Origin of the sequence: Shewanella algae, assembly GCF_009183365.2 — a bacterium.
In the GTDB taxonomy this organism is placed as follows: domain Bacteria; phylum Pseudomonadota; class Gammaproteobacteria; order Enterobacterales; family Shewanellaceae; genus Shewanella; species Shewanella algae.
This window is the reverse complement of the sequence record NZ_CP068230.1, coordinates 1,145,001-1,201,433: the sequence shown is the minus strand read 5'-3', so window position 1 is coordinate 1,201,433 and position 56,433 is coordinate 1,145,001. Positions and strand designations below refer to the sequence as shown.

The window sequence follows — 56,433 nt, the reverse complement described above, 5'->3', positions numbered from 1 at the left end:
TACTGTAGGGTGCCACTTTGCCGGTGAGCGCCAGCGTTGCCATGGTGCGGCCATGATAGCCTGAGGTAAAGGCGATGACACCGCTGCGTTTGGTATAGGCCCTGGCGACCTTGAGGGCATTTTCCACCGCCTCCGAGCCACTGGTAAACAGCGCCGACTTCTTGGCGAAATACCCGGGAACCAGGGCGTTGAGTTTTTCGCAGACGGCCACATAACTCTCATAGCCCAGCACCATAAAACAGGTATGGGAGAAATCTTCCAACTGGCGGGCAACCGCCTGCTTGACTCTGGGATGCAGGTGCCCGGTATTGAGCACGGCTATGCCTCCGGCAAAGTCCAGATATTCGCGGCCCTCGACGTCCCATACCCGGGCATTTTCCGCCCGTTCCACAAACACAGGGTGTATCTGTCCCACACCCGGTGCCACTGCGGCCTGGCGCCGCACCATCAGAGAGTCATTGCTTATCATCCTGCTATCCTCTGTTGTTGTCCCGGCATCGCCGGGACATGGGTTAATCAGACCGAGAGGCAGAGATACTTGATCTCCAGATATTCCTCTATGCCGTATTTAGAGCCTTCCCGTCCCAACCCCGAGGCCTTGATGCCACCAAAAGGCGCTACTTCGTTGGAGATAAGCCCGGTATTGATCCCCACCATGCCGTATTCCAGCGCCTCGGCAACTTTCCAGACTCTGGAGATATCCCTGGCGTAGAAATAGGCCGCCAAGCCGAACTCGGTATCGTTGGCCATGGCGATCACTTCATCGACACTATCGAAGCGGAACAGCGGCGCCAGCGGGCCAAAGGTTTCCTCTTTGGCAACCCGCATGCTGCCATTCACCTCGGTCAAAATAGTGGGCTCGAAGAAGTTACCGCCCAGCGCCCGGCCGCCTGTCTTGACCCTGGCGCCTTTGGAGACGGCATCCTCGAGATGAGCCTGCACCTTTTTCACCGCATTCTTGTCGATAAGCGGCCCTGTGGTAATGCCGGATTCGGTGCCGACACCCACCTTGAGCTCGGCCACTTTGGCGGCCAGCTTTTCGCTAAAAGCATCGTAAACGGACGACTGCACATAGATGCGGTTGGCGCAGACGCAGGTCTGGCCGGCATTGCGATACTTGGAGATCATCGCCCCTTCGACCGCCGCATCCAGATCGGCATCATCAAACACGATAAAGGGCGCGTTGCCGCCGAGCTCCAGTGACAGTTTCTTAAGGGTGGCGGCGCATTGCTGCATCAGATGAATGCCCACGCCGGTCGAGCCGGTGAAAGACAGCTTACGCACCACGGCGCTGTCGCAAAGGGTATTGCCTATCGCCTTGGCATCACCGGTAATCACGCTGAAGACGCCGGGAGGAATGCCGGCTTCAATCGCCAGGTAGGCCAGCGCCAGAGCGGTAAAAGGGGTCTGCGGCGCCGGTTTGACTATCATGGTGCAACCGGCCGCCAGTGCTGGCCCCGCCTTACGGGTGATCATCGCCGCCGGGAAGTTCCAGGGCGTAATGGCCGCAGTCACGCCCACGGGCTGCTTGATCACCAACAGGCGCTTGTCCTGTTGATGGCCGGGGATCGTATCGCCGTAAACCCGCTTGCCCTCTTCGGCAAACCACTCGATAAAGGAGGCGGCATAGGTGACCTCACCACGGGCTTCTGCCAGAGGCTTACCCTGCTCTGTGGTCATCAGCAGCGCCAAGTCATCGGCGTGTTGGTTGATAAGCTCGAACCAGCGTTTGAGAATGGTGCTGCGCTCTTTGGCGGTCAGCGCCCGCCAGGCCGGAAGAGCCCGCTCGGCGGCATCTATGGCTCTGTGGGTTTCAAATGCGCCCATCTCGGGCACACTGCCGATACGCTCGCCGGTGGCCGGGTTGAAAATATTGACCTTCTTGCCTGAGTCTGCGTCCAGCCACTGGCCATCGATATAGGCTTGTTCACGCAGCAGCGCACTCTGGTTAAGTTTCATTGCGACTCCTTTAAATGGGCGCCGGGCGCCCTTGTACGGATAGGCATCAAATACCCAGTTTGTCCCTCAGGCTGTAATACCAGGCGCCGAGCGCAGAAAAGGGGACTCGCAGGGCATGTCCGCCGGGAAATGGATAATGGGGCAGGCTGGCAAAGGCATCGAAACGCTCCGCCTGTCCGGTCAGCACCTCGGCAATCAACTTGCCCGCCAGGTGGGTATAAGTCACCCCATGACCACTGCAGCCCTGGGAGTAATAGATGTTGCTGCCAATCCTGCCGACCTGAGGCAAACGGGAGAGTGTCAGCAGAAAGTTGCCTGTCCAGGTATAGTCGATACGGACCCCTTTCAATTGGGGGAAGGTCTTGAGCAGCTTGGGCAGGATAATCGCTTTGATATTCTCCGGATCTCGGGCGCCGTACACTACACCGCCACCATAGATCAGGCGTTTGTCGGCCGACAGGCGGAAATAATCCAGCAGATAGTTACAGTCCTCGACGCAGTAGTCCTGCGGCAACAGACTGTGGGCCAACTCTTCACCCAAGGGTTCTGTCGTGATTACCTGGGTACCGCAAGGCATGGATTTGGCAGCAAGTTGGGGCAGCAGTTTGCCAAGATAGGCATTTCCTGCCACCACCACAAACCTGGCCTTAACCTGGCCATTGGCGGTATGTACTATAGGGTACTCCCCTTCGTCGATACGTACTACGGCCGAATCCTCAAAAATTTTTCCACCGAGAGATTCCACCGCCCTCGCCTCACCCAGCGCCAGGTTCAGCGGATGGATATGTCCGCCACTCTTGTCCAGCAAGCCGCCGATATAACGGTCTGTATTGACCACCTGGCGAATTCCGGCATCATCCAACAGCTGCAGCTGTTCTGTGTGGCCATATCGCTCCCAGAGGGCTTTTTGCTGCTGCAGATGCCCCATCTGTTTGCGGTTGATGGCGGCAAATACCCCGCCGTTTTTGAGGTCACAATCGATCTGGTATTTTTCGATGCGTTCGCGGATGATACGGCCGCCCTCGAAGGCCATTTCGCCAAAGAGCTTGGCCTGCGCCTTACCGACAGTGCTTTCTATCACATCGAGATCGCGGCTGTAGCTGTTGACTATCTGGCCACCGTTGCGGCCAGAGGCGCCCCAGCCCACTCTAGCCGCTTCCAATACCACCACCTTGAAACCGGCCTCCAACAGGTGCAGCGCCGAGCTGAGCCCGGTATAACCGGCTCCTATCACACAGACATCGGTTTCCAGCACCTCGCTTAAGCTGTTGCGTTCACGGGTGTCATTGGCCGAATCGGCATAATAAGAGGAGGTGTGGGCAGTGGCAGTCATGGTTAATCCAGCCTTTTATGTTTGTTATTTTTAACACTTGCATCATCCTACACAGTTAAATCGACTAAAACCAGTAGAAAACGCATTATAAAACACACTTTGTTCAAAATTTAAAACACACAAGAAAAATAGCGGCGGGGGATGTCACAGCCAACCGCCTAATTGTTATTCCTCTGTTTGTCTGCTACGGCGTTCGGCGCGGCGCGCCAGATACCAGGACAGGAAAGCGATCAGGGATACCACCAGAATGATCAGGGTCGCCAGGGCGTTGATCTTGGGGGACACCCCGAGCCGCACCGAGGAGAACACCACCATAGGCAGTGTAGTGGCGCCAGGTCCCGAGGCGAAGCTGGCAATCACCAGATCGTCCAGCGACAGGCTGAACGACAACAGCCAACCCGCCATCAGCGCCGGGGCTATCATGGGCACAGTTATCAGGAAGAAGGTCTTCAGCGGTGTCGCCCCCAGATCCATCGCCGCCTCTTCAATAGAGAGATCCAACTCCCTGAGGCGCGATGACACCACTACGGCCACATAGGCGGCGCAGAAGGTAGAATGGGCAATCCAGACTGTCATCCTGCCCCGCTCAGCCGGCCAGCCGAGCAGATCCGACATATGCACAAACAGCAGCATCAGCGACAGACCCGTGATCACCTCGGGCATAACCAAGGGCGCCGTAATCATGTTCGACAGCGTCAGCTTGGCCCAGGAGCGACGAAAACGTGTCATCACAAAGGCCGCCATAGTGCCTATGATCACCGCCATGGTCGAGCTGTAGAAGGCGATTTGCAGACTGGTCCAGACCGCATCCAGTATCTGCTGATCGGCAAACAGCTCGGCGTACCACTTGGCGGAAAAGCCGCCCCAGACAGTTACCAGTTTGGAGGCGTTGAAAGAGTAGAAAATCAAAATAAACATGGGGGCATACAGAAACACCAGCCCAATCCATAACATCAGGGTCGAGAAACTCAGCTTCTTCATATCTCTTTCTCCAAACTGCGGCTCTGATAGCGATGGAACAGGGTGATGGGCACAATCAGCAGCACCAGCATCACTATCGCCAGCGATGAAGCCACCGGCCAGTCACGGTTGTTGAAGAACTCCTGCCACAGCACCTTACCTATCATCAGCGAGTCCGGCCCGCCAAGCAGTTCGGGGATCACAAACTCCCCCACGGCCGGAATAAACACCAGCATGGAACCGGCAATGACGCCGCTCTTGGACAGGGGCAGCGTCACCTTCCAGAAGGTATTGAGACTGCGGGAGCCGAGATCGGCCGCGGCTTCCAGCAGACTGACATCCAGCTTCACCAAGGTGGCGTACAGCGGCAATATCATAAAGGGCAGATACGCATAGATGATGCCGATATACACCGCCAGATTGGTATTGAGCATCTGCAGCGGCTCATCAACAATCCCGAGCCCCAGCAGCAGATTATTGATAAGCCCTGTGTTACTCAAAATCCCCATCCAGGCGTATACCCGAATAAGAAATGAGGTCCAGGAGGGCAACATCACCAACAGCAGCAGCACTGTCTGCAACCTGGCCGGCGCCCGGGCAATGGCATAGGCCATGGGATACCCAAGCAGCAGACAACCTAGGGTGGAAACCAGCGCCATCTTGAGCGAGTTGAGATAGGCCGAGTAGTACATGGAGTCGCTGAGCAGCAACAGGTAGTTACTCAGGTTGATAAATACCTGCAGCACTTCGTCGGCATACTGAAAACTTGGCTCATAGGGCGGAATGGCAATCGCCGCGGTGGAAAAGCTTATCTTCAATACTATGGCGAACGGCAGCGCGAAAAACAGCAGCAACCACAGATAGGGAAAGCCTATGGTCAGGTGGCGGCCTTTGAATCCTAACTTGAGCTTCTTCATGATCTTAACACCACGCCACTGGTGTCCTCCCAGCTGATATAGACTTCATCATCCCAGGTGGGGTGATCGGCGCGGCGTTCACGGTTGGTCATGCTGCACTGGACTATCTGACCATTGCCAAGGCGAATGTAATACACGGAGAAACCACCGAGATAGGCGATATCGTGGACTATGCCCTTGGCCCAGTTGTATTGCTCTTCGGGCTGCTCGCGGCTTATCAGGGTTTTTTCCGGCCTGACCGCCAACCAGACATGCTTGTCCTCGACGCTGGTAGACACACCATAACCCACGTAAAACGCCTGGTTCAGGCTCTCGGACTGAATGATCACATGGTCCACCTCATCGGCGGTGATCTCCCCCTCAAACAGATTCACTGTGCCGATAAACTCGGCAATCATCCGGCTATTGGGGCTTTCATAGATATCCATAGGCGAGCCGGTCTGGGCTATCCAGCCATCGCTCATGATGGCAATCCGCTCGGCCATGGTCATGGCTTCTTCCTGATCATGGGTAACCATGACGCAGGTCACCCCTACCCGCTCGAGAATTTCCACCACTTCAAGCTGCATCTGGGTCCGCAGTTTTTTATCCAGCGCTCCCATGGGCTCGTCCAGCAACAGGAGTTTCGGCCGCTTGGCCAAAGAACGGGCCAACGCCACCCGCTGACGCTGACCGCCGGAAAGTTGATGCGGCTTGCGGCGGGCATATTTTTCCATATGCACCAGCTTGAGCATCTCCTGCACCCGCTGCTCGATTTCAGCCTTGGGTAACTTGTCCTGCTTGAGGCCGAAGGCGATATTCTGCGCCACCGTCATATGGGGAAACAGGGCGTAGGATTGGAACATCATATTGATGGGGCGTTCATAGGGCGGCAGGTGGGTAATGTCCTGACCATCGAGAAAAATGCGTCCTTCGGTAGGCTTTTCAAAACCGGCCAACATTCTCAAAAGAGTCGACTTGCCTGAGCCTGAGCCGCCGAGCAAGGCAAAGATCTCGCCCTTGTTGATGGTCAGCGACACATCATCCACGGCGCGAACATCGTCAAAGAGCTTGCTGACCCGCTCGATTTTGAGCAGCACTTCATCCTGAGTTTTATTATTGGGTTTGACAGGAATGCCCGAGGTGATTGCCATAATACTTCTCCGCAAAATACCAAATGGGCGGCTCAGCGGCCGCCGCTGGTGGAACGAGTAAAGTTTGCCTGTACTACGCAATCAGACAATGAAGGGGCACCTGGCCCCTGAGTTATTGTTATTGGCCGGATTTAACCTTGGTCCAAACCCGGGTCAGGGCCCGCTGGGCCTTGAGTGGACGAATTTCCCCCACATACAGGTTGTCCAGAGTTGCCTGTGGTGGATAGATGCCGGGATCGTTACGGATAGACTCATCCACCAGTTTCTGCGCCGGTACATTGGGGTTAGCGTAGGAAACATAGTTGGAGATGGGGGCTATCACTTCCGGCCTGAGCAGGTAGTTGATAAAGGTCAGCGCATTGTCGACATTGCCGGCGTCGGCAGGAATAGCCAACATATCGAACCAGAGGTTGGCGCCTTCCTTGGGAATGGCATAGGCAATCTTGTTGCCGTTACCTGCCTCATCGGCGCGGGTAGCCGCCTGGAGGATATCGCCGGAGAAACCGAAGGCGACACAGATATCACCATTGGCCAGATCCGAGATATAGCGCGATGAGTGGAAATAGGTGATATAAGGCCGTATCTTGGCCAGCACTTCACCGGCCTTGTCAAAGTCGGACGCCTTGGTACTGTTAGGATCCAATCCCAGATAGATCAGCGCCTGCGGCACCATATCATCGGCCGAGTCCAGCATGGACATGCCGCAGGATGACAGCTTCTCGGCATACTTGGGGTTGAACATCAGTTCGAGCGAATCTGTGGGAGCATCCTCTCCCAGCAGCTCTTTTACCTTGGCGACGTTATAGCCTATACCGTTGGTGCCCCAGAGGTAAGGCACGGCATACTGGTTGCCCGGATCGGCCTTCTCCAGCTGTTTCATCAACTGGGGATCCAGATTCTGATAGTTGCTCAGCTTGCTTTTATCCAGAGGCTTAAAGGCCCCGGCCTTGATCTGCTTGGCAAGAAAGTTGTTCGAAGGCACGACTATGTCATAACCGGAGCGGCCGGAAAGCAGTTTGGCTTCAACCACTTCGTTGCTGTCAAACACGTCATAGATCACCCGGATCCCGGTTTCCTTCTGGAAGTTGGCCAGGGTATCTTCGGCGATATAGTCACTCCAGTTATACACCCGGACAACTTCTTCGGCCTGGGCCGTGGCAGCGGCCGCAAGGCCTCCCAACAGTGCCACAGACGTTACTTTGGTCAATAGCTTCATGCTCTCTCCTTTTACGGGTAGCAGCGGTTGTAACCCGCCTTCAATTGTTAACTTATTGTCATTGTTATTAGTGTCACCAATGCTACTCCCTAAAACCCGCATCGGCGCCTTGACAGCAAGGTATATCATGCCCTTACCGTCAATGGCAGGCAATCTTAGTCGTTCAATTTTCGTACGCTTGCGTAGGTCATATCGAGCGCTTGTTTCGCCTTTGTTACCAATTCATCGATTTGAGCCTGGGTTATCACCAGGGGTGGCGCGATGATCATAGTGTCTCCCACCGCCCGCATCACCAAGCCACTGGCGATGGAATGCTCCCGGCACTGAGTGCCTACCCCTAGCTCGGCAGCAAAGCGCTGATGACTCGCCTTATCGGCGACTAGTTCCAGCGCGGCCACCATGCCAACGCCGCGCACCTCACCCACCAGCGGATGCTGGGCCAAGACTTGCCGCAGCCGCTGCTGCAGATAAGGCGCGGTTTCCTCGGCCACTTTGGCGACTATGTTTTCCTGCTTCATCAGGCGTAAGTTTTCCAGTGCCACCGCGGCACTGAGTGGATGGCCCGAATAAGTGTAGCCGTGGGCAAATTCACCGCCCTTATCCAGCGCATCGGCGACTTTATCCGACACTATCACTCCGCCCATGGGGGCGTAGCCCGAAGTCATCCCCTTGGCTATGGTGATAAGATCCGGCTCAAGATCGTAATACTCGGCGGCAAAGTAACAGCCGGTGCGGCCAAAGCCGGTGATCACTTCATCGAGGATGAACAATATGTCGTACTTGGCGAGGATCTTTTTGATCTCCGGCCAATAGCTGTCCGGCGGGACTATCACGCCGCCAGCGCCCTGAATAGGCTCGGCAATAAAGGCCGCCACCTTGTCTTCACCCAGCTCGAGGATCTTGCTTTCAAGCTCGCGGGCACAGCGAATACCAAACTCTTCGGCAGACAGTCCCTGACCTTCGCCATACCAGTAAGGTTGAGCGATGTGGACTATGCCTGGAATGGGCAAATCGCCCTGGGCATGCATACCACTCATGCCACCAAGACTGGCACCGGCAACTGTGGAACCGTGATAGGCATTGTGGCGCGAGATAATGGTTTTCTTCTCCGGCTTGCCCTGGATGTCCCAGTAATGACGCACCAGGCGCAAGTTGGTGTCATTGGCCTCTGAGCCAGAGCCGGTGAAGAACACCTTGTTCATATGAGGTGGTGCCAGCGCGGCTATCTCGGCGGCCAGTTCAATCGCCGGCGGGTGGCTGCACAGAAAGAAGCTGTTGTAGTAAGGTAATTCCTGCAACTGATGTGCCGCCACATCGGCGATGGAACGCAGGCCATAGCCCATGTTGACGCACCAGAGTCCGGCCATGCCATCGAGAATTTGATTGCCCTGTGAATCCCAGATATAGACGCCATCGGCGCGGGTAATCACCCGCCCGCCCGCCTGTTTCAACGCCTTGGGATCGGTAAAGGGATGCAAGTGGTGGGCATGGTCCTTGGCCTGCCAGCTTTGGGTCTGTTGTGATTTCATCTCTCCCTCCTTAGACAGTCAGCAGCAGGAATTCCCGCTCCCAGGAACTCACCACCCGGCGAAAATTCTCAAGCTCGGCGCGCTTGACCGCGACAAAACCTGTGGTGAAATCTTCCCCCAGATATTTACGGCAATATAGGCTCTCTTCCATCATGGCCATCGCCTCTTCCAGCGTCTGCGGCAAAGAGATCCCCGAGCGGTCTTCGTTGGCCCGGCCCTGCACCGGCGTCGAAGGTTTCACGTCTTCAACGATTCCCAAATAGCCGCACAACAAGCTGGCGGCAATGGCCAGATAGGCGTTGGCATCGGCCCCCGGGATACGGTTTTCAATGCGGCGATTTTGCGGTGAAGACTCGGGGATCCTCAGGCCACAGGTACGATTCTCCTCGCCCCACTCCAGATTGACCGGCGCCGAGGTGCCCGGCAGGAAGCGGCGGAATGAGTTGACGTTGGGCGCCATCAGCGGCAGAAATTCCGGCATAAAGCGCTGCAGCCCGCCGATATAACTGAGGAAATTCTGGCTCATGGTGCCATCTTCGCGGGTGAAGATATTTTTGCCGGTTTCCTTGTCGATTACGCTCTGATGCAGGTGCATGGCGCTGCCAGGCTCATTGGTCACAGGCTTGGCCATAAAGGTGGCGCAGACGCCGTGCTTGAGGGCGGCCTCTCTCAGGGTGCGTTTGAACACAAACACCTGATCCGCCAGCGCCAGTGGATTGCCGTGGCTGAAGTTGATCTCCATCTGCGCCGTGCCTTCCTCGTGGATCAGGGTGTCGATATCCAGCTCCTGCGCCTCACACCAGTCGTACATATCCTCAAACAGGGGGTCATACTCATTGGCGGCATCGATGGAGAAGGACTGACGTCCGGATTCGGCGCGGCCGGAACGACCAACCGGGGGCTTGAGTGGCAGATCGGGATCGTCACTGCGACTGGTGAGATAAAACTCCATCTCGGGGGCAATCACCGGCTCCCAGCCCTTGTCTTCATAAAGCTTGAGCACTTTTTTCAATACGTTGCGCGGCGACAGCTCCAGCGGATTGCCCATCTTGTCATAAGTATCGTGGATCACCTGAGCCGTGGCCTCCAGGGTCCAGGGCAACATAAAGACCGCATTTTCATCTGGCACGCAGACAAAGTCGATATCGGCGCTGTTGAGCAGGCCATAGTAGGCCTCATCATCGACATAATCGCCGGTCACGGTTTGCAGCAACACACTCTCGGGCAGCCGCATGCCCTTTTCATCGATAAACTTGTCTACCGGGGCAATTTTACCGCGGGCGATACCTGTCATATCGCAGATAACACATTCAACTTCGGTTATTTTTTGTTCTTTTAAGAAGGCTTCAAGCTTATTCATATTATTTATTCCGCTGTTGCGCCCTAAGACTGCAAGCCTCCCCAAAGGCCTTAAAAATTGCGCTGTAGAAGGGGTTATTTCTGACTTGCCATTCGGGATGCCACTGCACTCCCAAGGCGAATGCCTTGGCGTCGGTGACAGAGAAGGCTTCAATCAGACCATCTGGAGCATGCGCTTCAGGCCGCAACCCCTGACCCAGGCGCTCCACGCCCTGAGTATGGACGGAATTAACCATCGCATGGCTACGGCCCCAGGCGTCGAAAAGCATCCCTCCAGGTTCTATGCTGACCTCGTGGGACAAGCCATACTGCACCTCCAGCGGCGCGCTCTTGTCTTCTCTGTGTTCAATAAAACCACCCACTTCATAGAGCTTCTGGTGCAAACTGCCGCCGTAAGCCACATTCATTTCCTGAAAGCCGCGGCAGATCCCGAGTACCGGCACTCCGGCCTCTATGGCAGCGCGAATTAAAGGCAAAGTAGTGTCATCCCGCTTGGGATCATGGTGGGTGCCCGGCTCGCTGGCCGGGCCTTGGTAATGATGAGGTTCAACATTGGAGGGGGAGCCGGTAAACAATATGCCGTCCAGGCGTTCGAGCAGTTGTGCTATCGGGGTATCGGCCCCCAATGCCGGGATCACCAGGGGCCAGGCTCCGGCACCTTCGACCACCCCCAAGAGGTATTTCTCGCCAACAATATTGAAAGGATGCAGCCCCAACTGCTCATTGCATGCGGTTACACCCACCAACGCCATTGCTGCCTGTGCCATATCTCACCCCAAAACACTCAAATCCAGGTCTCAGTTTTGAACATTCACTAAAGCAAATGTTCATTTTTTCACACACTACACGGATTTTTTCGCACAGGCAAGAGGTTAATATCCTGTTAAACGCAGCCTCAAACTAAAATTATTTAAGCTTTTATTTTTAAATGAATATTTAAAAATACCTTGTGTTTGAGATAGGTGTAAACAAGCTTGAACAAGGCAAAAAATTGGCTTTGCATCACACTGGTTCAGCGGGCACCAATTCGGTGCACACGGGGTTATACGGTCGATATTATTTACACTTTCAGGCAAATATGCTGCCCGATGTGAATTTACGGGCAGCAAATCGCAATCAGCAGAGGAAATGGAAGATCAAAAGTTGGCAGGAGTGGTGGCACTGACCAGATGACAGGGTTCATCGAAAGGATTTCGGAACCTGTGTGGTTGTTCGCTATTGAAATAGTAGCTGTCACCGGCCTCCAGAATAAACACCTCTTCACCGACCGTCAGTTCAAAGCGACCGGTAATCACCAGCGCCGCTTCTTCCCCTTCGTGGCGCAGCATCTCTTCACCCGTATCGGCTCCCGGGGGATAAGTCTCCGACATCACAGACATGGCACGGTTGGGATAATCCCGACCAATAAGCTTGAACTCCAGTGGCCCAGTGCCTATGTCCAAAAGCTCATTGGAGCGATACACCACTTTTTGCTCGGTAGTGCCGTTTTCACCTATGGAGAAAAACTCCACCAGCGACATGGGGATCCCCGAAAGCACTTTCTTGAGTGAGCTGACTGAAGGGCTGACACTGTTTTTCTCTATCATAGAGATGGTGCTGTTGGTCACCCCGGCGCGTTTAGCCAGCTCACGCTGGGACAGGCCTTTCATCTTTCTAACAGCCTTGAGGCTGGCACCTATATCCAAATCGCAAATCCCCCAAAAATCTCTTATCAGGCGGTTACAGGACACGGTCGGCAGCGGCTTCTGCACAAGGGCAACCAGGGTCCCGGTGAAATTGTTTTGTATTATATGACAAAAGCATGTTAAATAAAACGAACACTTTGAAGGCAAGAGTGCGACGACCGTCGGATGTAACCAGCCGAGTCCAAACTTATAACAAGAACGGAGCCATGATGCCAATCCAGTCCCCCATTCACAGTGACAACTATCCCGCCTCTTTTTACCATGCGACCGCCAAAGAATTGTTTCAGCATCCCAGGCTGGAAGAGTCCTTGGAGACAGATGTCTGCGTAATAGGCGCAGGCTTCAGCGGCCTCAACAGTGCCATAGAACTGGCTGAACGAGGCTTTGGGGTCACCATACTGGAAGCCAAAAAAGTGGGCTGGGGCGCCTCAGGGCGTAATGGCGGAGAGTTGATCCGCGGTATTGGCCATAATATTGAACAGTTTGAGCCCAGTATAGGTAAAGAAGGTGTACTGGCTATCAAGCAGATGGGTTTTGAAGCCGTCGATATCGTCCGGGAACGGATCGCGCAATACCAAATCGATTGCGATCTGCGCTGGGGCTACTGCGATCTGGCGCTGAAACCAAGACATATGCAGGAGCTTGAGCAGGAGCTTACCGAGCTTGAGCAACTTGGCTACCCACATAAGCTCAAGCTGTTGTCCAAGGAGCAGTTGCCGGAAGTCATAGGCTCTGAGCGTTATCTCGGCGCGCTCAGCGACATGGGCAGCGGCCATCTGCACCCTTTGAATCTGGCCCTCGGCGAGGCCCGTGCGGCCCGAAGCCTGGGGGTTAACATCTATGAAGACAGCGCCGCCACCGAAATCATCAAGGGCGAGCAGATACGGGTCAGGACTGAGGGCGGCGAAGTCCGTTGTCGCTATCTGATTTTGGCCGGCAACGCCTATATAGGTGCCAAACTCGAACCTCATATCGGCGGCAAGGTGCTACCGGCCGGCAGTTATCTGCTGGCGACCGAGCCCCTGCCGCAAGCACTCTGCGCTGACATTATTCCGCAGAATATGGCCTTCGCCGATATGAGCATAGCACTGGACTATTTTCATCTGTCGGCCGACAACCGTCTGTTATTTGGCGGGCTGTGCAACTACTCGGGCAGAGATCCCAAGGACATTTGCGCCGCGCTCAGGCCCAATATGGAAAGAGTCTTCCCGGCGCTCAAGGGCGTGAAAATAGATTATCAGTGGGGTGGCATGATAGGGATAGGCGCCAACCGTATGCCGCAGATAGGCAGGTTGCCGGATAGCCCCAACATCTATTTCGCCCAGGCCTATGCCGGGCATGGCGTCAATGCCACCCATATGGCGGGTCGTCTGCTGGCAGAAGCTATCAGTCAGCAGGCTGAGCGCTTCGATATCTTTGCCTCAATAGATCATATGACCTTCCCGGGTGGCCCGGCGCTGCGCTCGCCCATTCTGGCGGCAGGCATGCTGTACCATAGATTCAAGGATCTATTCTGAACAAGGCCTGTCTTGAAAAGGCCTGTTTTGAAGACAAGTGTATGTTGAATAGGGAGCCATTTTGAAAGTAAGTACAGCAAAGGCGTTGTGGCCGTCGTGAATACTCCCTTCGATATCAGCCGCATTCATACGCCACAGGGGATTTTTCGCCTCAAGGGGGAACTGCAAGCCTCACCGCCGAAACTCGTGTGCAGGCAGCTTGAAATTCTCGGCAGTGACGGTTGGCTGGAGCTGCGAGTCGAAGATAACCGCACTCAAGTGCTGCTCGATGCGCTGTTTGAACCTGTGCGTGAACACCTCAAGCCCTGTAGCCTTCTATAAAGACAATCCCCCCGCAAGGCAGGGGGATTGTCTATTACAGCAAACCGATTAAATGGCTATCCAGGTCGCCTTAATTTCTGTGTATTTATCAAAAGCATGCAGCGACTTATCGCGGCCGTTACCCGACTGCTTATAACCACCGAAAGGCGCCGTCATATCGCCGCCGTCATAATGATTGATCCACACCATACCGCTTCTCAGCGCCTTGGCGGTTCTGTGGGCCTTGCTGAGATCAGAAGTCCACACACCGGCCGCCAGGCCATAGATGCTATCGTTGCCTATGGCTATCGCCTGCTCCATTCCCTCAAATTCAATCACACTCAGCACAGGGCCGAAGATCTCCTCGCGGGCGATACTCATCTGGTTATTCACTTCACGGAACAGGGTCGGCGCCACATAAACGCCACCGGTTTCAGCCATGAGTTGCTCGCCGCCACAGGCCAGCACAGCACCTTGCTGCTTACCCGCCTCGATATAACCGAGAATAGTCTGCAGCTGCTGCTGATCCACCACCGCGCCACTGACGGTATCCGGATCCAGCGGATGCCCCGGCTGCCAGGATTTGAGCTCGTCGATAATGAGCGCTATCAGTTGTTCCTTGACCCCGGACTCCACCAGCAGGCGCGAACCTGCGGTGCAAACTTCGCCCTGGTTGAAGGCGATGGCCGAAGCTGCCGCCTGCGCCGCCGCCTTGAGATCCGGGCAATCGTTAAAGACTATGTGGGGGCTCTTACCACCGGCCTCCAACCACACACGTTTCATATTGGACTGACCGGCGTAGACCATCAGTTGCTTGGCTATCTTGGTGGAGCCGGTAAACACCAGGGTATCGACATCCATATGCAGCGCCAGCGCCTTGCCAACTGTATGACCAAAACCGGGCAATACATTGAGCACTCCAGGCGGGATCCCGGCTTCCAAGGCAATGGCAGCCATACGAATCGCCGTCAAAGGGGATTTTTCCGAGGGTTTGAGGATGACAGAGTTACCGCTGGCCAGCGCTGGCCCCAGCTTCCAGCAGGCCATCAGCAAAGGGAAGTTCCATGGCACAATCGCGGCCACTACCCCGACAGGCTCACGGGTGATCATGCCGATTTCATTGTCAGCGGTGGGCGCTATCTCGTCGTAAATCTTGTCAACCGCTTCGCCGGACCAACGCAAGGCCCTGGCGGCATTGGTCACATCCACCGACTTGGAAAAACGGATAGGCTTGCCCATATCCAGGGTTTCCAGCAAGGCCAGCTCATCACTATGCGCCTCCAGCAAATCGGCAAAGCGTATCATCACCTTTTTGCGCTCTACCGGCGCCATTCGCGACCAGACTCCGGATTCAAAACTGGCTCTGGCACTGGCCACCGCCGCCTCGGCATCGGCCAGATCGCAACTGGCTACGGCGGCAAGCTTGTTGCCATCCACAGGGCTGATGCAATCGAAGGTCTCGCCGGATACGGCTGCACAATACTCTCCATGGATAAAGGCCTGGCCACAGATCTGCAATTGCGCAGCCAACTGCTGCCATTGCTGACGGGTTTGCGGTGTACTCATAAATCCTCTCATCTGCTTGCAAGCGGGCATTCCACTACCTCAGTAGGCCTATCGCGGCCAACTCGTGCAGCCATCGCGAGTTATTCGGGTCGCTCCAGATTAGCCTCGAGCACGGCATAAATTCAATATATTTTACAAAAATAGATTTTTTGGCATAAATAATTGCACACAGGCCTTCCATGTTCATTATTTCTGACATAGCATAGCGAAATATCAATCACCATTAACAAGCCCGCAACACTAAGGTTAATGCTTATGGCAGAGCTAAAACAACAGGCGAAAACACAGGGCAATCTCGAGCATTACTGGATGCCTTTCAGTGCCAACCGTCAATTCAAGCAGACTCCCAGGCTACTGGCTTCGGCCGAAGGCATGTATTACCGGGATGTCGATGGCCGTCAGGTGCTGGACGGCACTGCAGGTCTTTGGTGCTGTAATGCCGGCCATGGCCGGGCGGAGATCAGTGAGGCGGTCAGCCGTCAGATCCGCGAAATGGACTATGCCCCCAGTTTTCAGATGGGTCATCCGTTGGCATTCGAGTTGGCCGAGCGCCTCAGTGAAATCGCCCCGCCCGGCATGAACCGTATCTTCTTTACCAACTCGGGCTCAGAGTCGGTCGACACCGCACTCAAGCTGGCGCTGTGTTACCACAGAGCCAATGGCGAGCCGAGCCGCAGCCGTTTTATCGGCCGTGAGCTGGGCTATCACGGTGTGGGGTTTGGCGGTATTTCGGTGGGCGGAATTGGCAATAACCGCAAAGGTTTCAGCCCGCAACTCCTCGGCGGCATCGATCATCTGCCCCACACTCTTGATATGGAAGCCAACGCCTTCAGCCGCGGCTTGCCCGAGCATGGCGCCGACAAGGCCGAGGCGCTCGAGGGGCTGATTGCCCTGCATGGCGCAGAGAATATCGCCGCCGTTATCGTCGAGCCCATGTCAGGTTCGGCCGGGGTAATATTGCCTCCCAAGGGCTATCTCAAGCGCCTTCGGGAGATCACTCAAAAATACGGCATCTTGCTGATATTCGATGAGGTAATCACAGGTTTTGGCCGGGTGGGCGGCGCTTTTGCCAGCAACCACTGGGATGTGACTCCGGACATAATGACCACGGCCAAGGCGCTCAACAATGGCGCCATCCCTATGGGCGCGGTGTTTGTGCAGCAAGCGATTCACGATGCCTGTATGCAGGGCCCTGAGACGATGATCGAGTTCTTTCACGGCTATACCTATTCAGGGCATCCGGTTGCGGCCGCGGCGGCACTGGCCACCCTGGATATCTACCGTGACGAAAAGCTGTTTGAGCGCACTACAACGCTGGCGCCCTATTTTGAGCAGGCGCTGCACAGTCTCAAGGGGCTGCCCAATGTCATCGATATTCGCAATACCGGCCTGGTGGGTGGCATTCAACTGGCCCCCAGCCCGCAAGGTGTAGGCAAACGTGGCTATCAGATTTTCGAGCGCTGTTTCTGGCAAGGTGCGCTGGTACGGGCCACCGCCGACATCATCGCCCTCTCACCACCACTGATAGTTGAAGAGTCCCAAATAGATCAACTGATTTCCACCCTGGCCGACGCCATCCAAACCGTCGACTGAAGCACACAGGATAGTTATGCGTATTTACAGCCACTATATAGATGGACATGAGACAGATGGCAGCCAGGCTCAGGCTTCACTGCCCATTTTCAACCCAGCCAACGGCGAAGAGCAAGCCAGAGTCGCCCTCGCCTCTAAGGCAGATACAGAACGGGCGATAGACTCGGCCAAGCAGGCTTTTGACGCTTGGTCAAAGGTATCGCCCCTTAACCGGGCACGGGTACTGTTTCGCTTCAAAGCCCTGGTAGAAGCCCACATGGATGAACTGGCCGAGCTTATCTGCCTGCAACACGGCAAAGTGCTTGAGGATGCCAGGGGCGAGCTGGTTCGAGGGCTGGAAGTGGTGGAGTTTGCCTGCGGCATTCCCCATCTTCTCAAGGGGGAACACACGGAGCAGGTTGGCACTGGCGTCGATGCCTGGAGCATCAATCAACCGCTCGGGGTGGTTGCCGGCATTTCGCCGTTCAATTTCCCTGTGATGGTTCCCATGTGGATGTTCCCGATTGCCATCGCCTGCGGCAATACCTTTGTGATGAAGCCATCGGAAAAGAATCCGGCGCCGGTACTCAGAATTGCCGAGCTGTTGACCCAGGCCGGGCTGCCGGATGGGGTTTTCAATGTTATCAACGGCGACAAGCTGGCGGTAGATACCCTGCTCTGCCATCAGGATGTTCAGGCCATCTCCTTTGTCGGTTCAACGCCTGTCGCCGAGTATATCTACAGTAAGGCATCGGCCCACGGCAAGCGGGTGCAGGCACTCGGCGGCGCCAAGAACCACATGCTGCTGATGCCGGATGCCGATCTGGAACTGGCCAGCAACGCCCTGATGGGTGCGGCCTATGGCTCTGCCGGCGAGCGCTGTATGGCTATTTCCGTGGTACTGGCGGTTGCTGATGTGGCCGATGCCCTGATAGAAAAACTGCAACCCAAGATAGCCGCGCTCAAGGTAGGTAACGGCCTGGAGCCGGGTATGGAAATGGGGCCGCTTATCTCCCGCGCGCATCTGGACAAGGTCTGCAGCTATATAGACAGCGGTATACAGCAGGGCGCAGTTTGCCTGGTAGATGGCCGCAATACCTTGGCAGACAGCGAAGGTTTCTTTCTCGGTGCGACCCTGTTCGATGGCGTAACCCCCGAGATGCAGATTTACCGGGAAGAGATCTTCGGCCCTGTGCTTTGCATAGTCAGGGTGGCCGACTATGACTCGGCGCTGGCTCTTATCAATCAACATGAGTTCGGCAACGGCACCGCCATCTTTACCCAGAGCGGCGAGCTGGCGCGCGACTTTTGCCACTCGGTGCAAGTCGGCATGGTGGGGGTCAATGTGCCTATCCCTGTGCCCATGGCATTTCACAGTTTCGGCGGTTGGAAACGCTCGCTGTTTGGCCCACTGCATATGCACGGCCCGGATGGAGTTCGCTTCTACACCCGGCGCAAAGCCGTTACCGCCCGCTGGCCCAAACAGCTGAGTGCCGATTTCATCATGCCGACCATGAAATAGGGAGAGAGGGAGAGCCTGATGCACATCAACAATATCAGAGTACTGGCGCGTAATACTCCCGAGATAAGTGAATACTCCATCGCCGAGGAAAAGCGTCTGCAGGACGCGCCGCGCCAACGGCTGGAGAACCATTACTCCAGCCCCTGTGAGCAGTTTCATACCGGAATTTGGCAAAGCGAAACAGGTGCTTGGAAAGTTGACTACACTGAGCACGAGTATTGCGAAATCCTCGAGGGTAACAGTGTCATCAGCGATGAGCAGGGAAATCGTCTCGAAGTTGGCCCGGGCGACAGGTTTGTTATCCCGGCCGGGTTTCGCGGCAGCTGGCAGGTAACGGTTCCCTGCCGCAAGCTCTATGTGGTGTTTGAATCCAACAGATAAAAACAAAACCGCCATGAGGTCTCAGCATAGCTGCTGTTGTTTGGCATAAACCAGGCCGCGCCGGAATCTTCCCGGACGGGGCCGGCAAACCAAAGAAGGGAGAAATGCTTGTGAACCAAGTGATAAGAAGATCCAACCCTCTGCTATGGGCACTGCTGCTTGGCGGCGCCATAACCTCAACCTCTGCCATGGCCGAAGTCAGCGGCGAGATAGCCGTGACCAATGACTACCGCTTTAGGGCCGTGTCACAAACCGCCGGTGATTTTGCCGTTCAGGGCGGGCTGGACTGGAGTCACGACTCGGGTTTCTTCGTCGGGGCCTGGGCCAGTAATGTGGAATTCGATGAAGATGGTACTCCCAAAGAGGATCAGGTGGGTGCCGATTTCGAACTGGATGTCTACCTGGGTTACGCCGGTGAAATCAACGACAACCTGGCCTATGACATTACCCTGCTGCGCTATATGTACCCGGGCGACAATGTCTCTCAGGACTACAACGAAATCTCTTTCGGCCTGGAGTTCAGTGATTTTAGGGCTGCCTACTGGTACACCAATGACTATGCGGGTTCAGATCTGGACTATCACTATGCCGAGCTGAACTATAGTTATGAGTTTGCCGAAAACTGGAGCCTGGATCTGCACCTGGGTTACAACTTCGGCGATGCGCCCGATGACGATATGGGCAAGTATCTGGATTACTCCATAGGTGTCTCTACTGAGATTGCCGGTTTTGGTCTGTCTGTGGCCTGGTTGGACACAGATATAGATTCGGATGCCGAGATCAGCAGTGGTACCTTCCAGAATGACGGCACTGTGCTGGCGAGTGTCAGTTACGCTTTCTAAGCAGCAAAATTGCGCTTCCCAGGCAAGCCATAGGACAGACCTGCACGGGCAAGCCCCATCTTCCTCCCACCAACCAAAAGTAAAAGAGCCGCTCCCTGAGCGGCTCTTTTGTATAAATTGATTCAGTTCTCAACGCAGTGGCGGTATGTGAGGGGTATCGCCCTGACGCACCTGTTGTTTGACGTCTTGCCAGCTATGGGTGAGGTGTTGCAGTTGTTTTCGCCGCTCGGGAAACTGCTCACTGAGCTTTCCCATCAGTTCCACTTGTTTGTCACAGATTTGCGCCCAGCGCTCGGCATTGGAAAGGTACATGGCTTCATCCTTGATCTTGGCTTGTGGTAAAACAGATATTCCTGAACAAATAATAACCAAGGATAGCCAATTTGCCAGTCCTTTTAGCCTTATCACAAAAATCCGCCTTGGATGCACTGTCAAACGCTACCGCTTGCAGGTATAACTGAGGATATAAGATAACACCCGGATAACAGTATTCACTCTTGGTGAAACAAGGAGTCTCACTATGGCCACTATGTTAAAAATATTCTTTATCGCCCTGGCGTTAGTGCTTATCTACAAACTGGTTTTCACTAACAAAAAAGGGGTGACAATATTTGAAATGCATTTCAAGGACGGTCGTATGACCTCCCACAAGGGTAAGATCCCGGAGAGGTTTGAACGCGAATGCCGCGCCTTGGTCAAGAAAGAGAAACTCACCTGTACAGTACGCGCCGAACGCAGTGGTGAAGTGCGGCTGCACATCAGCGCCAATGCCGGAGATGCCAATATTCAGCGCCTGCGCAACCTATTTCCCTTCGAATACTATGACCGCAAGCAGAGCGACAACAGCAAACAACTAGGCTGATCAGCGTTTAGCGGGAAACACTTGAGGGTCGATTTTACCTTCCCGGCGCGCATCATCTATGATCCTCTGGTTATCCTGTGCCATGGGATCTTCGGCGGGGAGATTGGGGTCCACCCGCTCCTCCTCGGGCGCTTTAAAACTGAAATCAATACCACTCGAGCAACCGCCAAGGGATACCAGTGCCAATAAGCCCATTGAAACCCATGGCAGTACAGCGGATTTTTTGTTCATCGTTATTTAAACCTGTGTTGATAGACTGTTACCATTTAAACAGATCTAAGCTTAACCCAGGCTGAGACTCAGCGTTAGTCATGCCATACGATTAATCGTCGCTCTGCTACTTGTCTTCCAACCTACGGATCACCAGAGTCACCTCCCCCACCGTTAGGCCCCATTTGCGGATCTCGCTACGGTTGATTATGGTGTCCGGCGCCGTTTGATACATCCAGTCGTCGAAATGCACTTGATACTCGCCGCTATCGAGCTTCAGCAGCATGTCGTAGCGCCAGCGCAGGGCAAAGCCCTCTGCTTGCCCTTCTGCCACCCCCAGAATATCCTCGGCTCTGCCCTGGTAGCGGCCATCGGCAAGCTTGGTAATGTGCCAGGTTCGCTCGGCAAGCTCACCATCGTCATACTCAAACCACTCCTGCAACACACCCTGATTCCCCTGCCAACTGCCCGTCATCCGGACATTGAAACGGCGCACCACCTGGCCGCTGTAATCTTCCACCATGCCTGAAGCCTGCAGCTCCCCGTTAAAGAATTGCTGCAGATCCAACTTAGGTTCGCTGGCGCTATAGTCATGAATATCGACACTGCCGCAACCGCTCAGTCCAAGCATCAGAAGTAACAACCAAACCTTGGTGAAACCGATAAACCTGCTCATTAACATTTGCATGCCTGCTCTCCTATCAACTGAGCTCTCAGCTGCGGCTGACTGCTGCGCTCTGACAACCAAATCGCCAAAAAGGCGCCGGCAAAACGCTTATGCTCGCTCGAAGCGCTCTCATCTATGGCAATCGCGGCTAACGGCTTGTCGTTGAACAGAAAGTATCCCTGCTGCGGCCCGTTTGCCACAAAGCTCAATCTGTCACCCTGCTCCACATCCGGCCAGAGCCCTTCAAGCAGCGCCAACCAAGCGGATATCTGCTCTCTGTCGTATCCCAAGTGCAGCCACTGGTGTTTGGTGGCCTCCAGGAGTCGCGAGGCGGGGATATCCCGGTAATACTGAATTTCCAGCTGCTGCGGGAAGCTATTGGGCTGGTAACTACCATCCGGCGTCAGCAACCTGGCCCGATAAAGGGTTATAAACCACCAGTCCATTTCACCGCGGCCCACTTCCCGAAAGCTGGCAAGCTCCGCCTTTGATGGCTCGACCTGGGCAGCTTTGGGCTCAGATGTCTGCACTTGGCTCTGCGCTTGAGCCTGCTGCGCTTGAGTCTGCTGTGCTTGAATCTGTAAATTGTCTGCCCATCCCTGAGTGGGTAGGCCAAGCAGTATCATCAGCAGCCCGGCAAAGCCTGGGTTATGCAGCTTACCGACTTGCTTTGCTCCCTTGTTTACACCCTTGATGAATCGTTTCATTGCCGGTCTCCGTCAGAGAAATCCTTTGGTTGGGCGATTTGCGCCCCATTCAAGCCTGAAATTGCAATAACTTAACAGTGGCAGCAGCAGCGACCAGATGAGTATCAACAAGCTAAAGGTAGCCGATTGTCCCAGGGGCCAAGCCACGGCCTCCAACCTGAATGCCGCCAGGTAACTGCCGGCGCCACCCACTGCGCCAAAGAGCACCTGCTGCCATTTGGGCAAGTCCCTGAGCCAGGCCAGACTCACCCCCAACGTCGCGGCAAAATGCCCCCAAAGGCAACAGAGCCACAAGGGTAAAAGCCGCGAGGGACTGTCAAACTCAAATACTCCGCCAAGGTACAGCATGGCGTCCAAGGCTATGCCGATAACAGCCGGTATAAGCACGGCGTTGAATGTTTTCATGCTGTATCCGGTACGCTTTACGTTTTGCCCTGCCAGTTGGCTGTGCTCATCCCCGGCATTCTCTGCCATGAGGGCTGAGCGGTAGCCCGGATTGACAAGCAGCAACTGGACACAAAGCAGCAAGAGAGCAAACACCAGCGCCTGATTGGCAAACAGGATCAAAGACCACCAGCCCAACTGGAAAATGGCCGCATTGAGCAGCAGAAAAAACCAGGGTGAAGAGAGTCTCATGGCCTAACCTGCAATTTGTCTTGAGCTGAGCGGACGATAGCCGTCCTTGACCGCAGTCAGTTGCACTGTGCTTATGGTGCGCTCAAGAAAACCACCCTCGCAGTAACTCAGATAAAACTTCCACATACGCACAAAATCTTCACCATAGCCGAGTTCGCGCACCCGCTCTCTGGCGTCATCGAAGTTGGCATGCCAGTCATTCAGGGTGCGTGCATAGTCGAGACCTATATCATCCAACGACCAGAGGGTCATGGAGGTTTGCCGCTGCAAGTGGCGCGTCATCTCGGTGACAGATGGCAGGCAGCCGCCGGGGAAAATATAGCGCTGAATAAAATCCACCCCTTTGCGATAGCTGTCATAGCGTTGATCTTTAATGGTGATCGCCTGCAGTAACAGCTTGCCGCTCGGCTTGAGCAGGGCATCCAGTCCGGCAAAAAAGCCCGGCAGATAATCGTGGCCTACAGCCTCTATCATCTCTATTGAAACCAAACGGTCATACTGGCCGCTGAGCTGGCGATAATCCTGCCGCAACAGGGTAATGCGCTCACTCAGTCCTTCGGCGGCAACCCGTTCACTGGCATATTGGTACTGGGCATCGGAAATAGTGGTAGTGGTTACCTTGACGCCATAGTGTTTGGCAGCATAGATAGCCAGGGCGCCCCAACCGGTACCGATTTCCAGCAGAGTCATGCCGGGCTGCAGATCCAGCCGCTCGCAAATCAGTTGCAGCTTGTACTGCTGCGCCTCATCCAACTGCGCCTCTTCATGGGGATAGACGGCGCTTGAGTAGAGCAGCTCAGGGTCGAGAAATGCCTGATACAAGGGATTGCCCAGATCATAGTGCGCCAGAATATTGCGCTTTGAACCTGCCTTTGAGTTTCGGCGCAGCAGGTGTTTCACCCGGCTAACTGTGTTGGAAAACCAGGAAAACCGTTTCTCTATCTTATCCAGCAGCGGCAGATTACGGGCAAACAGGCGTACCACGGCGGTAACATCCGGACTGGACCAGTGCCCCTGAATATAGGCTTCACCGGCGCCGATAGAGCCGCCCAGAATCACCTGGCGAAAAAAGCGCTCATCGTGAATACGAATTATGGCAACCAGGTCTGCATCGAGCGGGCCGAAGGTCCACTGCTCACTCCCCAACTGCAGTTTAAGACAACCGCCCTCCATGGCATTCAAGGCCTGTTGCATGACTCTGGCCCATAGACTCTTGCCGCTGGCGGCCAACTGCTGTCTGTTTTTGGCTACTGTGTTTTCCATCTCATTCTCCAATGTTTGCTGTCACATTCGGGAAATTTCCAAACCTTTAGGGAATTCTTGCAAAGGACTAGGGCCATTTGCTGCGAACCACGCCTTGCATCCAAGCCCGTAAGCCGACGCAGAGTACACATGGGACTTGTTCGCACCTTCCTTAGCATCAGTCCGTGCCGCCCTGAGGCTTGCGCTCGTATGGCACAAAGGGCACCCGCTTAAGCCACAAACGCAGCGCTTGCCAATAGATGAGCCAAAGAATTTTCAGGCTCATCAAGGGAAAGCCCCACAGATAACGCCTGAGCTCACGACCATTGAAGGGACGGCGTTTGAGGCTTAATACCGCATCGAAGCTGGCCTTTTGCGACTCGGGTGTCGGCCCTGCCACGTCCCCCTTGCCGGGCAGATTGCTGATCCGCAAATCGAGCCGCTCTGCCGGCGCCGGAATATGCCAGCGATAGCGATAATCCAGCGACATAAAAGGCGATACATGGAAGCACTTGTCGCCAAGTGCCGGCGCCTCGGCCGACACCAGATAACAGTGACGCTCATTCCAAGGGGTATTGCTCACCTCAGCCAACAGGTATTTATACTCATCACCTTGAAAGCAGTAGAAAAAGTTGACCGGGCTGAAATAGAGTCCAAAGTGGCGCAGTTGCCCGGCGAACAGCACACTGTCGCAGCCGGCCTCGCCGCCGAGGGCAATCACCTTATCCAGCACCCGCTGTTTCAGCGAGGTGGCAGTATTCGATTCTGAAGCCGCCTTGAGATAATCCTGCTGCCGAAAACGCAGCGCAGACCAAGGGGATTCACCAAACAAGCCGCTCAGGGACGAAAGCCTTGGCAAGTCATCCAAGTCCAGCAGCATCAGGGCAAAGGGATAGCGAAAACAGTGTCTTACCGGTGTTAGCCTCAAGTGGCTGACGCTGCCGAGGTAGATACCCGTTTCAGGTTTCATAGGCTTACCCCGAACCTTTCACAAACATCCAGGGCGCTGCGCACCCCGTCTTCATGAAAGCCGTTGTACCAGTAGGCGCCGACAAAATGGATACGGTCTTGGCCGCAGATCTCGCTGCGGCGTTGCTGCGCCGCCTGGCTCTGTTCATTGAATACCGGGTGAGCATAGACAAAGCGTTTGAGCACCTTGTCCTTGGCTATCGCCTCATCCTGATTCAGGGTCACCAAAAAATCCGGCGCAGACTTTGGCAGGCGCTGCAAAATATTCATGTTATAGGTTACGCAGGCGGGACGGCTGGCATCGCCATCGAGACGATAATTCCAACTGGCCCAGGCGGCGCGGTGCTTCGGCAGCAACGAGGTGTCTGTATGCAAGGTCACCTGGTTATCCTGGTATTTAAGCCTGGAGAGTATCTCCCGCTCCAGCTCACTGGCGTCACCGAGCATGGCCAGCGCCTGATCGCTGTGGCAGCCGAGGATCACCTGATCGAACTCATGCCAGCTATCCTTGACTCTGAGCTGCACGCTCCCCGCTTGGCGGCGGATTTGTTCTACAGGCGAGTTGAGATGCACCCACTCGGCAAAGGGCGCGCTGAGCGCCGGAATGTAACTGCGGGAGCCGCCTTCGAGCACATACCACTGCGGCCGATTGCTGACGGCCAACAGTCCATGATGTTCAAAGAAACGGATAAAGAAAGGCAGCGAGAAGGCGCGCATATCCTGAATACTGGACGACCAGATAGCGGCGCCCATCGGCAGGATATAGTGTTGACAGAAGAAGTCGGAGAACCCCTGCTGTTCGAGAAATTCACCCAGTGTCACCGCCGGGTAACGACCGCTTTGATACAAGGCTTTGCAGCGGCTGTTGAAGGCCAAAATCTCCCTCAGGAACCCCCAGAAAATCGGACTCAGCAGGTTGCGCTTTTGCGCAAACAGGGTCGCCAGGCTATGGCCGTTGTATTCAAGACCGCTGACAAGGTTTTGCACCGAGAAGCTCATCTCGGTCGCCAGCGCCTTGATACCGACCCGGGCCATCAAGGCCTGAAACCTGGGATAGGTGCGGTCGTTGAATACAATAAACCCTGTGTCTATGGCGTAGGGTTTGCCGCCAAGCTCAACATCCACAGTGGCCGTATGACCGCCCAGATAATCGGCGGCTTCAAACAACGTCACCTCATACTGCTGCGACAACAGATAACCACAAGTGAGCGAGGAGATCCCCGAACCGACTATGGCGATGCGCGGCTTGTTGCCGGTTGAAACTGTCATACTGGGCTCCCGTTTTTTGCAGAGGGTTTACCAAGGGCGGCGGCCAGCCAACTGCGGGGCAGCCAGCTCAGCAGAGTCAGCAGCCAGATAAAGCGCCCGGGAAAGGCAATCAGGCGCCGTCTGGCGGCCAGGGCTTGGATGATGGTGTTGGCGGCTTTATCGGCGGAGATCCGCATCGGCATGGCGAAGTCATTTTTGTCGGTGAGCGGCGTTTTAACAAAACCAGGGCGAATTTCGCTGACGTCTATTCCCTTGTGGGCCAGATCGAGCCGCAAGCTCTGCGCCAGGTAACTGATCCCGGCCTTGGAGGCGCCATAGGCCTCCGCCCGCGGGAAAGGCAGCATCACAACGCTTGAGCTCATCAGCGCCAGTTGGCTGCCACGGGCAAGCAAAGGCATAAAGGCTTCCAGGCAATAGCCCACAGCCAACAGATTGGTGCGGATAACCCGCTCAAACAGGGCGCTGTCAAAGGCCATGGCCTCGTCTATGTACTCACAGGTACCGGCGTTGAGCAGCAGCAGATCCACACCATCGGCTTGGCCTAACTCCAGTTTGAGCTTGCTGCCAAGCTTAAGCACCGAGTCTCTGTCTGTGACATCGAACCTCAAAGGCTCGCAGCCTTCGAGGTCGGCCAGAGCTTGTTCATTACGGCCACAGGCCAAGACCCGCCAACCGGCGGCGGCATATTGTCTGGCGAGCTCGGCACCTATCCCTGAGCTGGCACCCGTGATCAATACCGTCTTCATCGGCTTGCCCTGCCCTTGACCATGCGCACCACTGAGCCCAGCAGTGGCAACTGTTCATAGAGCATCTGCCCCAGATCCAGATAATCCCTGTGGTAATGGATTTTGTCGCCAAACTTGATGAGGCTGATACCATCGACGCTGATACTCTGACCCCGGTTCAACTTGGGGTGACAATACTTCATCTGCCAACTGATGGCGGCCTGATCACCGGCGGGCAAGACATCAGTGATCTCAAAGGCGATTTCGGTCAGGTTGCGATACAAACCGGCAAAATACTGTTCCAGTTGCTCAAGCCCCTCCAGTCGGTGCATGGGATCGCAAAAACAGATCTCAGGCGCGTAGACGGCCTGCAGCCTATGGCGCAATGTGGGCAATTGCTCGGGGCCCAGGGATTGATACAAGGCAATAAATGCCTGAATAATCTCCTGAGACTGCGGCGATGCCGGCAGTGAAGCGGGTGCTATGTCCGCAGTGACTGAGTGGCTGGTCATGATAATCCCTCGGCTAATGAACTGAGTTCAGGCAGACTTTTTCAACACGGCCAGGGCGGTCAACGCCCTTTGCCGCGCCGCGCTGTGCTCGACTATCGGTGGCGGATAAGCCGCAGTGGCAAACAGACTCGGCTCGGTGAAGCGGGACGATGCAGCTGTGCCCGGATGGTGTATCTGCTTAAGCGGCCAGTGCGCCAGTTCAGGCAGATAACGGCGGATAAAACTGGCGTCGGGGTCGAACTTTTCGCTCTGGCTCATGGGGTTGAAGATCCTGAAATAGGGCTGGGCATCACAGCCGGTGCCGGCAGACCACTGCCAGCCGCCGTTATTGGCCGCCAGGTCGCCATCTATCAGGGTGCGGCGAAAATACTGCTCGCCCCAACGCCAGTCCACCAATAGGTGTTTGGTGAGGAAGCTGGCGGTCACCATTCGCAGCCGATTGTGCATCCAGCCGGTCTGGTTTAGCTGACGCATGGCGGCATCCACCAGCGGATAACCGGTGCGGCCCTCGCACCAGGCGGCAAACTCTTGCGGGTCGTTCCGCCAGACTATGTCATCGCCGAGCACGTTGAAGTTGCGGCCCATACACAGCTGGGGCCAGGCGTGCAGCAGATGGCGGTAAAACTCGCGCCAGGCCAGCTCAGCCAGCCAGCTGCGACCCGGACTATTGTCCTCTGCCATAGCCTCGGGGAAGCGATTGAGCAACGCCGCCACACATTGCCGCGGGCTGAGAATACCAAACGCCAGATAGGGCGACAGGCAACTGGTGCCATCGAGCGCCGGGAAATCCCGCTCCTGGCCGTAATCGGCAAGCTGATTGGCAATAAAACTATCGAGCCGCTGCCTGGCCGCCCCTTCACCCACTGGCCAGTGATGGCTGTCTTGTTTACTGCCTTGATTGCTGACCTTAAAACTCAGCTCTGCGGGTTCGGGTAAAGCCGGGGCCAGAGGCGCAGGTACCGGCAGCGGCGTTATCGCCTCTCTTCCCAGCAGCTCACGCCAGCGGCGAAAGAAGGGGGTAAATACCCGATACATTTCGCCGCCTTGGGTACAAACGCTCCCTGGCGGCAGCAAACAGTGCTCATCGGTAAACTGCAGGCCTACCCCTATAGTCCTGGTAAGCTGCGCCAGCGCCTGATCCCGGCGCTGCTCGTTAATCTCCACCTCGCGCCCGGCAAAAATCTGCTTAACGCCCTGGCGTTGGCAATACGCCTCGACAGTGGCATTCACCAAAGAGAAATCGTCACAGTGCAGTAAATCAAAAGCTATCCCCAAAGATGCCAACGCCCGTTGCAGTTGATTGACGCTGCGTTCGATGAAATCGAGTTGCATGGGACCAACAGAGTGCTGCTGCCACTGCGCTGGAGTCTCAATATAAAAACCCCGCAGCGGCAGATCTTGGGCCCTTGCCGCTTCGCACGCCAGCCACAGAGCCTGGTTATCTGAAGTGCGCAGATCGCTGCGAAACCAGATGGCAACACAGGCCTTTTCACGGGAAGGCACATGATTGGGCAAAGACTGGGACATGTTACTTGTCCTCCGGTTGTTTTGAGGCGGACTCGGCCTGCGCCAGCAGTGCCAATATGGCGGCATTGCTGCTGCAAAGCACAGGACTCTTGACGGGCTCCCGGTCCTTCTTGCCCCCTTTTTCAGTCATAGCCAGTTCCTTGGCATAGTGCTCAAAGGCATTGGCATGAGCCGCCACATAATCCCCGCTCAAGATCAGCGGATAATCCAAAGCACTCGCCAGCTGGAACAGGGCTTTGACACTGCTGCCGGGCAACTGGGAAGGCGGCAGCAACAAGAGTCCCTGCAGCGGCAGCCTGTGTGCCAAGAGTTGCAGCCCCTGGCCTTCCAAAGGCTCCTCTATATTGAGCGGCAACAGGCTGACACCCCGGGTGATAAGCTCCAGTTGCAGCAAGATCTCACTCCATGCCGGCTGCTTGCCAAGCGGCAGATAAAGAAGTTGCCAGCGGGGTTTCTGGCGCAGCAACTGCTCGCTACGGGCGCCGACATAGTGAGCCAGACGGCTTTCGAGCCAACTGCGGACAAGCGCTCCGTCGAGGCGTTCATCGAGCTGGGTGTCCAAAACTTGCAACCAATGGCGCAGGCGCCGACAACACAGGGCGATGGGATAGAGGGCACTGAATTCATCCAGCAAGCGGCCAAAGCGGGCACTACTGAGAGAAAGTGCCGCCTCGGTGAGACTGCTGCTGAACTTCAGCCAGTCGTCGTCTTCATTTTCTTGCTGCAGCTGTTTTTCTGTCTGGCCACTGAGCAGTGGCTTGACCTTGCTGATGGCCACGCCCTGCTCAAGCCAGGAGAGGATTTCACGGATCTGCTGAACCTGCTCCTGAGTGTAGAGTCTATGGCCCTTGGGGGTGCGCTGCGGGATAACCAGTCCAAACCGTCGCTGCCAGGCGCGCAAGGTGACAGGATTCACCCCGGTCAGTCTGGCGACTTCGCCGATGGAAAGGTTGGCAATGTTATCAGTAGGCATAACGCAGTTTTAACTCCTGTGGATGAGGGTTGAGATAAACCTGGGCCGCAATATACGGCTGCGGATGCTCCCTCAAGTAATGTTTAATCAATGTCAGCGGCACCAACAGAGGTTGCAGCCCCTGACGATATTCATCTATCGCCTGACTGAGCTCAGCCTTCTGTGCCTTGGTCAGTTTTTGTTTGAAATAGCCCTGAATATGCTGCAGCGCGCTGGTGTGATTGCGGCGACTGGCCTTGTTTTTCAGCGCCTCCATAAAGCCTTCAAAGTAACGCCGGGCAGTTTCCTGCAAGTCTTCACCACCGTCAGCCAGCAAGGGGCCAAGTTGGCGATAATGAGCCGGACTGTGAGCCAACAAGAGGTATTTGTATCTGGCATGAAATTGGGTCAATTTATGCAGGCTCAAGCCGGAGTGCAGCAGACACTGCCAGTCGTGGAAGGCATACACCCGGGTGAAAAAGTTTTCCCTGATCACCAAATCGTTCAAGCGCCCCTCTTCTTCAACCGGCAGTTGTGGCCAGCGTTGCATCAGGGCCTTGGCGAACACACCTATGCCGCTGCGATTCCCCTGATCACTGCCTTCCTTGTAGACAGTGACCCGTTCCATGCCGCAGGTAGGTGATTTGGCACAAAGCAGATAGCCACTTAAAAATCCCAATTCAGCGACTTTTTGCTCACTGAAACTTTGCAGGCTCTCGGTTACATCCAAGCTGGCATCACGGCTCTGGATCCGGATCTCATCACCGCGGCGCACCTGACGTATGCTCTTGCGTGGCGCGCCCATACCTATCGCCATCTCAGGACAGACTGGCACAAAGTCAAAATGCTGCCTAAGCTCCTGCTGGCAATAGACAGAATTCTTATGACCACCGTCAAAACGCACCTGCTGCCCCAACAGGCAGGCACTGATACCCAGTTGAATTCGCTGCGGCTCAAACTTGTACATATTGAGAATCCTTGTATAACCTTGTAGTAGATTAAGGCACACACCTGTACAAGGATCAAGTTTTTGTACAATATTTTTTTTAGCAAAGAGGAACCGACTTGCCTGGCAAGCCATACAAGACCTTAAAAGGAGTCAAGCCCAGCAAGCCTGGGCTATCCGCTGGCGAAGCAAGACCCATCTTGAATGAAACCTGTAACGCAAAGGCATTTAAGAGAGATTCGAAGGGAGATAAAAAACGGGAGCCTTGAGCTCCCGTTTTCTGTCATTGATACCTTTCACTGCAGGGCGCTAGCGCCTGAAATTATTGCTTGTCGGCCCCCAGGCGCTCAACCAGGAGTACCAGGCCAATTCCGGCGGCGGCACACAAGAGCGCCAACCCCAACTGATGCGGCTGCTGTGTCAGTTGCTCAAAGTCAAAGGGAGACAGGTTTTGCTGCACCAGGGGTACCTGCTCACCATGGGAATTGGTGCGCCAGCTCAGCGTCTGTTTCCAGGGCCAGATCTTGCCCAGCGTCCCCAGCATAAGCCCGGTAAGGAAGATAAGGGTGGCATCGTGAAAGCGCCGCAGCAAAGCAGACAGCAGATGGCTGAAACTCAGGATACCTATCACGGCACCGACAGCAAAACAGCCGAGAATATCCAACTGGATATTCTTGGCCGCCGCCAGCACAGCCGGATACAGACCCAATAGCAAGAGGATAAAGCTGCCGGATATCCCTGGCAGTATCATGGCGCATATGGCAATGGCACCGCCAACAAAAATATTAAAGTAGCTGGCCTCCAACTCAACCGGGCTCAGCACGGTAATGCCCCAGGCAAAGGCCACTCCCAGTGCAAAAATCAGTAGCCGTGGCAGTGAAAAACCGCCCTTGACCTGGCGCAACATATGCACCACAGAGATAAGGATCAGCCCGAAAAAGAATGACCATACAGGAATAGGATGATGTGCCAGCAGGTAAGAGATAAGCTTGGCCAGACTCAGAATACTACTGAGGATCCCCGCCAACAGACTCAACAAAAAGGCGCCATTGATATGTGCAAACGCCGCCTTGATCCCGTCGCGGCGTATAATGCCCCAAAGACTGGGATTGATACGGCGAATACTTTCCAGCAGGGTGTCATAGATGCCGGTAATAAAGGCTATGGTTCCCCCGGAAACGCCGGGCACCACATCGGCGGCCCCCATGGCCAGCCCCTTGAGGTAGGTCAACAGAAATTTCACTAGGTTTCCTTACTACTGTTTTGATAATTCTCGCGGATTATACCAATCCTGATTGAAGTTGGATTGTCCAAGGAAGTGATTCTTGCACTTGCAAAGGGTTCACCATTTGCACCTTCCAGAAGAAAGCGTCATTTAAGCACAGCCCCCAGTTACTGCCACGCCATTTTATTCTATCTGTTCAGCCCCAGATCAGATTGGCGTGACCCTCGCTCATCTTAACCAATGCTCTTGGCTCTTTCCTTTTAGCTCTTGCCTCTTGGCTCTTGCCAAAGCGCTCGTCAGCATACACACTCATCCGACCAGAGTAATAACAAAAACATTACCCTATACCAACAAAGAACATCAACAAGGAATACCCACAAGGAATACCCACAAGGAATCACTATGAGTAAAACCGCCAATTCGACCCTGAACTTGTATCACAAATGCAAGCGCCTGCCCTTTGGCAATAAGATATTCTCCTTGCTGGTCAGCCGGATGGCGCCCTACTTTGGCAGTATCAAGCCGATAATCAGTCAGTTGGAGCCCAACTACTGTGAATGCCTGCTGCGTAAACGCCGCGCAGTGGAGAATCACATAGGTACAGTACATGTCATTGCCATCTGCAACGGCCTAGAAATGGCGATGGGAGTCATGGCCGAGGCTTCAATACCACCTCATCTACGCTGGATCCCCAAGGGCATGACGCTGGATTACACCGCCAAGGCCGGCAGCGATATCCGCTGTGTGGCCAAGGTTGATGCCAATGCCTGGCAGCCGGGGGATCTCGATGTCGAGGTGCTCGCCTATGACAGCAATGATATCCTGGTGGTCAAGGGCAGTATCAGGCTCTGGATCTCGGCCAAGCCGGCCAAAAACGCGTCCGAGAAGGGATCATAATTTGAAACAAGCCAGCACTTCCCTCATTCGGGTTTGATTGCTAACTTGGCTCAGCTAATCGAAGCCTTAGACGGTACTCAAGAGTAAGCAGGAAAAAGATGCAGGGACAGCCGGTCAAAATCAGTCACAACCCCAATATCGATGCCGTCAGAGGGCTGGCAGTATTGGGGATATTCTTTCTCAATGTCAGTTTTATGGGCGTCACCTTATATGGTTATGCGCCTTTTCCCGAGTTTCATTTAACCGATGCCATTACCGAAACCCTGAGTAATTTTCTGCTGGAAGGGCGCTTCCTCAGCCTGTTTTCCATGCTCTTCGGTGTCGGCCTCTATATTCAACAACAGAATTTCCTCGCCAGAGGATTGGAGCCCTTCCCCTTAATCCGCTCACGCTTACTCTGGCTGATGCTCTTTGGGGCGCTGCACAGCCTGTTTATCTGGCCGGGGGATATCCTGCTCACCTATAGCATTTGTGGCTTCCTCGCCTGGCATTATCGTAACCTGGAGATTGAAGCACAGCAAAGGCGGGCACTGCTCTTTATCGCCATCGGCACCCTGGCCTATGGTTTGATGATCTTGCTGCCGGGTGATGCAACCTGGATCCGCGGCAACGTCCTCTTCAATGAACAATACAGCGCCTGGACCGGCAGCTATGGCGAGCAGTTGCTGATGCACCTGTTTATGACCTTGTTGATGCTGATTTCCCTGCCATTTACTCTGCTGTGGTTTGTCAGCGGTGTGATGCTGCTGGGGATTAGCCTATATCGTCGCGGGCTGTTTGACCAAGGTTTACCCCAGGGCAAATTGGGGAAATTGCTGGCACTGAGCTTGCTGCTGTCGCTGGCGGACACGATTCTCAGCCTGCAATCCCGCCCCAAACTGGTGATGCTTTCCGATATTCTGGTCATGCTGAGCGCCATTCCCATGGCTATCATCTATGCTCATCTGTTGGTTAAGTTCGGCCGGCGACTGCCATGGCTGCCAAGACGCCTGCAGGCGGTTGGCCGGATCCCCTTGAGCCTGTATATTTTGCAGTCCTGTTTTGGGATCTGGCTGTTTCGCCATCAGGCGCCCGAGTTACTGCTGACACTCGAGCGCATAGACTACCTGGCCATAGCCTTGGGTTATGCCTTGGTTCAGATAATACTGGCCGGCTGCTACCTTAAGTTCTTCAACCAAGGACCGCTGGAATGGCTCTGGCGCCGTCTGGCCTTTGGCAATAAGCCAATCAATAACGCCACGAATACTCACGAGTCAAATACATGAAGTACAAAGGAAAAGTCAGCCATTGGCAGGACGATAAAGGTTTTGGGTTTATCAACCCCAATGACGGCAGTGAACGGGTATTTCTGCACATTAAGTCACTGAGCCTGAGCGGTCGCAGGCCACAAGTGGGCGACGTACTGACCTTTGACATCACACTGGATGACCAGGGCCGGCGCCAGGCAAAACAGGCCTTCTTTCCCGAGGACAGGGGCAGACTCAAACAAAAACAGCGTCAGCAGAATAAGCGCAGCAGTCACGAGTCTTTCGTCGGTAAGCTCACAGTCCTGTTTGCCCTGCTGCTACTGGCTTTAGTGGCACTGGGTAAGCTGCCGCTCTTGGTGCCCGTCTGGTATCTGCTGCTGAGCCTTCTCTGTTATTGGCTCTATGCCAGTGATAAAAAGGCCGCCGAAACTGGCCGCTGGCGCACCAAGGAGTCGACCCTGCAACTGACCGGTTTGCTCGGTGGCTGGCCTGGCGCTTTGCTGGCACGCTACCAGTTTCGCCATAAGACCAGTAAAACAAGTTTCAGACTCCTGTTCTGGTGCTGTGTCGGCCTCAACCTGTTGGCGCTTGGCGCCGCCCTTAAGCTGGGATGGCTGGCACTGCTGCCCGAGATAGCCTTTTAACGGTTGGCTCTAAACTCAAGAGCAAGCTCACTTACCAAACAAGCTCAATCAAGTAAGCCAAGTGCCAGCTTGCGGCCGCGCTCGGCAGCATACTGCCGGCTGACGAGCTGGGCCGAGACTATCGTCCCCTCTTTAATCAAACACAGCTGCCCGGCCAACTCACGAGCGTGCTCGCTGCCAAGCCAAGACGACAATTTCTGCTCAAGCTCATTTTGAACCCTGGCCTTATGCTCACGGCAGAGACGATTTACCGGATGCTCGGGTGAGGGATACTCGGCGGCGGTATTGATAAAGAAACAGCCGCGAAACTGGCTCAGGGACTCAACCCGGCTGTTGAACCAATCATCCAGGGCGTTAAACAGCTCATGGACCAGCTCCGTCGGCGTTTGCGCCGCCTCCAGCCTTTGATTCAACCAGTCAAAAAACAGCTGATCGCGATAACGCACCACGGCCAGCACCAGGGCCTCCTTCCCCTCGAAATGATGATAAAGGGTCTTCTTGGCTATGCCGGCCTCGGCCAGAATTTGATTGATGCCCACCCCATGCACACTCTCTCGATAAAAGAGTTCAAAGGCGCCGGCAAGCAGTTGGGAAACCTTGTCCATCTCACACTCCTTAACGATTCAATATGAGTTTGACAAAAGTAGAACGGTCTGTCTACCATAAAAGGTAGACCGATTGTTCTACCAAGCAAAAATGCTGACAACCAAAGGAAAACAGATATGGACAACACACCTCCCCTGACTGCAACACCTGCTGCAAAAACCACAGCCCAAGCGGCGACAAACCGTTGGCAGGCTGCCGCCTGGGCCACACTGGGCGCCGGAAGCTGTATTGGATTACTGGCGGGATTACAGGAGATGCTGACACAGAATCTGAGCTGGAGTCTGCTGCTGATGGCACCATTCGGTGCCACTATGGTGTTGCTCTACGCCCTGCCCCAAAGCCCGCTGGCGCAGCCGAAAAACATCTTCTTCGGCCACCTGCTCACCTGCGCTCTGGGACTCTTGTTATTGCACACCTTGGGAGTGTCGCCGCTGACACTGGGGTTGGGAACCGGCCTCGGGGTCGGCCTGATGATGTTGACCAATACCACTCATCCACCGGCCGGTGCCAACCCCTTGCTGGTGATGCTGGCCGGGGCCGACTGGCAGTTTTTGCTAACGCCTGTGGTTTCGGGGTTGCTGCTGATCCTCGCTTTCGGTTGGGCCTATCACAAGAGCCTGTATATCAAGGGGATCAGCAAGCATAACTGGCCTAAAACCAACTGAGGGCAACACTTATCACCACGCCGGTGATCAGCAACTGCATCAGGCAAAAACCCATGATATCCCGGGCCTTGAGCCCGGCAATGGCCAACACAGGCAGCGCCCAAAAAGGCTGGATCAGGTTGGTCCAGGCATCCCCCCAAGCCACCGCCATGGCGACTCTGGCGACATCGGCGCCAAGTGCCTCGGCGGCCGGCAACATGATAGGTGCCTGTACCGCCCACTGGCCGCCACCGGACGGCACGAAGATATTCACCACCCCGGCGCTGATAAAGCTCCAGAATGGCAGTGACTCGGCGCTGGCAATGGCAACAAAACCCGAAGAGATACTCTGTGCCAGCCCGGACTGCACCATCACCGCCATGATGCCGGCGTAAAAGGGAAACTGGATCACTATCCCGGCGCCGCCCTTTATCGCCTCATTGAGACTGACCAGCAGACTGCGTGGCGTCTGGTGCAAGGTTATCGCCAGAAACAGAAACAGGAAGTTGACTATGTTGAGGTTGAGACTGCCCCCCTGAACAAAGAACCAATACCCCAGATACCCCAGACCACACAGGCCCACCAGGATCCCGAGTATCCGGCTGTTCTCCAGATAGTCGGCCGGGCGTTTGTTCTCATTCTGAGTCGGCGCAGCATCCTCGAGCAGCGCAGGATCGACTATCACAGACTCTTTGTCATCCGGCAGCATAAAGCGATTGACCAGCGGCATTATGATAAACAGCAAGGCAAGTAGCAGCAGATTAAAGTCGGCAAAAATGGTTTCCGAGGTAGGAATAATGCCTATCTGCGCCTCGGCAAAATGTCCTGGTGTGGCCACTGTCAAAGGCACTGAGCCCGCCAAGCCGCCGTGCCAGACCACAAAGCCCGAATAGGCACTGGCTACCAGCAAACGGTAATCCACCTTGACCCGGCGCGCCAACGCCTTGGCAAACAGGGCACCGACCACCAAACCGAACCCCCAGTTGAGCCAACTGGCCGCCAAGGAGACCAAGGTCACCAGTATGATAGCCTGCGGCGCACTACGGGCCAGAGACGCTATGGCGTCCAGCAGCTTCTTCACCGGCGGAGAGCTGGCCAGCATAAAACCGGCGACCAGCACCAACAACATCTGCATCGAGAAACTGAGCAGGTTCCAAAAACCACTGCCCCAATAACCCAGCACTTCTACCGGTGTCTTTTGCTGGCCGAGCATGGCGGCAGCAAACACCAACAGAGTAAGCAGGAGCACAAAGATATAGGGATCGGGCAGATACTTATCCACCAGCTTGACCAGTGGCCGGGAGGCGCGATTGAGCATAGGGGTTTCCTTGAGTCTTATTATGATTATTCTGCGGAGAGCTGATTTAGCTTTCACTTTTTTATCAATAGCCTACACAAGTCTGCCCGTGGGATAAAGCCCGACAAAAGTACACTATAACCCGAAGCTGTAAATGCCGCAGTCCAACTGCTAAGATAGCGCCACCTTCAGGACAGAGGATCCCCAAATGAGAATGTTGCTTGCCGTGGTGGTTATCGCCGCAGTTATTTTTTACTTTTTCACCACCATGAATGGCCAAAAACTGGCAAAAGAGAATATTGCCAAGGGCGAGGTATTTCTTGAGGCCAATAAGCATAAAGAGGGTGTGGTCACCACAGACTCAGGGCTGCAGTATCAGTTGCTGCAGAAGGGACAAGGCCAGGTTCATCCGGGTCCCAAGGATAAGGTGACAGTGCACTACCATGGCACCCTGATTGACGGCACTGTGTTTGACAGCTCGGTCGATCGCGGCGAGCCCATCGCCTTTCCACTCAATCAGGTGATCAAGGGCTGGACCGAAGGGGTTCAGTTGATGACAGAAGGCGACAAGATGCGCTTCTTTATACCCAGCAGCCTGGGCTACGGCAATCGCTCTGCCGGCTCCATCCCGCCGGGTTCGGTACTGATTTTTGATGTGGAATTACTCAAGATCAACTAACAATCCCCAACAATAAACCCGGCCAAAGCCGGGTTTGTTGTTTCAGTAACAGCTGTTAACCCTGCGCGAAGGGATCGTCAATCGACTTGGCCGGCTGGGTAAACCAGCGTGGCCCCTCTGCCGTCATATAGAAGTGATCTTCATGGCGAACGCCGAACTCGCCGGGCACACAAAGCATGGGCTCATTGGAAAAACACATACCAACGGCCAGTGGGGTATTGTCGCCATCAACCAGGTAGGGCCACTCATGAATATCCAAGCCTATGCCGTGGCCAGTTCTATGGGGCAGTCCCGGCAGTTGATATCCGGGCCCGAAACCGGCCCCTTCCAACACGGCTCTGGCCGCCTTGTCGACACCACTGCAGGGCGCACCTAAAGCCGCCGCTTCAAAACCGGCCCTCTGCGCTGCCTGTTCCAGCGCCCACAATTGCCGCTGCCGCTCGCTTGGCGTACCAAATACATAAGTGCGGGTAATATCCGAGTTGTAACCATGCAGCTGACAGCCAGTGTCTATCAACACAGTGTCACCCGGCTCCAGCGTCTTGGGCGACTTGACCCCATGGGGATAGGCACTGTCCTCACCAAAGAGCACTATGCAGAAATAGGAGCCACTGGCCCCCACGGCTCTATGGGCCTTGTCGATAAAATCTTCCACCTCGGCGGTACTGATCCCCGGGCGTAATATTCTGGCGGCGGCCTTGTGCACTTCGAGCGTCATATCCATCGCCCGCTGAATCAGCCTCAGCTCGGCGGCCGATTTATGCATTCGCAGTTGGGCACTAACCTTGGCGCCGTTGACAAAGGCAAGCTCGGGGCAAGCCTCACGCAGGCCATCAAACAAAAAGAAAGGGGCAGATTCATCTATAGCCAGAACGGCGCCCGGGCGCAGACAGCCCATGCGCTCAAGCACATTGCGGCACAGCTCATAGGGACTCTGGTGCTCATGCCAGGTGTTAACCGCTCCAGGCTGCAACATAAAGCCCTTGAGGGTGTCGAGTTCAAATGCCGGCGCCAGGTATTCCAGCTCACCACGACAGGGCAAAATCGCTCCTACCATACGCTCACTGGCATACCAACGCAGGCCGGAGAAATAGTAGAGATTGGTGCCGGCATTGAGATAGAGGGCATCTATCCCCAACTCTTGCATCAGCGTCTGGGCATTTTGTTGCCTGGTTTTGAAGTCGGCGGCTTCCACCGCTGTGACATCCCGGGTCATATCCACCAGCTTTGCCAACTCCTGCTCCGGGGTTGAGCCACCAACGCCTGTGCTCATAGAATTCTCCTGCTTGATTACTTTTAGTCGTTATTTGCTTGGGTATTAATGTGCTCGAGAGTTTTAGCATATTGTATGCAAATTTTAAAGCAGCAAACGAAATTGCCAATTTCCGGCGACCGCTGGTATGCTGCTTGCGCCAAACGCGGGAGTACAATATGCAGGATCTTGCCAACTATATTCTGGCCATAGAAGGACGGACAAGCAGCGCTGAACTGTTGGAATCGGTGCAAATTCACACCACGGACGATGAAGGTTTATGGCAATATCACTTTGCCGATGGCGCCATTATCGAAAAACAGCAGGAGCTGGAACAGGAGCCAAGCCAGCCTAATATCGGCGAGCTTTGTGAAGATAACTGGACCCGTTATCGGGTGCTGAAAGGAAACGATATCAGCCCAAAGCAAAAAGCTTTCAGCAACCTGTGCCAACGGGCCTTCTGGTTGAAGATGCGTCAGGCCTGCCAGGAACCGGCTTGAAGGGGGATGTCTCCCCCTTGAACCAGAGTATCAGGCCTGTTGCATCAGCATTACTTGCAGGCCGCGGCAGACCAAGGTCTCCATATCGTCGACCCGACTTATCTGACACTGACTGACAGTGGCAGGAACCGCCAAGTCTTTAACACCGCTGACACAGCCCTTGTAGTAGTCAGCATTGGCCAACATGTTACCGGCGAGCCAGAGTTTTTGCGGATTGAGCAGGTTAACCGCCCAGGCAATGCCCATCCCCAGATAGGCCCCGGCGCGGTAGAGTTCTACCGGGTTGCGCAAGCGTCGACGCCGCACCGACTCGCCGCTGGCCAACTGTTCGAGGCTGAATTCCCCCGACTCCGTCATCACCCGGCAAGCCCCAAGCTCACCGGCCAGACCATTGGCACCGCTGAACACCCGGCCGTTGAGCGCCAGTGACATGCCGATCCCTGTGCCACACATCACCAAGAGTTCGCACTGGTGTTTTACGCTGGCAATGGCGTGCAGACCGGCGTGGATATCATTGCTGATAGCCACCAGTTCACCACGGCTGCTGAGTTTTTCCGGGTTGAGCCCCACCAGCGCCGGCAAGGCACGACAGGATATTAGTTGGTTGTCTCGCACCATGCCGGGGAAGGCCAGAGCCAGACGGTAGTTTGCAAGCCCATAATCAGATTCAAGTTCAGCCAATTGCCGATTGAGATCTGCTATGGTGAAACTCTCTCCGGTGGGGATTTTATATTGTTCTGTTGTTTCCCCTTGCCGCAGCTGAAACAGCGCGGTTTCAGTCCCCACTTCGATCGTTAATGTCGACATTAATAAACCCCTTTTTACCGTACCGCCAGAGGCGGTAGACGGCCTAAGATGTTAGCACAGTGCTGCCGGCACCGCACCTAATCATCAAGGTTCTGTTATTTGTAACGCTTTGCTTTTACTTAACTTCCACCATGCTATCAGGATAAGTTGGGTCGCAATGGCGGGAATACAGATCACCAGCAGCAGTTGCCAGCCGAGCTGATAAATGACCCAGCCGGCCCCCAGAGAGGCCAACGCCTGAGAGCCAAATACCAGAGAATCGTTGAAAGACTGCACAGTGAATCTCTCTTCGGGGCGATAACAGCCAGGCAGCAGCGAAGTGCCGGCAACAAACAGGAAGTTCCAACCCACACCCAACATCACCAGCGCACTCCAATAGTTGAGCAGGTCACGCCCCGCCAGCGCCAGAGCCAAGGTCAGGCAGTAAAGCGCCAGCCCGGCCAACATGATGCGGGTGTGACCCAAGCGGGCTATCAGGTAGCCACTTATCAGCGAGGGCAGATACATGGCAATCACATGACTCTGGATCACCCACTTGGTATCCTCCAGGCTGTGATGCTCTATGTGATGCATATGTACCGGGGTCGCCGTCATGATAAAACTCATCAAGGCGTAGCCTATAACTGCGGCGCCGCAGGCAACCCAGAGTCGGCTTTGACGCAAAATAATTGGCAATGGCCGAATATCCATACTCTCAACCTTGGAGGCTTTGAGCACTGGGCCTTCATCTTGATAAAACAGCAGGCAGGCCAGCGCCAGCACACCGACCAGAGTCACCATCAAAAATGCACCTGTGTAGGTTACCGGCAAAATATCCTTGGCCAGCAAGGCCAGTTCTGGCCCGAGGAAGGCGGCGAGTAAACCACCAAGCAACACCCGGCTGGCTGCCTTGGCAGACAGAGTCGGCGCCACTGACTCCATGGCGGCAAAACGGTATTGCTGAATAATGGCGCCGCCGCATCCGAGCAGCAGACCACTGCCACAAAATCCCCAGAACTGGGCATACCAAACACTAAGCGCCGCCATAGCGCCGGCCACACTGGTCAGCAGGGCGCCACCGATAAATACCCGTCGCCGACCCAAACGCTGCATCAAGATATTGATGGGCACAATCGCTACAGCGACTCCGACTACCATCATGGCGATAGGCAGTGTCGACAGCGAGGGAACCGGGCTCAGCTCTGCCCCTATGATGCCTCCGAGCAATACCATGATAGGTGTGGCACTCATGGCAAAGGCCTGCGCCAACATCAACACCCAAACATTTAGCGGCATAAAGGCATCCTTGAATAAAAGTCGAGACAGATAAAAACCTTGAACAGGTCAATAAACATACATAGAGTTAACCTAAGCCAATCAGTTTTAACATTTTCATTCAAGGAAGAACACTGTGGGAAAGCGAAACTGTATCAGAGTGCTACTGTTGACCTTGCTTCTGGGCATCGGAGCAGGCTGCAGCAACCAGCCATACTCTCCTTCTCAGGATCTCTATGACAACGTGGCCGACAATGTCGAGCAGCGCAATGAAAAGCTGGCGCGGGATCAACAACCAAGCGATGACAGAGTACGCAGTGAAGATGTCAGCAAGGGAGTGATGGCTACTCTGGTTAGCTCCTTTTTGGTCGGCATAGCGACTCTGTTTGGCAGCAATTAACTTGGCCCCCTTTACAGCAGTTAAAGTTTTTTCAACATGCCCACCCTTGCGAAGCGACTTCAGGGCTTGCCATAATCCGCTATCACTCATAAAGACAAGGTCGGCCAAGGGTACCCAAGCCGACCATCAGCGGAGCCCCTATGTTGCAATCACAATCGCCCAAGAGCCCCCATATCGCATCACGGCTTAATGCCGTGCGCAGCGAAATGGCCAAACACCAACTCGATGCCTTTATCCAGCCCCGTGCCGACGAGTATCTCGGCGAGTATGTGCCGGCGCACAACGAGCGTTTGCATTGGCTGACCGACTTTACCGGCTCGGCGGGGATGGCGATTGTGATGAAGGACAGCGCCGCCATTTTTACTGATGGTCGCTACACAGTGCAGGTGAGGCAACAGGTGGACTCGACCCTGTTCAGTTATGAGAGCCTGACAGATATGCCCCAGGCACAATGGTTGGCGGAAAAGCTGCCGGCCGGTTGCCGCATTGGCTACGATCCCAGGTTGCATACCCTGGCCTGGCAGCAAGATGCCGAAGCCACACTGAGCAAGGCGGGTATGACACTGGTGGCGCTTGACGACAACCCGGTGGATTTGCACTGGCAAGGCAGACCCGTGCCGGAAAACAAGCCCATTATCCTCTTCAATGCCGAGTCTGCCGGCAAGAGCAGCGAACAGAAGCGCAGTGAAATCGGCGCCCTGGTGAAAAAGGCCGGGGCCGATGTAGCGCTGATAGCGGCGCTGGACTCCTTCTGCTGGTTACTCAATATCCGCGGTCAGGACGTGCCCAGGTTGCCCGTGGTACTGGGCTGTGCCCTGCTGGAAGCCAATGGTGAGGTGACACTGTTTACCGAGCTTGCCAAATTACCCCAGGGGATTGAAGCCCACGTAGGGGCCGGTGTCAGCTTCCGCGCCGAGTCGGAGCTCGCCGAAGCGTTGCAAGCGCTTGAAGGCAGAAAGCTTTTAGCCGATCCCAATAATGCCAACGCCTTCAGCCAATTACAGGCCAAAGCCGCCGGCGCCAAACTGATCGCCGGACTCGATCCTGTGGCACTACCCAAGGCCTGTAAAAACAGTGCCGAACTGCAGGGAATGCGCGCCAGCCATATCCGTGACGGCGTTGCCGTGAGCCGTTTCCTGGCTTGGTTGGATGCCGAAGTGGCCGCAGGCCGCCTCTACGATGAGGGCACTCTGGCTGATAAGCTCGAGAGCTATCGCCTTGAGGATCCTCTCTACCGCGAGCCAAGCTTTGACACTATTTCCGCCACCGGCGGCAATGCGGCCATGTGCCACTATAACCATCTCAACGGCACTCCGGCCATGATGGAGATGAACAGCATCTATCTGGTGGACTCTGGCGCCCAGTATTTGGACGGCACCACGGACGTTACCCGCACCATAGCCATAGGTGAAGTCAGCGCCGAGCAGAAAAAGATGGTGACCTTGGTTCTAAAGGGGCATATCGCCCTGGATCAGGCCCGCTTCCCACGGGGCACTACGGGACAACAACTGGATGCCTTTGCCCGTCAATACTTGTGGCAACACGGTTTTGACTACGACCACGGCACGGGCCATGGTGTTGGCCACTTCCTCAGCGTTCATGAAGGCCCACAAAGAATAGGCAAGAACCTCAATGCCATCCCCTTGCTGCCCGGAATGGTGCTTTCTAACGAGCCCGGCTATTACCGTACAGATGCCTTCGGTATCCGTCTGGAAAACCTGGTGGAAGTACGCCCCTGTGAAGCGCTCAAAGGGGCAGAGCGGGAGATATTCGAGTTCGACGCTCTGACTCTGATCCCCATGGATAAACGCTTGATAGACAAGAGTCTGCTTACTGAAGCTGAGCTCAATTGGTTCAATGACTATCACAGCCGCGTTTATCAGACTCTGTCACCGCTGATGAGTGGCGAATCACAGGCCTGGCTCGAACAGGCCACCTCGCCGCTGTAACACCCAAGGGCGCCGTCAATGGCCGGCGCCCTTTGTCAAACTCTCTGTGCTATTCGCGAGAAGATCCGCCCCTTGAATTGGGATATAATAGCCGCCATATAGCCGTTATTATTTTGCCATGAGAATCTCAATCCCATGATAAGTACCACCTTTGATCAGTATCTGGAGTTTCCAACCTCCTTCCCATTTAAAGTGGTTGGCGATGCCAGCGATACCCTGGCCGACCGCGTAGTCGAAGTCGTCCAGAAGCACGCCCCCGGCGATTACAGCCCTACCACCAAGGCCTCCAGCAAAGGCACCTATATCTCGGTGACCATAAATGTGAGAGTGACCAGCAAGGAACATATCGAAACCTTGTACACTGAACTTGCCGCTATTGAAGGCGTTCGCCGGGTACTCTGATACCTGGCACTCGGCAGAGAAAGTGTGATCTGGATTACATTTTTCCTGCCGAAGCGTATAATACCTGCCGGTATCAGAAAGTGAGCACAGCTTGATACTGATTGGTATCATCTCAAACAGAGGGGGAGACGTTGCCCTTGCCAGACAATACATTGCATATCCGCCACTTGGGTAACATGGATTATGAGACTGTATGGCATGCCATGCAGCACTATACCGACACCCGTGACGAACACAGCCCAGATGAACTCTGGCTGGTGGAGCATCCACCGGTTTTCACCCAAGGCCAGGCCGGTAAGAGTGAGCATCTGCTCAACACCGGCGATATCCCGGTGATCCAGGTGGATCGCGGTGGCCAGGTAACTTACCATGGCCCGGGGCAGTTGGTCGCCTACCCTCTTATCAACATCAAACGGCGCAAGCTTGGGGTAAGACAGCTGGTTACCGACATAGAACAAAGCCTGGTGGAGCTGCTCAAGCGCTTCGATATTCCAGCCTACGCCAAGGCCGATGCGCCGGGTGTCTATGTCGAGGAGCGTAAAATCGCCTCTTTGGGGCTGAGGATCCGTAAGGGATGCTCATTCCACGGCTTGGCGCTGAATGTCGACATGGATCTCGCCCCTTTTCGTCGTATCAACCCCTGTGGTTATGCCGGACTCGAAATGGCCCAGTGCAAAGCACTCGGTGGCCCCCAGAGTGTCGAGGAGGCAGGCCAACACCTGATTGAAACTTTTAGCCAACGTTTGGGCTATGAGCAAACAGTGCATCACCAAGGATTAGCAGAGTCATATGAATAGGCCAGAAAGATTACAGCCCGGTGTGAAATTGCGGGACGCCGAAAAGGTCGCCCGAATCCCGGTCAAAGTTGTGCCATCAGAGCGCGACACCATGCTGCGCAAGCCCGATTGGTTGCGGGTTAAGCTGCCATCTTCCAATCAGCGGATCCTGGATATCAAACAGGCACTGCGTAAAAATGGTTTGCACTCAGTGTGTGAAGAAGCCTCTTGCCCGAACCTGGCCGAGTGCTTCAACCATGGTACAGCCACCTTTATGATCCTCGGTGCCATCTGTACCCGGCGTTGTCCCTTCTGTGACGTAGCCCATGGCCGTCCACTCAAGCCTGACGCCGAGGAGCCACTCAAGCTGGCACAGACCATCAAGGATATGAAGCTCAAGTATGTGGTGATCACCTCTGTGGATCGTGACGATCTGCGTGACGGCGGCGCCCAGCACTTCGCCGACTGTATCCGTGAGATCCGTAAACTCAACCCTGAGATCAAGATAGAGATATTGGTGCCTGACTTCCGCGGCCGTATCGATCAGGCGCTGGATATTCTGGCGACCGAGCCACCGGATGTATTCAACCACAACCTGGAAACGGCTCCGGCTCACTATCGTAAGGCCCGTCCCGGTGCCAACTATCAGTGGTCATTGGATCTGCTCAAACGCTTTAAAGAACGCCATCCGGATATCCCGACCAAGTCGGGGATCATGCTCGGACTGGGTGAAAGCAATGAAGAGATTGAACAGGTGCTCAGAGATCTGCGCGCTCACAATGTCAACATGCTGACTCTGGGCCAGTATCTGCAGCCATCCAAGTTCCACTTGCCGGTAGAGCGTTACGTGACTCCCAAGGAGTTTGACGACTTCCACAACCTGGCAACCGAACTTGGCTTTACCCACGCCGCCTGTGGCCCGCTGGTTCGCTCAAGCTACCATGCAGACCTTCAGGCCCAAGGGAAAGAGGTCAAATAGACCAAGCCCAAGCACCTAAAGAAACAGCGCCCACAGGCGCTGTTTTTCTATTTATGGGCACAATTAAAAGCTTTAGGGTTAGCGGCAAAGCTCTGACATAGCTGCCTCTGCCCATATTAACCGGGATGAGCGAAGAAGAGCCAAGAGAGACTAAGAGGAGTGAAGAGACAACTCCATCAGCAGAGCATCTTCCCGGCCCTCTTTGGCCTGATAGTAATCGGCCCTGGAGCCGGTCTCAATAAAGCCCAGGCGCCGATACAAGGCGATAGCGGCGGCATTACCCACCCTGACTTCCAGCAATAATCTCTCCACACCACTCTCTTTAAGCAGCTCGATTGCCGCCTGTAATAATTGCCGCCCCAACCCCTGACCTTGTGCGGCAGGAGCGATACAGATATTCATCAGGGTCGCTTCCTCGAACAAGACCTGCAGCAAGCAAAAGCCTTGAAGCTCCGGTCCTAGATATAACCCCAGAGCCCGGTAAAAACGGCCAAAGCAACTGCCCAGAGTCGCCTCACTCCAGGGAAACTCATGGGCCAGTTGTTCAATTTTCATCATCTCGTCGAGGTCATCGGCCTCCAAGGCTCTGATTGCAATAACCTCTGTCACTTCGCCTCCAACCTGTGCCAAATCTGTTGCCATAGGGCGCGCTTGCCCTCACTGCCTGACATCAATTGCGCCGGCTGCGATGAATTCAGCCAGGCCCCTTCAACAGGCTCAGGGAACATATTCCATATCACCTCTTGCCCAGCCACAGGCCGATTACCGACGCTGCACTGCCCGGCCTCCAGTCCCAATAACGCCAACACCTTGAGCACCAGAGGATGTTGCAATACGCTCTCGTCAGCATCAGGCACCAACAGCATGAAAGGCACCTGGGAGGGAGAGTCTTGTCTACTGCGCCACAGCTCTATTCCCATGGCGTGCAGATATTTATTCATGGTGATTGCGCTCCGCTTTAACGCAGTTTGAAAATGTCGCCCAAAATCCATAGCCGAGGGACGAACAAGAAGGGCAAAAAATGACTGAAGGAAACCCGCAACAGAGCTTCCAAGTTAAGCGCTTTAGAATACCAGCTTGCTCAGCAACTGTCTGTGACCTGAGAGCAAATCCCCCGGCAACCAACTTAAACAAAATCGATTGCAGATATCTACTTTATCCACTTTAACTAATTAAACTCCGGAGTAGTATAGAAAACAGATCATTTACGGAGGTTATATTATGAATATCAATATCGGGATCAATCAAGCCGATCGTCTGGAAATAGCCAACGGTTTGAATCGCTTACTTGCTGACACCTACAGCCTTTATCTTAAGACTCACAGCTTCCACTGGAACGTGACAGGCCCCATGTTCACCAGCCTACACCAACTGTTTGAAGAGCAGTACACCGAATTGGCTGCCGCAGTGGATGTCATAGCAGAGCGGGTCAGAGCCCTGGGTGAAAGAGCCTTGGGATCCTACAGCGCCTACGCCGCTCAGACCGAAATAAAAGAAGACTCAGGCATCACAGATGCCAAACAGATGCTTGAGGAACTGCTGGAAGGCCAGGAGATCATTATTCGAAACGCCCGGGCACTCTACCCTTTGGTGAACCAGGCCAATGACGAAGCAACGGCAGATCTGCTGACCCAGCGTATTCAGCTGCATGAAAAGACCGCCTGGATGCTTCGCAGCTTGTTAGTGCAGTAATTACTGCACTAACACCCAAGCCGACGGCAAAGGCCAATGAGCGACATAACGCCGTCCGTGCCAGTCTTCAAGAGTTAGCCATAACTTATCGGCCGCGCCGAACGCGGCCGGAGCTATGGCGTGTACATGTTGGCCGTGGCGACTTCCGTGCAAGATGCCACTCTCACCTTGCTGCAACACCTCCAGCGCCAGTGGCTCAGGACCAATATTCAGGTATCCCTGGCGAATATCACTCACTTCTCCTGCAATAAACCTCAGGGCAAAGTCCTTCACATATTCACCATGGTGCAGATAAGCCGGCGCCATATCGGCCGGAGTGGCCTCTACCTCAAACGGCCCGGCACTTACTGATGACCAGCTCACTGGTAATTCAGGCGTCAAGGAGCGATAGAGAAACCAGATGGGCAGCAATAACAACACTCCGTTGAGCTTGAATTTATTGCGCTGCCAAAAAGAAAGCCGTTTCTTCATCAATAACTCTCCTGTTGCTCTGCCACTAATGGCACCTCTTGTTGACGCCTGCCAGCCTTGAATATGCGACTGCTCCAGATCATAAATCCGGTGATAGACATACCACTGAGTAATAAGCCAAACAGGAACCAGATAATCTTGGTCCAAACGCCAGCCAAAGTGCCGTAATGCAAGGGATCGGCAATATGCATCATAGTTTGCAATGTGGTCATGGTTTGCGGTGACTTGCTACTGACGATTGCGCCGCTCCAGGGATCCAGTTCCAATCCGTAGGCATACTGGTCATAAAACAGGAAATCGCCACTGCCCTGCAAACGATAGAGGTCCCGGTTGTGCTCCGGCAAACTGATATAACTGGGATGAAAGTCGGGAAACTGCTCTTTGGCCTGTAACAGAGCCTGTTCAAGACTCAAAGAGGGCTGAGGTCTGGCTTCGCCCATTGGCACATCGGCGATATCAACCAGAGGCGTGTGGGGCTCGATATCGACATCGGCATGCCACATTATTCCTTGTGCCAGATACCAAAGACCGGTAAGACTCATCAGGACAATAAACCAGATAGACCAAACACCCAGCAGGCGATGCAAATCTGTCACCAGGGTTCTCTTACCTTGGTTGAATCTTAATTTGGGGCTGAAGAAACTACGCCAGAAACGCTTGTATATAACCATCCCGGATATCACAGACCCCAACATCAACAGTGATAAACCACTGACCAGGTAATACCCGACACTAAAACCGTTTTGCCAGGGAAACAGCAACCAACCATGCAATGAGCGCATAAATCCGATGAAGGTAATACCACTGTTCACCTCCTGGATCTCTCCGCTGTACTGGTTCACATAAGCGATAGCAAAGGGCTTGTCGACATCGGAGAACACTACGGCATTCACCAGATAAGGCTCAAACAGCATCACATTGCTGACATCGGCATCAGGGTAAGCACGCTGCACATTCTCCACCAACTCGGCAACGCTCTTTTCCGGTAAAGCATCCGGATTCAATGCCCTGGCCGCGGGATTCGTCAGCCAGGTAATCTCATGGCTCAAAACAGCCACTGTCCCGGTCAAACATACGAAGCAGAACAGCAACCAGATAGGCAATGAACACCATCCGTGAAACAGGAACCACATGCGATTACTTATCTTCGGCATAGTTTCTCATGGCTAAAAAATAAAGCTGAATTGTAAATACAATAGAAATCATTATCAATATCGCAATAATAACTACAGAAAAACCAAGTTCAGCTAACACAAGCCATCATATTGAGAGGGGAAATATGCACAGAGTCGTCACTGCCAGCCTGTTGGCGGGCATCAGTCTGGTACCGCAGGCATACGCAAAGGACCAGGAAACCACAACAGACTCAAGCGATATTGAAGTAATACAGATCAAGGGCAGTCGCCTGGACAAGGCTGCCACGGCAACTGGACTGCCACTGACACTCAGGGAAACGCCGCAATCTGTGTCCATCATAGATCAGGAATTTATTCAGAGTTTCTCTTTGAATAATATTGCCGAGATCATGACCCTTAGCCCAGGGATCTATGCCCAGCAGGCTGAAACCAATCGTTACTTTTTCAATGCCAGAGGCAATCCTATCACCAACTTTCAGTTTGATGGGGTGCCGGTCAACTACAGCAGCTTCTTCAACGATGCGGTTACAGATACCATCATCTTTGACCGAGTGGAGATAGTCCGTGGTGCCACAGGGCTCCTGACTGGTGCAGGTGAACCCTCGGCCGCCATAAACCTGATCCGCAAACGCCCCAAGGCCTATCCATCAGGTTATCTGAGTGCCAAGCTAGGCTCCTGGAATAGTTACCGAGTCGAGGGTGACGGCTCATTTGATCTGGACCAGGATGGTAAGTATCAGGCGCGGGTTGCTGCAGCCTACGAGGATAAAGAAAGCTACGTTAATCTCTCGGAAGAGCAAAATCTACAACTCTATGCTGTGTTCAGCGCCGCTCTCAGTGACCAAACCAAACTGTTGATCGGAGCCGATCATAGTAAACGCGATCCCAAAGGCTCAACTTGGGGTGGGTTACCACTGTTTTATGCCGATGGAAGCCTGGCGGATGATCTGTCCACCTCCAGTACTACTGCCGCATCCTGGTCCCGTTGGGAACGGGAAGGCACCAATGTTTTCGCTTCAGTTGAGCACAGCTTCGATAGCGACTGGGATCTGAGAATCGACTTGGAGCACAGAGAAGATGAAATGGATGGCCATCTGCTGTACTTGTCCGGTTATCCCGATAAAACAACCGGCCTGGGAATGGGGGCTCTTCCTATGATTTACCAATCCTGGCGCGATCAAGATGCAGCCAGGCTGTTTGTTTCGGGTCCCTTCGAACTCTTTGGCCGTAGCCACAGGTTAACTGCGGGTCTGCTCTACTCCAAGCAGGAAGTGGACGCCGATTCATATTACAGCAGCGACACTCTGCAAGTGGGTAATTTCTTTGAGTGGGATGGCAGCATCAATGAACCCTCCTACACACAAACTCCCCAGCGCAGCGAATCGACCGAAACCCAGCAGGGTGCCTATCTGGCTAGCCAATTATCTCTGCATGACGATGTCACTCTTATCTTGGGTGCCAGATTGAGTAAATATGAAATGGAGGTAAACCAGGACAACAAGGATTATAAACATGATGATGTTTTCACGCCTTACGCCGGACTGGTATACAAGCTCAACGATACCCTGTCGCTTTACGCCAGCTATACCGAAATCTTTCAACCCCAGAATGCCAAAGACATTAATAACCAGTACCTGGATCCCGTCACAGGCGACAACATAGAGTTGGGGGCCAAGGGGGACTTCTTCAACGAAGCGCTGACGGCAAGCCTGGCGGTATTCAAGGTGCAAAAAGATAATGTCGCCGAAGCCGATCCCGGGCAACCACCGCTACCGGATGGCAGCTTCCCTCAACGAGCGGTGAAAGGCGCCAACAATAAAGGTTTCGAATTGGAGCTTAGCGGCCACCCCAGCGACGACTTGGACGTGTTCTTCAGCTATACCTATAGCGAATCAGAAAAGGCCGATGGCAGCCCCTTCGGGACTCATTTGCCCAAGCATCTGCTGCGTATTTCCAGCCTGTATCACTTCGACGGGGCGCTGAGCGATCTGACTCTGGGAGGCAACATCAGCTGGCAAAGTAAAACCTACAAAGACCAGGTAGGCCCTAACAAAGCTTCTTCCAGGCAGGATAGCTATTTCCTGGCTAATCTGATGGCCAGCTATCAAATACAGGACAATCTAGTTGCCAGGTTAAATGTCCGGAACCTGTTCGACAAGAAGTATTATTCCAGCATCGACTTTTACAACCAGGGTTTCTTTGGTGAACCGAGAAGCCTGGAGCTGAGTATCAACTACACCTGGTAATCCCTGCTTGCTCATGGTTCAGTAAGCAAAGTGGTAGCTCAAACAGCAGCCTGTAGGGCTGCTGTTTTTATATCGAGAACAGAGAAACTTTGAATGCCGTCATAAAGGAAAACGGCCCGCATATTGCTATGCGGGCCGTCTGGAATGTGGCAGGGGTGGCAGGACTCGAACCCGCAACCGTCGGTTTTGGAGACCGCTGTTCTACCAATTGGAACTACACCCCTGTGGAACGAGGGGCATTATGCAAAAAGCCTTCCTAAAGGTAAAGGACTTTTTGGCACAAACACCTCTGATTGCAGCTTTTTCAGGCAAAGCCAAGCCGTGGTGCGCATCCAGGGTTTTCTCTAGACAAAACCAAGCAGCCGTAAACAGCGAACCAGCCCAGAACATAAGCCAAAGACTCAGGAATATTCGGACTCAGGTAACAACTGCCGCCAATCAAAAGTCCGTTGCTTATCATGCCCTTTTTGCTGCAACTTAACATCTTGTCTGAAATCTGGAGCGTGAAAGGTTTTCGGATCAGCCTCAGCTATTACATGAAACCTGTCATTCCAGTCGATGCAATATACATGCTTACCATCCTTGGCAAAGTAGTGATTGAAAACTACCAAACTTGCACCATCCAATTGTTTGTTTTGCAAAAGATTACGATAAATCACCCTGCCATTATTCAGGGCAAGACACTCAGCGGAGATAAAGCGGCAATTGCTTTGGTAAACCGATTGAGACTTGGCGTTTTTCAACTCGCGGTCATGACGATAAAGCTGTCCTGCAATACTGAAATAATGGTGTCCGAAGTATTCAAAGTTCTCCAGCATCACACGACTCAATTTCTTGCCCCGATAATAGAGCGACAGGCCGTCACTCAATAGGTATTCAGAGTAAAGCTGTACAACGTCTGGCTGAACACCTTTCAATATCTTGCCACGACAGATGACTTTGCTCCCATCAGTGAAATACTCACCACCAATACAAGTAAACGTCGCGGCATTGACCTTACTGAGCTTTAACGCACAAAAATGGTACCTGTCTTCAAGGTCTCGCCAGTAGAGTTGGCAGTCATACAGATAATAGCCCTACTGTAAATATTGGAACTTGCCCGGCGCCAGTTCAGTCAAGCATTGATACTTGTCCTTATCCTGCAGTCGTCCTGCATGGTTTCCTTGCAGACTTTCTCCCGCCAAGGCAAAAGGCGGTAGCGTGAAATAAACCGCCTGCTCAGTAACGGCAAAACCATCACCCAAAAACTGCCAGCTGAGTTCCGTTTCGTCGGTACTGCTTTTGCTGTTTAACAGCCAGGAGTATGTCTGTTCACTTCCCGGATAGAGACTGAAGAAAAGTTGAAGATCTTTTATCTCCGCACTATTCGAGTCGGCCTTCCCCAGATTGTAGCCCCTGTATTTGTCGATGGCATCGAAGCCTAATCCCGTGCGTTCGTTGAAGTTAAAGCTCAGAAAACTATCAGGGTCAGCGCCTTCAATGGCCTTGCCACGAAAATACACCTGACTCGCATCTCGGGCATAATCGCACTCCAGGCCGATGAAACTGGCAGCGCAGCTATTGTTTATTCTGGTCGAATTTATGTAGGCATGTTTACTATCGACAGCATAGTATCCCTTTCCCGGAGGTATCCTGAGTTCCCCCTCAATACGCCTACGAGCGCCAAACATCCCGGAGTAAAGATAGCGCTCATCAAATGCATACCATTCATTCAATATTCTCAAGTGACCGTGGACCAGAGGAAAGACACCCCAGCGACCGCTGCGCTCAGGACGTATATAGAGATGAGTCTTATCGCCGTAGAAGTGGCCGCCAAGATGGGCAAAAGCCTTAGTATCTATGCCATAGATAGTGGCTCCTTCCTTATCTTTAATCGGCAACAGGCAACCCTTATCATCCGCTAAGAAAAAGATGTTCTCTTCCCCCCGGTATAGATTAGCCTCAGTGCCATCGACTCTCAGCAAGCGTTCAACCGTGAGTTTCTTTTGGGAATTGGTCTGCTTCATGCCTGACTCCTTTTTCTGGCAATCCCAAGATCATAAACAACCCCAAAAGAAGCACAAGCTGTGATCGATTCATTTCCTAGGAGTCCGGTAACTGTCATCCAAGCGGCATCAAATAGTAATTGAGGGAATAATGGAAAGGTGAACGATGATAGGTTAGCAAGATAGGTGAGTCATCACCATACAGCGCCAGACATCTAGAGCTGGATTAATGCAAAATTCACAGGTTCCAAACGCAAAAAAGCCACCTTGTTCAGGTGGCTTCTTTACTTAAGCCTCGAGTACCTTTATTGAGGATACCGGTTGGGTGAAGTCTTTGTGCTCCAGAGACTGGATAAATCTGCCCAGACAAGCGGGTCAATCTATTCTCAATATCTCCACAGCACCATCTCACATGGGGGCGAAAGACATCTGCTCATCAAGCACAGCTTGATAGATGGCTGTAGCGCGAAGCAGCTTGGCTGCGAGCTGAGGGGCACACACTGCGCCAGCAGCTTTGGGCTGCATGTTAAGTCGTGCTCGCTGGAAACGAGACAAACAAAAAAGCCCTAGCATTTAGCTAGGGCTTTTTTGTTACTGTTTTGTCTCCACTTTTTAAGAAAGTGAAGATAAAATTGGGCGTCTGGCGATGGCCCGCTTCGAGCAAGCTCTCCGCGTTCGTCTGTCGCATCAAACTGAGTTTGATAAACGCGATAACCTCACCCTACTCCACATGGAATTGTGCCTCACTGCGTTCGGACTCTTTATCTTCCCCATGTGAGAGTGGACATTTCAAAATGCAATTAAAACGAAAAATCCCCAACACAAAGTGCTGGGGATCCATCGTTTATTGGGCGTCTGGCGATGACCTACTCTCACATGGGGAGACCCCACACTACCATCGGCGCGATTGCGTTTCACTTCTGAGTTCGGGATGGGATCAGGTGGGACCACAATGCTATTGTCACCAGACATATTCTTACTGGTTAATTGTCCGTCTGACGGTATTGTTTCCTCGCTACACTGCTCATGTACTTCAGTACACTGCGCGGCTCGCTCGTCACGGCTTTGTCAGCCAAACAATTACCTGCGTCATTAACCTTTGTTCTTCAATTCAGAAAGCTGTTGCTTTGAAATATGGTGGTCGCTACTGGGATCGAACCAGTGACCCCCTCCTTGTAAGGGAGGTGCTCTCCCGGCTGAGCTAAGCGACCGGTATTCTTGGCTGTGCTCTTTTCAGAGCCTGAGTTCAAACTTCAATCAAGTATCTAACTTCTTCAAGTCCGTAAAACCCATCTGGGTTGTATGGTTAAGCCTCTCGAGTCATTAGTACAGGTTAGCTCAACGCCTCGCAACGCTTACACACCCTGCCTATCAACGTCCTGGTCTCGAACGGCTCTTCAGAGGGCTCTAGGCCCTAGGGATGACTCATCTTGGGGCTCGCTTCCCGCTTAGATGCTTTCAGCGGTTATCGATTCCGAACGTAGCTACCGGGCAATGCCATTGGCATGACAACCCGAACACCAGCGGTTCGTCCACTCCGGTCCTCTCGTACTAGGAGCAGCTCCCCTCAATCATCCAACGCCCACGGCAGATAGGGACCGAACTGTCTCACGACGTTCTGAACCCAGCTCGCGTACCACTTTAAATGGCGAACAGCCATACCCTTGGGACCGACTTCAGCCCCAGGATGTGATGAGCCGACATCGAGGTGCCAAACACCGCCGTCGATATGAACTCTTGGGCGGTATCAGCCTGTTATCCCCGGAGTACCTTTTATCCGTTGAGCGATGGCCCTTCCATTCAGAACCACCGGATCACTATGACCTGCTTTCGCACCTGCTCGACGTGTCTGTCTCGCAGTTAAGCTGGCTTATGCCATTACACTAACCGTACGATGTCCGACCGTACTTAGCCAACCTTCGTGCTCCTCCGTTACTCTTTGGGAGGAGACCGCCCCAGTCAAACTACCCACCAGGCACTGTCCCTAACCCCGATTAGGGGCCCAGGTTAGAACATCAACACTACAAGGGTGGTATTTCAAGGTTGACTCCAACAAGACTGGCGTCTCATCTTCATAGTCTCCCACCTATCCTACACATGTAGGGTCAATGTTCAGTGCCAAGCTATAGTAAAGGTTCACGGGGTCTTTCCGTCTAGCCGCGGGTATACGGCATCTTCACCGCAATTTCAACTTCACTGAGTCTCGGCTGGAGACAGCGTGGCCATCATTACGCCATTCGTGCAGGTCGGAACTTACCCGACAAGGAATTTCGCTACCTTAGGACCGTTATAGTTACGGCCGCCGTTTACCGGGGCTTCGATCATGAGCT

General features: G+C 54.1%; 57 protein-coding genes, 2 tRNA genes and 2 rRNA genes (2 of these 61 running past the window's edge). 20 read left to right on the top strand and 41 right to left on the bottom strand.

The window, feature by feature from the left end:
* The 11 genes from gabT to E1N14_RS05405 form a co-directional block, all read right to left on the bottom strand.
* A protein-coding gene (gene gabT / locus E1N14_RS05455) for a 4-aminobutyrate--2-oxoglutarate transaminase (RefSeq protein WP_025009898.1) crosses the window boundary here: on the bottom strand, positions 1-469 show its start. 803 nt of this gene lie to the left of the window's left edge; 469 of the gene's 1,272 nt are visible here — the first part of the coding sequence; it begins with the start codon at positions 467-469; its stop codon lies off the left edge, out of view.
* 47 nt (positions 470-516) lie between these two features.
* Entirely contained in the window at positions 517-1,959 is a 1,443-nt protein-coding gene (gabD, locus tag E1N14_RS05450) for an NADP-dependent succinate-semialdehyde dehydrogenase (protein ID WP_044733906.1), read from the bottom strand.
* Positions 1,960-2,005: 46 nt separating this feature from the next.
* Complete coding sequence (locus tag E1N14_RS05445) at positions 2,006-3,292, bottom strand: NAD(P)/FAD-dependent oxidoreductase (RefSeq protein WP_025009897.1); 1,287 nt, start codon at positions 3,290-3,292, stop codon at positions 2,006-2,008.
* Positions 3,293-3,457: 165 nt separating this feature from the next.
* Complete coding sequence (locus E1N14_RS05440) at positions 3,458-4,273, bottom strand: ABC transporter permease subunit (RefSeq protein ID WP_025009896.1); 816 nt, start codon at positions 4,271-4,273, stop codon at positions 3,458-3,460.
* A complete protein-coding gene (locus tag E1N14_RS05435) occupies positions 4,270-5,169 on the bottom strand; it encodes an ABC transporter permease subunit (protein ID WP_037436682.1) in 900 nt (299 codons plus the stop codon). The genes E1N14_RS05440 and E1N14_RS05435 overlap by 4 nt, the downstream gene beginning before the upstream one ends.
* A complete protein-coding gene (potA, locus tag E1N14_RS05430; RefSeq protein ID WP_025009894.1) occupies positions 5,166-6,302 on the bottom strand; it encodes a polyamine ABC transporter ATP-binding protein in 1,137 nt (378 codons plus the stop codon). Before potA ends, E1N14_RS05435 begins: the two co-directional genes overlap by 4 nt.
* A 118-nt stretch (positions 6,303-6,420) precedes the next feature.
* Positions 6,421-7,518, bottom strand: a complete 1,098-nt coding sequence (locus E1N14_RS05425; RefSeq protein WP_025009893.1) for a polyamine ABC transporter substrate-binding protein — start codon at positions 7,516-7,518, stop codon at positions 6,421-6,423.
* A gap of 155 nt (positions 7,519-7,673) precedes the next feature.
* Positions 7,674-9,047, bottom strand: a complete 1,374-nt coding sequence (locus E1N14_RS05420) for an aspartate aminotransferase family protein (RefSeq protein ID WP_025009892.1) — start codon at positions 9,045-9,047, stop codon at positions 7,674-7,676.
* A gap of 10 nt (positions 9,048-9,057) precedes the next feature.
* Positions 9,058-10,407 (bottom strand): glutamine synthetase family protein, encoded by a 1,350-nt coding sequence (locus E1N14_RS05415; protein WP_044733903.1) that lies wholly within the window; start codon positions 10,405-10,407, stop codon positions 9,058-9,060.
* Between the two features lies 1 nt (position 10,408).
* Complete coding sequence (locus E1N14_RS05410; RefSeq protein ID WP_028780690.1) at positions 10,409-11,173, bottom strand: gamma-glutamyl-gamma-aminobutyrate hydrolase family protein; 765 nt, start codon at positions 11,171-11,173, stop codon at positions 10,409-10,411.
* Positions 11,174-11,542: 369 nt separating this feature from the next.
* Complete coding sequence (locus E1N14_RS05405) at positions 11,543-12,091, bottom strand: cupin domain-containing protein (protein ID WP_028780691.1); 549 nt, start codon at positions 12,089-12,091, stop codon at positions 11,543-11,545.
* A gap of 209 nt (positions 12,092-12,300) precedes the next feature.
* Here E1N14_RS05405 and E1N14_RS05400 point away from each other — a divergent pair, with 209 nt between their 5' ends.
* Together E1N14_RS05400 and E1N14_RS05395 are read left to right on the top strand one after the other, a co-directional pair.
* Positions 12,301-13,608 carry an NAD(P)/FAD-dependent oxidoreductase gene (locus tag E1N14_RS05400; protein WP_062793369.1) on the top strand — a complete coding sequence of 436 codons (1,308 nt, stop codon included), beginning with the start codon at positions 12,301-12,303 and terminating at the stop codon, positions 13,606-13,608.
* Positions 13,609-13,704: 96 nt separating this feature from the next.
* Positions 13,705-13,929, top strand: a complete 225-nt coding sequence (locus E1N14_RS05395) for a hypothetical protein (protein ID WP_045283657.1) — start codon at positions 13,705-13,707, stop codon at positions 13,927-13,929.
* Between the two features lie 48 nt (positions 13,930-13,977).
* Here the strand turns inward: E1N14_RS05395 and E1N14_RS05390 are convergent, their stop codons facing one another.
* Positions 13,978-15,474 (bottom strand): aldehyde dehydrogenase, encoded by a 1,497-nt coding sequence (locus tag E1N14_RS05390; protein WP_025009890.1) that lies wholly within the window; start codon positions 15,472-15,474, stop codon positions 13,978-13,980.
* 255 nt (positions 15,475-15,729) lie between these two features.
* On the opposite strand from E1N14_RS05390, the gene aptA reads away from it, so the two are divergent.
* The 4 genes from aptA (at position 15,730) to E1N14_RS05370 (ending at position 19,791) form a co-directional block, all read left to right on the top strand.
* Positions 15,730-17,067, top strand: a complete 1,338-nt coding sequence (gene aptA, locus E1N14_RS05385) for an omega-aminotransferase AptA (protein ID WP_025009889.1) — start codon at positions 15,730-15,732, stop codon at positions 17,065-17,067.
* Positions 17,068-17,083: 16 nt separating this feature from the next.
* Positions 17,084-18,568 (top strand): CoA-acylating methylmalonate-semialdehyde dehydrogenase, encoded by a 1,485-nt coding sequence (locus E1N14_RS05380; protein ID WP_025009888.1) that lies wholly within the window; start codon positions 17,084-17,086, stop codon positions 18,566-18,568.
* Positions 18,569-18,586: 18 nt separating this feature from the next.
* A complete protein-coding gene (locus E1N14_RS05375; RefSeq protein WP_025009887.1) occupies positions 18,587-18,949 on the top strand; it encodes a cupin domain-containing protein in 363 nt (120 codons plus the stop codon).
* A 119-nt stretch (positions 18,950-19,068) separates the two neighbouring features.
* Positions 19,069-19,791 (top strand): TorF family putative porin, encoded by a 723-nt coding sequence (locus tag E1N14_RS05370; protein WP_371873733.1) that lies wholly within the window; start codon positions 19,069-19,071, stop codon positions 19,789-19,791.
* Positions 19,792-19,920: 129 nt separating this feature from the next.
* Here the strand turns inward: E1N14_RS05370 and E1N14_RS05365 are convergent, their stop codons facing one another.
* Positions 19,921-20,103 (bottom strand): hypothetical protein, encoded by a 183-nt coding sequence (locus E1N14_RS05365; RefSeq protein WP_025009885.1) that lies wholly within the window; start codon positions 20,101-20,103, stop codon positions 19,921-19,923.
* A 208-nt stretch (positions 20,104-20,311) separates the two neighbouring features.
* Between E1N14_RS05365 and E1N14_RS05360 the strand changes: the two genes are divergently transcribed.
* Positions 20,312-20,653, top strand: a complete 342-nt coding sequence (locus tag E1N14_RS05360) for a DUF3634 family protein (protein ID WP_025009884.1) — start codon at positions 20,312-20,314, stop codon at positions 20,651-20,653.
* Here E1N14_RS05360 and E1N14_RS05355 read toward each other — a convergent pair whose 3' ends face one another.
* The 13 genes from E1N14_RS05355 to E1N14_RS05295 form a co-directional block, all read right to left on the bottom strand.
* Positions 20,654-20,884, bottom strand: a complete 231-nt coding sequence (locus E1N14_RS05355; RefSeq protein ID WP_025009883.1) for a hypothetical protein — start codon at positions 20,882-20,884, stop codon at positions 20,654-20,656. It abuts the gene before it with no gap.
* Between the two features lie 106 nt (positions 20,885-20,990).
* Positions 20,991-21,551: a DUF3833 domain-containing protein gene (locus E1N14_RS05350; RefSeq protein WP_025009882.1), complete on the bottom strand. Its 561-nt coding sequence runs from the start codon at positions 21,549-21,551 to the stop codon at positions 20,991-20,993.
* Positions 21,539-22,237 (bottom strand): chalcone isomerase family protein, encoded by a 699-nt coding sequence (locus E1N14_RS05345; protein ID WP_025009881.1) that lies wholly within the window; start codon positions 22,235-22,237, stop codon positions 21,539-21,541. The genes E1N14_RS05350 and E1N14_RS05345 overlap by 13 nt, the downstream gene beginning before the upstream one ends.
* Before the next feature lie 12 nt (positions 22,238-22,249).
* Complete coding sequence (locus E1N14_RS05340) at positions 22,250-22,873, bottom strand: DUF2878 domain-containing protein (RefSeq protein WP_062793359.1); 624 nt, start codon at positions 22,871-22,873, stop codon at positions 22,250-22,252.
* A 3-nt stretch (positions 22,874-22,876) separates the two neighbouring features.
* The gene (locus E1N14_RS05335; RefSeq protein ID WP_062793358.1) at positions 22,877-24,136 is read right to left on the bottom strand and encodes an SAM-dependent methyltransferase; all 1,260 of its coding nucleotides are present in this window, start codon (positions 24,134-24,136) and stop codon (positions 22,877-22,879) included.
* Between the two features lie 157 nt (positions 24,137-24,293).
* Positions 24,294-25,085, bottom strand: a complete 792-nt coding sequence (locus tag E1N14_RS05330) for a DUF1365 domain-containing protein (protein WP_062793357.1) — start codon at positions 25,083-25,085, stop codon at positions 24,294-24,296.
* Positions 25,082-26,353 (bottom strand): NAD(P)/FAD-dependent oxidoreductase, encoded by a 1,272-nt coding sequence (locus E1N14_RS05325; protein ID WP_025009878.1) that lies wholly within the window; start codon positions 26,351-26,353, stop codon positions 25,082-25,084. Before E1N14_RS05325 ends, E1N14_RS05330 begins: the two co-directional genes overlap by 4 nt.
* Positions 26,350-27,099 (bottom strand): SDR family NAD(P)-dependent oxidoreductase, encoded by a 750-nt coding sequence (locus E1N14_RS05320; RefSeq protein WP_025009877.1) that lies wholly within the window; start codon positions 27,097-27,099, stop codon positions 26,350-26,352. The genes E1N14_RS05325 and E1N14_RS05320 overlap by 4 nt, the downstream gene beginning before the upstream one ends.
* The gene (locus E1N14_RS05315) at positions 27,096-27,590 is read right to left on the bottom strand and encodes a nuclear transport factor 2 family protein (RefSeq protein WP_025009876.1); all 495 of its coding nucleotides are present in this window, start codon (positions 27,588-27,590) and stop codon (positions 27,096-27,098) included. Before E1N14_RS05315 ends, E1N14_RS05320 begins: the two co-directional genes overlap by 4 nt.
* 27 nt (positions 27,591-27,617) lie before the next feature.
* A complete protein-coding gene (phrB, locus tag E1N14_RS05310) occupies positions 27,618-29,117 on the bottom strand; it encodes a deoxyribodipyrimidine photo-lyase (RefSeq protein ID WP_037436676.1) in 1,500 nt (499 codons plus the stop codon).
* Between the two features lies 1 nt (position 29,118).
* The gene (locus E1N14_RS05305; protein WP_025009874.1) at positions 29,119-30,090 is read right to left on the bottom strand and encodes a MerR family transcriptional regulator; all 972 of its coding nucleotides are present in this window, start codon (positions 30,088-30,090) and stop codon (positions 29,119-29,121) included.
* Positions 30,080-31,036, bottom strand: coding sequence for a YbgA family protein (locus tag E1N14_RS05300; RefSeq protein WP_062793356.1), 957 nt, complete (start codon positions 31,034-31,036; stop codon positions 30,080-30,082). Before E1N14_RS05300 ends, E1N14_RS05305 begins: the two co-directional genes overlap by 11 nt.
* A gap of 301 nt (positions 31,037-31,337) precedes the next feature.
* Positions 31,338-32,258, bottom strand: a complete 921-nt coding sequence (locus E1N14_RS05295; RefSeq protein WP_025009873.1) for a polyprenyl-phosphate transporter — start codon at positions 32,256-32,258, stop codon at positions 31,338-31,340.
* A 384-nt stretch (positions 32,259-32,642) separates the two neighbouring features.
* Between E1N14_RS05295 and E1N14_RS05290 the strand changes: the two genes are divergently transcribed.
* The 3 genes from E1N14_RS05290 (at position 32,643) to E1N14_RS05280 (ending at position 35,028) form a co-directional block, all read left to right on the top strand.
* Entirely contained in the window at positions 32,643-33,137 is a 495-nt protein-coding gene (locus E1N14_RS05290) for a hotdog fold domain-containing protein (RefSeq protein WP_025009872.1), read from the top strand.
* A gap of 98 nt (positions 33,138-33,235) precedes the next feature.
* Positions 33,236-34,402, top strand: a complete 1,167-nt coding sequence (locus tag E1N14_RS05285) for a DUF418 domain-containing protein (RefSeq protein ID WP_025009871.1) — start codon at positions 33,236-33,238, stop codon at positions 34,400-34,402.
* On the top strand, positions 34,399-35,028 hold the full coding sequence (locus tag E1N14_RS05280) for a DUF1294 domain-containing protein (RefSeq protein ID WP_025009870.1): 630 nt from the start codon (positions 34,399-34,401) through the stop codon (positions 35,026-35,028). The genes E1N14_RS05285 and E1N14_RS05280 overlap by 4 nt, the downstream gene beginning before the upstream one ends.
* A 44-nt stretch (positions 35,029-35,072) precedes the next feature.
* Here E1N14_RS05280 and E1N14_RS05275 read toward each other — a convergent pair whose 3' ends face one another.
* Positions 35,073-35,633 carry a TetR/AcrR family transcriptional regulator gene (locus tag E1N14_RS05275; protein WP_037436673.1) on the bottom strand — a complete coding sequence of 187 codons (561 nt, stop codon included), beginning with the start codon at positions 35,631-35,633 and terminating at the stop codon, positions 35,073-35,075.
* Between the two features lie 117 nt (positions 35,634-35,750).
* Between E1N14_RS05275 and E1N14_RS05270 the strand changes: the two genes are divergently transcribed.
* Complete coding sequence (locus tag E1N14_RS05270) at positions 35,751-36,299, top strand: HPP family protein (protein ID WP_025009869.1); 549 nt, start codon at positions 35,751-35,753, stop codon at positions 36,297-36,299.
* Here the strand turns inward: E1N14_RS05270 and E1N14_RS05265 are convergent.
* The gene (locus tag E1N14_RS05265) at positions 36,286-37,596 is read right to left on the bottom strand and encodes a short-chain fatty acid transporter (RefSeq protein WP_025009868.1); all 1,311 of its coding nucleotides are present in this window, start codon (positions 37,594-37,596) and stop codon (positions 36,286-36,288) included. The genes E1N14_RS05270 and E1N14_RS05265 overlap by 14 nt on opposite strands.
* Positions 37,597-37,783: 187 nt before the next feature.
* Between E1N14_RS05265 and E1N14_RS05260 the strand changes: the two genes are divergently transcribed.
* Complete coding sequence (locus E1N14_RS05260; RefSeq protein ID WP_025009867.1) at positions 37,784-38,254, top strand: BamJ family beta-barrel-assembly machinery protein; 471 nt, start codon at positions 37,784-37,786, stop codon at positions 38,252-38,254.
* 55 nt (positions 38,255-38,309) lie between these two features.
* On the opposite strand, the gene E1N14_RS05255 is transcribed toward E1N14_RS05260, so the two are convergent.
* Entirely contained in the window at positions 38,310-39,527 is a 1,218-nt protein-coding gene (locus E1N14_RS05255) for a M24 family metallopeptidase (RefSeq protein ID WP_062793355.1), read from the bottom strand.
* A 158-nt stretch (positions 39,528-39,685) separates the two neighbouring features.
* Here E1N14_RS05255 and E1N14_RS05250 point away from each other — a divergent pair, with 158 nt between their 5' ends.
* Positions 39,686-40,006, top strand: coding sequence for a hypothetical protein (locus E1N14_RS05250; RefSeq protein WP_025009866.1), 321 nt, complete (start codon positions 39,686-39,688; stop codon positions 40,004-40,006).
* Positions 40,007-40,036: 30 nt separating this feature from the next.
* On the opposite strand, the gene E1N14_RS05245 is transcribed toward E1N14_RS05250, so the two are convergent.
* Positions 40,037-40,813, bottom strand: a complete 777-nt coding sequence (locus tag E1N14_RS05245) for an ROK family protein (protein ID WP_025009865.1) — start codon at positions 40,811-40,813, stop codon at positions 40,037-40,039.
* Between the two features lie 84 nt (positions 40,814-40,897).
* Positions 40,898-42,088, bottom strand: a complete 1,191-nt coding sequence (locus E1N14_RS05240; RefSeq protein ID WP_062793354.1) for an MFS transporter — start codon at positions 42,086-42,088, stop codon at positions 40,898-40,900.
* A gap of 115 nt (positions 42,089-42,203) precedes the next feature.
* Here E1N14_RS05240 and E1N14_RS05235 point away from each other — a divergent pair, with 115 nt between their 5' ends.
* The 5 genes from E1N14_RS05235 to lipA all read left to right on the top strand — a co-directional run bounded on the left by E1N14_RS05235 (position 42,204) and on the right by lipA (position 46,573).
* Positions 42,204-42,467 (top strand): hypothetical protein, encoded by a 264-nt coding sequence (locus E1N14_RS05235; RefSeq protein WP_025009864.1) that lies wholly within the window; start codon positions 42,204-42,206, stop codon positions 42,465-42,467.
* Positions 42,468-42,607: 140 nt separating this feature from the next.
* On the top strand, positions 42,608-44,416 hold the full coding sequence (locus tag E1N14_RS05230) for an aminopeptidase P family protein (RefSeq protein WP_062793353.1): 1,809 nt from the start codon (positions 42,608-42,610) through the stop codon (positions 44,414-44,416).
* A gap of 135 nt (positions 44,417-44,551) precedes the next feature.
* A complete protein-coding gene (gene ybeD / locus E1N14_RS05225) occupies positions 44,552-44,818 on the top strand; it encodes a DUF493 family protein YbeD (protein WP_028781166.1) in 267 nt (88 codons plus the stop codon).
* Positions 44,819-44,955: 137 nt separating this feature from the next.
* Complete coding sequence (lipB, locus tag E1N14_RS05220; protein ID WP_025009862.1) at positions 44,956-45,615, top strand: lipoyl(octanoyl) transferase LipB; 660 nt, start codon at positions 44,956-44,958, stop codon at positions 45,613-45,615.
* Positions 45,608-46,573 (top strand): lipoyl synthase, encoded by a 966-nt coding sequence (gene lipA, locus E1N14_RS05215; RefSeq protein WP_025009861.1) that lies wholly within the window; start codon positions 45,608-45,610, stop codon positions 46,571-46,573. Before lipB ends, lipA begins: the two co-directional genes overlap by 8 nt.
* 150 nt (positions 46,574-46,723) lie before the next feature.
* Here lipA and rimI read toward each other — a convergent pair whose 3' ends face one another.
* Complete coding sequence (gene rimI, locus E1N14_RS05210; protein WP_252727298.1) at positions 46,724-47,182, bottom strand: ribosomal protein S18-alanine N-acetyltransferase; 459 nt, start codon at positions 47,180-47,182, stop codon at positions 46,724-46,726.
* Positions 47,179-47,514: a DNA polymerase III subunit psi gene (locus tag E1N14_RS05205; protein ID WP_025009859.1), complete on the bottom strand. Its 336-nt coding sequence runs from the start codon at positions 47,512-47,514 to the stop codon at positions 47,179-47,181. The genes rimI and E1N14_RS05205 overlap by 4 nt, the downstream gene beginning before the upstream one ends.
* Before the next feature lie 280 nt (positions 47,515-47,794).
* Here E1N14_RS05205 and dpsA point away from each other — a divergent pair, with 280 nt between their 5' ends.
* Positions 47,795-48,265: a DNA starvation/stationary phase protection protein DpsA gene (gene dpsA / locus E1N14_RS05200; RefSeq protein WP_025009858.1), complete on the top strand. Its 471-nt coding sequence runs from the start codon at positions 47,795-47,797 to the stop codon at positions 48,263-48,265.
* Here dpsA and E1N14_RS05195 read toward each other — a convergent pair whose 3' ends face one another.
* The gene (locus E1N14_RS05195) at positions 48,266-48,736 is read right to left on the bottom strand and encodes a hypothetical protein (protein WP_037436671.1); all 471 of its coding nucleotides are present in this window, start codon (positions 48,734-48,736) and stop codon (positions 48,266-48,268) included.
* Positions 48,736-49,890, bottom strand: a complete 1,155-nt coding sequence (locus E1N14_RS05190; RefSeq protein ID WP_025009856.1) for a PepSY-associated TM helix domain-containing protein — start codon at positions 49,888-49,890, stop codon at positions 48,736-48,738. Before E1N14_RS05190 ends, E1N14_RS05195 begins: the two co-directional genes overlap by 1 nt.
* Positions 49,891-50,015: 125 nt before the next feature.
* Between E1N14_RS05190 and E1N14_RS05185 the strand changes: the two genes are divergently transcribed.
* The gene (locus E1N14_RS05185) at positions 50,016-52,118 is read left to right on the top strand and encodes a TonB-dependent siderophore receptor (protein WP_025009855.1); all 2,103 of its coding nucleotides are present in this window, start codon (positions 50,016-50,018) and stop codon (positions 52,116-52,118) included.
* Positions 52,119-52,265: 147 nt separating this feature from the next.
* Here E1N14_RS05185 and E1N14_RS05180 read toward each other — a convergent pair.
* The 6 genes from E1N14_RS05180 to E1N14_RS05155 form a co-directional block, all read right to left on the bottom strand.
* Positions 52,266-52,342: transfer RNA gene (locus E1N14_RS05180), tRNA-Trp, on the bottom strand.
* Positions 52,343-52,519: 177 nt separating this feature from the next.
* On the bottom strand, positions 52,520-53,035 hold the full coding sequence (locus E1N14_RS05175; RefSeq protein ID WP_162173423.1) for a DKNYY domain-containing protein: 516 nt from the start codon (positions 53,033-53,035) through the stop codon (positions 52,520-52,522).
* Positions 53,036-53,194: 159 nt separating this feature from the next.
* Complete coding sequence (locus E1N14_RS05170; protein ID WP_025009853.1) at positions 53,195-54,124, bottom strand: DKNYY domain-containing protein; 930 nt, start codon at positions 54,122-54,124, stop codon at positions 53,195-53,197.
* An 832-nt stretch (positions 54,125-54,956) separates the two neighbouring features.
* A 5S ribosomal RNA gene (rrf, locus tag E1N14_RS05165) occupies positions 54,957-55,072 on the bottom strand.
* A gap of 166 nt (positions 55,073-55,238) precedes the next feature.
* A tRNA-Val gene (locus E1N14_RS05160) sits at positions 55,239-55,314 on the bottom strand.
* A 91-nt stretch (positions 55,315-55,405) separates the two neighbouring features.
* Positions 55,406-56,433 (bottom strand): 23S ribosomal RNA (locus tag E1N14_RS05155) (it continues 1,865 nt past the right edge of the window).

Bases quoted from the DNA above. Each gene is read 5' to 3' on its own strand.
- E1N14_RS05320 (WP_025009877.1), bottom strand. From the start codon at position 27,099: ATGAAGACGGTATTGATCACGGGTGCCAGCTCAGGGATAGGTGCCGAG.
- E1N14_RS05240 (WP_062793354.1), bottom strand. From the start codon at position 42,088: ATGCCGCTAAATGTTTGGGTGTTGATGTTGGCGCAGGCCTTTGCCATG.
- E1N14_RS05380 (WP_025009888.1), top strand. From the start codon at position 17,084: ATGCGTATTTACAGCCACTATATAGATGGACATGAGACAGATGGCAGC.
- E1N14_RS05410 (WP_028780690.1), bottom strand. From the start codon at position 11,173: ATGGCACAGGCAGCAATGGCGTTGGTGGGTGTAACCGCATGCAATGAG.
- dpsA (WP_025009858.1), top strand. From the start codon at position 47,795: ATGAATATCAATATCGGGATCAATCAAGCCGATCGTCTGGAAATAGCC.
- E1N14_RS05245 (WP_025009865.1), bottom strand. From the start codon at position 40,813: ATGTCGACATTAACGATCGAAGTGGGGACTGAAACCGCGCTGTTTCAG.
- E1N14_RS05425 (WP_025009893.1), bottom strand. From the start codon at position 7,518: ATGAAGCTATTGACCAAAGTAACGTCTGTGGCACTGTTGGGAGGCCTT.
- E1N14_RS05250 (WP_025009866.1), top strand. From the start codon at position 39,686: ATGCAGGATCTTGCCAACTATATTCTGGCCATAGAAGGACGGACAAGC.
- E1N14_RS05445 (WP_025009897.1), bottom strand. From the start codon at position 3,292: ATGACTGCCACTGCCCACACCTCCTCTTATTATGCCGATTCGGCCAAT.
- E1N14_RS05390 (WP_025009890.1), bottom strand. From the start codon at position 15,474: ATGAGTACACCGCAAACCCGTCAGCAATGGCAGCAGTTGGCTGCGCAA.
- lipA (WP_025009861.1), top strand. From the start codon at position 45,608: ATGAATAGGCCAGAAAGATTACAGCCCGGTGTGAAATTGCGGGACGCC.
- E1N14_RS05205 (WP_025009859.1), bottom strand. From the start codon at position 47,514: ATGAATAAATATCTGCACGCCATGGGAATAGAGCTGTGGCGCAGTAGA.
- E1N14_RS05340 (WP_062793359.1), bottom strand. From the start codon at position 22,873: ATGAGACTCTCTTCACCCTGGTTTTTTCTGCTGCTCAATGCGGCCATT.
- E1N14_RS05325 (WP_025009878.1), bottom strand. From the start codon at position 26,353: ATGACAGTTTCAACCGGCAACAAGCCGCGCATCGCCATAGTCGGTTCG.
- phrB (WP_037436676.1), bottom strand. From the start codon at position 29,117: ATGTCCCAGTCTTTGCCCAATCATGTGCCTTCCCGTGAAAAGGCCTGT.
- E1N14_RS05260 (WP_025009867.1), top strand. From the start codon at position 37,784: ATGAGAATGTTGCTTGCCGTGGTGGTTATCGCCGCAGTTATTTTTTAC.
- E1N14_RS05355 (WP_025009883.1), bottom strand. From the start codon at position 20,884: ATGAACAAAAAATCCGCTGTACTGCCATGGGTTTCAATGGGCTTATTG.
- E1N14_RS05420 (WP_025009892.1), bottom strand. From the start codon at position 9,047: ATGAAATCACAACAGACCCAAAGCTGGCAGGCCAAGGACCATGCCCAC.
- E1N14_RS05365 (WP_025009885.1), bottom strand. From the start codon at position 20,103: ATGTACCTTTCCAATGCCGAGCGCTGGGCGCAAATCTGTGACAAACAA.
- E1N14_RS05305 (WP_025009874.1), bottom strand. From the start codon at position 30,090: ATGCCTACTGATAACATTGCCAACCTTTCCATCGGCGAAGTCGCCAGA.
- E1N14_RS05300 (WP_062793356.1), bottom strand. From the start codon at position 31,036: ATGTACAAGTTTGAGCCGCAGCGAATTCAACTGGGTATCAGTGCCTGC.
- E1N14_RS05335 (WP_062793358.1), bottom strand. From the start codon at position 24,136: ATGGAAAACACAGTAGCCAAAAACAGACAGCAGTTGGCCGCCAGCGGC.
- E1N14_RS05170 (WP_025009853.1), bottom strand. From the start codon at position 54,124: ATGAAGCAGACCAATTCCCAAAAGAAACTCACGGTTGAACGCTTGCTG.
- E1N14_RS05285 (WP_025009871.1), top strand. From the start codon at position 33,236: ATGCAGGGACAGCCGGTCAAAATCAGTCACAACCCCAATATCGATGCC.
- E1N14_RS05195 (WP_037436671.1), bottom strand. From the start codon at position 48,736: ATGAAGAAACGGCTTTCTTTTTGGCAGCGCAATAAATTCAAGCTCAAC.
- E1N14_RS05255 (WP_062793355.1), bottom strand. From the start codon at position 39,527: ATGAGCACAGGCGTTGGTGGCTCAACCCCGGAGCAGGAGTTGGCAAAG.
- aptA (WP_025009889.1), top strand. From the start codon at position 15,730: ATGGCAGAGCTAAAACAACAGGCGAAAACACAGGGCAATCTCGAGCAT.
- potA (WP_025009894.1), bottom strand. From the start codon at position 6,302: ATGGCAATCACCTCGGGCATTCCTGTCAAACCCAATAATAAAACTCAG.
- E1N14_RS05375 (WP_025009887.1), top strand. From the start codon at position 18,587: ATGCACATCAACAATATCAGAGTACTGGCGCGTAATACTCCCGAGATA.
- E1N14_RS05415 (WP_044733903.1), bottom strand. From the start codon at position 10,407: ATGAATAAGCTTGAAGCCTTCTTAAAAGAACAAAAAATAACCGAAGTT.
- E1N14_RS05350 (WP_025009882.1), bottom strand. From the start codon at position 21,551: ATGCAAATGTTAATGAGCAGGTTTATCGGTTTCACCAAGGTTTGGTTG.
- E1N14_RS05330 (WP_062793357.1), bottom strand. From the start codon at position 25,085: ATGAAACCTGAAACGGGTATCTACCTCGGCAGCGTCAGCCACTTGAGG.
- E1N14_RS05265 (WP_025009868.1), bottom strand. From the start codon at position 37,596: ATGCTCAATCGCGCCTCCCGGCCACTGGTCAAGCTGGTGGATAAGTAT.
- E1N14_RS05230 (WP_062793353.1), top strand. From the start codon at position 42,608: ATGTTGCAATCACAATCGCCCAAGAGCCCCCATATCGCATCACGGCTT.
- E1N14_RS05290 (WP_025009872.1), top strand. From the start codon at position 32,643: ATGAGTAAAACCGCCAATTCGACCCTGAACTTGTATCACAAATGCAAG.
- ybeD (WP_028781166.1), top strand. From the start codon at position 44,552: ATGATAAGTACCACCTTTGATCAGTATCTGGAGTTTCCAACCTCCTTC.
- E1N14_RS05435 (WP_037436682.1), bottom strand. From the start codon at position 5,169: ATGAAGAAGCTCAAGTTAGGATTCAAAGGCCGCCACCTGACCATAGGC.
- E1N14_RS05275 (WP_037436673.1), bottom strand. From the start codon at position 35,633: ATGGACAAGGTTTCCCAACTGCTTGCCGGCGCCTTTGAACTCTTTTAT.
- E1N14_RS05185 (WP_025009855.1), top strand. From the start codon at position 50,016: ATGCACAGAGTCGTCACTGCCAGCCTGTTGGCGGGCATCAGTCTGGTA.
- E1N14_RS05360 (WP_025009884.1), top strand. From the start codon at position 20,312: ATGGCCACTATGTTAAAAATATTCTTTATCGCCCTGGCGTTAGTGCTT.
- E1N14_RS05315 (WP_025009876.1), bottom strand. From the start codon at position 27,590: ATGACCAGCCACTCAGTCACTGCGGACATAGCACCCGCTTCACTGCCG.
- E1N14_RS05270 (WP_025009869.1), top strand. From the start codon at position 35,751: ATGGACAACACACCTCCCCTGACTGCAACACCTGCTGCAAAAACCACA.
- E1N14_RS05440 (WP_025009896.1), bottom strand. From the start codon at position 4,273: ATGAAGAAGCTGAGTTTCTCGACCCTGATGTTATGGATTGGGCTGGTG.
- E1N14_RS05345 (WP_025009881.1), bottom strand. From the start codon at position 22,237: ATGAAACGATTCATCAAGGGTGTAAACAAGGGAGCAAAGCAAGTCGGT.
- E1N14_RS05280 (WP_025009870.1), top strand. From the start codon at position 34,399: ATGAAGTACAAAGGAAAAGTCAGCCATTGGCAGGACGATAAAGGTTTT.
- E1N14_RS05190 (WP_025009856.1), bottom strand. From the start codon at position 49,890: ATGCCGAAGATAAGTAATCGCATGTGGTTCCTGTTTCACGGATGGTGT.
- E1N14_RS05400 (WP_062793369.1), top strand. From the start codon at position 12,301: ATGCCAATCCAGTCCCCCATTCACAGTGACAACTATCCCGCCTCTTTT.
- gabD (WP_044733906.1), bottom strand. From the start codon at position 1,959: ATGAAACTTAACCAGAGTGCGCTGCTGCGTGAACAAGCCTATATCGAT.